52 protein-coding genes, 1 tRNA gene and 1 other RNA gene (2 of these 54 cut by a window edge) are annotated in these 55,668 nt (G+C 74.0%); 34 read left to right on the top strand and 20 right to left on the bottom strand.

What is annotated here, in order from left to right; translation table 11 throughout:
* Positions 1-71, top strand: the end of a protein-coding gene (locus C1N71_RS08305) for a hypothetical protein (RefSeq protein WP_137755962.1). It extends 439 nt beyond the left edge of the window; 71 of the gene's 510 nt are visible here — the last part of the coding sequence; its start codon lies off the left edge, out of view; the stop codon is at positions 69-71.
* A gap of 31 nt (positions 72-102) precedes the next feature.
* Positions 103-870 carry an alpha/beta fold hydrolase gene (locus C1N71_RS08300; protein WP_137755961.1) on the top strand — a complete coding sequence of 256 codons (768 nt, stop codon included), beginning with the start codon at positions 103-105 and terminating at the stop codon, positions 868-870.
* A gap of 34 nt (positions 871-904) precedes the next feature.
* On the opposite strand, the gene C1N71_RS08295 is transcribed toward C1N71_RS08300, so the two are convergent.
* Together C1N71_RS08295 and C1N71_RS08290 are read right to left on the bottom strand one after the other, a co-directional pair.
* Positions 905-3,547 (bottom strand): phosphatidylglycerol lysyltransferase domain-containing protein, encoded by a 2,643-nt coding sequence (locus tag C1N71_RS08295; protein WP_137755960.1) that lies wholly within the window; start codon positions 3,545-3,547, stop codon positions 905-907.
* A gap of 1 nt (position 3,548) precedes the next feature.
* A complete protein-coding gene (locus tag C1N71_RS08290) occupies positions 3,549-5,279 on the bottom strand; it encodes an alkaline phosphatase family protein (RefSeq protein ID WP_137755959.1) in 1,731 nt (576 codons plus the stop codon).
* 96 nt (positions 5,280-5,375) lie between these two features.
* Here C1N71_RS08290 and C1N71_RS08285 point away from each other — a divergent pair, with 96 nt between their 5' ends.
* From C1N71_RS08285 to C1N71_RS08270, 4 genes are all read left to right on the top strand, one after another.
* On the top strand, positions 5,376-5,996 hold the full coding sequence (locus tag C1N71_RS08285; RefSeq protein ID WP_137755958.1) for a TetR/AcrR family transcriptional regulator: 621 nt from the start codon (positions 5,376-5,378) through the stop codon (positions 5,994-5,996).
* Positions 5,997-6,071: 75 nt separating this feature from the next.
* Complete coding sequence (locus C1N71_RS08280) at positions 6,072-7,130, top strand: agmatine deiminase family protein (protein ID WP_137755957.1); 1,059 nt, start codon at positions 6,072-6,074, stop codon at positions 7,128-7,130.
* A complete protein-coding gene (locus C1N71_RS08275; protein ID WP_137755956.1) occupies positions 7,127-8,836 on the top strand; it encodes an amidase in 1,710 nt (569 codons plus the stop codon). Before C1N71_RS08280 ends, C1N71_RS08275 begins: the two co-directional genes overlap by 4 nt.
* Positions 8,837-8,858: 22 nt before the next feature.
* Positions 8,859-9,974: an alcohol dehydrogenase catalytic domain-containing protein gene (locus C1N71_RS08270; RefSeq protein WP_137755955.1), complete on the top strand. Its 1,116-nt coding sequence runs from the start codon at positions 8,859-8,861 to the stop codon at positions 9,972-9,974.
* Here C1N71_RS08270 and C1N71_RS08265 read toward each other — a convergent pair.
* The gene (locus C1N71_RS08265; protein ID WP_137755954.1) at positions 9,971-10,894 is read right to left on the bottom strand and encodes a D-alanine--D-alanine ligase family protein; all 924 of its coding nucleotides are present in this window, start codon (positions 10,892-10,894) and stop codon (positions 9,971-9,973) included. The genes C1N71_RS08270 and C1N71_RS08265 overlap by 4 nt on opposite strands.
* Entirely contained in the window at positions 10,885-12,003 is a 1,119-nt protein-coding gene (gene alr, locus C1N71_RS08260; protein WP_137755953.1) for an alanine racemase, read from the bottom strand. The genes C1N71_RS08265 and alr overlap by 10 nt, the downstream gene beginning before the upstream one ends.
* A 215-nt stretch (positions 12,004-12,218) precedes the next feature.
* Here alr and C1N71_RS08255 point away from each other — a divergent pair, with 215 nt between their 5' ends.
* From C1N71_RS08255 to C1N71_RS08225, 7 genes are all read left to right on the top strand, one after another.
* Positions 12,219-13,385 (top strand): M24 family metallopeptidase, encoded by a 1,167-nt coding sequence (locus tag C1N71_RS08255; protein WP_137755952.1) that lies wholly within the window; start codon positions 12,219-12,221, stop codon positions 13,383-13,385.
* Positions 13,382-14,584 (top strand): M20 family metallopeptidase, encoded by a 1,203-nt coding sequence (locus C1N71_RS08250; RefSeq protein WP_137755951.1) that lies wholly within the window; start codon positions 13,382-13,384, stop codon positions 14,582-14,584. The genes C1N71_RS08255 and C1N71_RS08250 overlap by 4 nt, the downstream gene beginning before the upstream one ends.
* A gap of 47 nt (positions 14,585-14,631) precedes the next feature.
* Complete coding sequence (locus C1N71_RS08245) at positions 14,632-15,885, top strand: NAD(P)/FAD-dependent oxidoreductase (protein ID WP_137755950.1); 1,254 nt, start codon at positions 14,632-14,634, stop codon at positions 15,883-15,885.
* Between the two features lie 49 nt (positions 15,886-15,934).
* Positions 15,935-17,365 carry an MFS transporter gene (locus tag C1N71_RS08240; RefSeq protein WP_137755949.1) on the top strand — a complete coding sequence of 477 codons (1,431 nt, stop codon included), beginning with the start codon at positions 15,935-15,937 and terminating at the stop codon, positions 17,363-17,365.
* Positions 17,366-17,449: 84 nt separating this feature from the next.
* A complete protein-coding gene (locus C1N71_RS08235) occupies positions 17,450-18,631 on the top strand; it encodes an SLC13 family permease (protein WP_137757269.1) in 1,182 nt (393 codons plus the stop codon).
* A 52-nt stretch (positions 18,632-18,683) separates the two neighbouring features.
* Complete coding sequence (locus C1N71_RS08230) at positions 18,684-19,472, top strand: DUF1684 domain-containing protein (RefSeq protein ID WP_137755948.1); 789 nt, start codon at positions 18,684-18,686, stop codon at positions 19,470-19,472.
* Between the two features lie 164 nt (positions 19,473-19,636).
* Positions 19,637-20,110: a DUF3145 family protein gene (locus C1N71_RS08225; protein ID WP_137755947.1), complete on the top strand. Its 474-nt coding sequence runs from the start codon at positions 19,637-19,639 to the stop codon at positions 20,108-20,110.
* A gap of 126 nt (positions 20,111-20,236) precedes the next feature.
* Here the strand turns inward: C1N71_RS08225 and C1N71_RS08220 are convergent, their stop codons facing one another.
* From C1N71_RS08220 to aceE, 6 genes are all read right to left on the bottom strand, one after another.
* Positions 20,237-21,472: a beta-ketoacyl-[acyl-carrier-protein] synthase family protein gene (locus C1N71_RS08220; protein ID WP_137755946.1), complete on the bottom strand. Its 1,236-nt coding sequence runs from the start codon at positions 21,470-21,472 to the stop codon at positions 20,237-20,239.
* An 81-nt stretch (positions 21,473-21,553) separates the two neighbouring features.
* Positions 21,554-21,802, bottom strand: coding sequence for an acyl carrier protein (locus tag C1N71_RS08215; protein ID WP_092501620.1), 249 nt, complete (start codon positions 21,800-21,802; stop codon positions 21,554-21,556).
* Positions 21,803-21,837: 35 nt separating this feature from the next.
* Positions 21,838-22,833 carry a beta-ketoacyl-ACP synthase III gene (locus C1N71_RS08210; RefSeq protein WP_137755945.1) on the bottom strand — a complete coding sequence of 332 codons (996 nt, stop codon included), beginning with the start codon at positions 22,831-22,833 and terminating at the stop codon, positions 21,838-21,840.
* Positions 22,830-23,750 (bottom strand): ACP S-malonyltransferase, encoded by a 921-nt coding sequence (locus tag C1N71_RS08205; RefSeq protein WP_137755944.1) that lies wholly within the window; start codon positions 23,748-23,750, stop codon positions 22,830-22,832. The genes C1N71_RS08210 and C1N71_RS08205 overlap by 4 nt, the downstream gene beginning before the upstream one ends.
* A 79-nt stretch (positions 23,751-23,829) precedes the next feature.
* Positions 23,830-24,990 carry a PucR family transcriptional regulator gene (locus C1N71_RS08200; RefSeq protein ID WP_254677947.1) on the bottom strand — a complete coding sequence of 387 codons (1,161 nt, stop codon included), beginning with the start codon at positions 24,988-24,990 and terminating at the stop codon, positions 23,830-23,832.
* 7 nt (positions 24,991-24,997) lie between these two features.
* Entirely contained in the window at positions 24,998-27,718 is a 2,721-nt protein-coding gene (gene aceE / locus C1N71_RS08195; RefSeq protein ID WP_137755942.1) for a pyruvate dehydrogenase (acetyl-transferring), homodimeric type, read from the bottom strand.
* 270 nt (positions 27,719-27,988) lie between these two features.
* Here aceE and C1N71_RS08190 point away from each other — a divergent pair, with 270 nt between their 5' ends.
* The 4 genes from C1N71_RS08190 to C1N71_RS15500 all read left to right on the top strand — a co-directional run bounded on the left by C1N71_RS08190 (position 27,989) and on the right by C1N71_RS15500 (position 31,152).
* On the top strand, positions 27,989-28,447 hold the full coding sequence (locus tag C1N71_RS08190; RefSeq protein WP_137755941.1) for a peroxiredoxin: 459 nt from the start codon (positions 27,989-27,991) through the stop codon (positions 28,445-28,447).
* Positions 28,440-29,669 (top strand): MFS transporter, encoded by a 1,230-nt coding sequence (locus C1N71_RS08185; protein ID WP_137755940.1) that lies wholly within the window; start codon positions 28,440-28,442, stop codon positions 29,667-29,669. The genes C1N71_RS08190 and C1N71_RS08185 overlap by 8 nt, the downstream gene beginning before the upstream one ends.
* Positions 29,660-29,733, top strand: a tRNA-Val gene (locus tag C1N71_RS08180). The genes C1N71_RS08185 and C1N71_RS08180 overlap by 10 nt, the downstream gene beginning before the upstream one ends.
* Before the next feature lie 69 nt (positions 29,734-29,802).
* The gene (locus C1N71_RS15500) at positions 29,803-31,152 is read left to right on the top strand and encodes an acetyltransferase (protein ID WP_137757268.1); all 1,350 of its coding nucleotides are present in this window, start codon (positions 29,803-29,805) and stop codon (positions 31,150-31,152) included.
* A 6-nt stretch (positions 31,153-31,158) separates the two neighbouring features.
* Here the strand turns inward: C1N71_RS15500 and C1N71_RS08170 are convergent, their stop codons facing one another.
* The 3 genes from C1N71_RS08170 to C1N71_RS14965 form a co-directional block, all read right to left on the bottom strand.
* Positions 31,159-32,499 (bottom strand): MFS transporter, encoded by a 1,341-nt coding sequence (locus tag C1N71_RS08170; RefSeq protein ID WP_137755939.1) that lies wholly within the window; start codon positions 32,497-32,499, stop codon positions 31,159-31,161.
* A gap of 97 nt (positions 32,500-32,596) precedes the next feature.
* On the bottom strand, positions 32,597-33,475 hold the full coding sequence (locus C1N71_RS14970) for an ion transporter (protein WP_175414154.1): 879 nt from the start codon (positions 33,473-33,475) through the stop codon (positions 32,597-32,599).
* Positions 33,476-33,546: 71 nt separating this feature from the next.
* A complete protein-coding gene (locus C1N71_RS14965) occupies positions 33,547-33,960 on the bottom strand; it encodes a DUF3592 domain-containing protein (protein WP_175414153.1) in 414 nt (137 codons plus the stop codon).
* A 104-nt stretch (positions 33,961-34,064) separates the two neighbouring features.
* Here C1N71_RS14965 and C1N71_RS08160 point away from each other — a divergent pair, with 104 nt between their 5' ends.
* From C1N71_RS08160 to C1N71_RS08095, 13 genes are all read left to right on the top strand, one after another.
* Positions 34,065-35,114 carry a response regulator gene (locus tag C1N71_RS08160; RefSeq protein ID WP_137755937.1) on the top strand — a complete coding sequence of 350 codons (1,050 nt, stop codon included), beginning with the start codon at positions 34,065-34,067 and terminating at the stop codon, positions 35,112-35,114.
* Positions 35,111-36,076 carry an ATP-grasp domain-containing protein gene (locus C1N71_RS08155; protein WP_254677946.1) on the top strand — a complete coding sequence of 322 codons (966 nt, stop codon included), beginning with the start codon at positions 35,111-35,113 and terminating at the stop codon, positions 36,074-36,076. The genes C1N71_RS08160 and C1N71_RS08155 overlap by 4 nt, the downstream gene beginning before the upstream one ends.
* Positions 36,076-36,798: a PHP domain-containing protein gene (locus C1N71_RS08150; RefSeq protein ID WP_137755936.1), complete on the top strand. Its 723-nt coding sequence runs from the start codon at positions 36,076-36,078 to the stop codon at positions 36,796-36,798. The genes C1N71_RS08155 and C1N71_RS08150 overlap by 1 nt, the downstream gene beginning before the upstream one ends.
* Entirely contained in the window at positions 36,795-38,285 is a 1,491-nt protein-coding gene (locus C1N71_RS08145; RefSeq protein WP_137755935.1) for a glycosyltransferase, read from the top strand. Before C1N71_RS08150 ends, C1N71_RS08145 begins: the two co-directional genes overlap by 4 nt.
* Entirely contained in the window at positions 38,282-38,422 is a 141-nt protein-coding gene (locus tag C1N71_RS14960; protein WP_175414152.1) for a hypothetical protein, read from the top strand. Before C1N71_RS08145 ends, C1N71_RS14960 begins: the two co-directional genes overlap by 4 nt.
* A complete protein-coding gene (locus C1N71_RS08140) occupies positions 38,419-38,793 on the top strand; it encodes a response regulator (protein WP_137755934.1) in 375 nt (124 codons plus the stop codon). Before C1N71_RS14960 ends, C1N71_RS08140 begins: the two co-directional genes overlap by 4 nt.
* 26 nt (positions 38,794-38,819) lie before the next feature.
* A complete protein-coding gene (locus tag C1N71_RS14955; RefSeq protein WP_175414151.1) occupies positions 38,820-40,502 on the top strand; it encodes a sensor histidine kinase in 1,683 nt (560 codons plus the stop codon).
* A gap of 53 nt (positions 40,503-40,555) precedes the next feature.
* Complete coding sequence (locus tag C1N71_RS08120) at positions 40,556-41,014, top strand: hypothetical protein (protein WP_137755933.1); 459 nt, start codon at positions 40,556-40,558, stop codon at positions 41,012-41,014.
* Positions 41,015-41,024: 10 nt separating this feature from the next.
* Complete coding sequence (locus tag C1N71_RS08115) at positions 41,025-41,843, top strand: Nif3-like dinuclear metal center hexameric protein (protein WP_137755932.1); 819 nt, start codon at positions 41,025-41,027, stop codon at positions 41,841-41,843.
* Between the two features lie 52 nt (positions 41,844-41,895).
* Positions 41,896-42,636, top strand: coding sequence for a zinc ribbon domain-containing protein (locus C1N71_RS08110; protein ID WP_137755931.1), 741 nt, complete (start codon positions 41,896-41,898; stop codon positions 42,634-42,636).
* Positions 42,633-43,076 carry a reverse transcriptase-like protein gene (locus C1N71_RS08105; protein ID WP_137755930.1) on the top strand — a complete coding sequence of 148 codons (444 nt, stop codon included), beginning with the start codon at positions 42,633-42,635 and terminating at the stop codon, positions 43,074-43,076. Before C1N71_RS08110 ends, C1N71_RS08105 begins: the two co-directional genes overlap by 4 nt.
* A gap of 157 nt (positions 43,077-43,233) precedes the next feature.
* Positions 43,234-43,575, top strand: an RNA gene (gene rnpB / locus C1N71_RS08100) — RNase P RNA component class A.
* Positions 43,576-43,609: 34 nt separating this feature from the next.
* Positions 43,610-44,080, top strand: a complete 471-nt coding sequence (locus C1N71_RS08095; protein ID WP_137755929.1) for a hypothetical protein — start codon at positions 43,610-43,612, stop codon at positions 44,078-44,080.
* A 12-nt stretch (positions 44,081-44,092) separates the two neighbouring features.
* Here C1N71_RS08095 and C1N71_RS08090 read toward each other — a convergent pair whose 3' ends face one another.
* Genes C1N71_RS08090 through C1N71_RS08080 form a run of 3 tightly spaced genes read right to left on the bottom strand, consistent with a single transcriptional unit; the run spans position 44,093 to position 47,831 of the window.
* The gene (locus tag C1N71_RS08090) at positions 44,093-46,090 is read right to left on the bottom strand and encodes a PTS fructose transporter subunit IIABC (RefSeq protein WP_137755928.1); all 1,998 of its coding nucleotides are present in this window, start codon (positions 46,088-46,090) and stop codon (positions 44,093-44,095) included.
* Positions 46,091-46,098: 8 nt separating this feature from the next.
* A complete protein-coding gene (locus C1N71_RS08085; protein WP_137755927.1) occupies positions 46,099-47,049 on the bottom strand; it encodes a 1-phosphofructokinase family hexose kinase in 951 nt (316 codons plus the stop codon).
* A complete protein-coding gene (locus tag C1N71_RS08080; protein WP_137755926.1) occupies positions 47,046-47,831 on the bottom strand; it encodes a DeoR/GlpR family DNA-binding transcription regulator in 786 nt (261 codons plus the stop codon). The genes C1N71_RS08085 and C1N71_RS08080 overlap by 4 nt, the downstream gene beginning before the upstream one ends.
* Before the next feature lie 140 nt (positions 47,832-47,971).
* On the opposite strand from C1N71_RS08080, the gene C1N71_RS08075 reads away from it, so the two are divergent.
* A complete protein-coding gene (locus C1N71_RS08075) occupies positions 47,972-49,357 on the top strand; it encodes an NAD(P)/FAD-dependent oxidoreductase (protein ID WP_254677945.1) in 1,386 nt (461 codons plus the stop codon).
* Between the two features lie 30 nt (positions 49,358-49,387).
* Here the strand turns inward: C1N71_RS08075 and ppgK are convergent, their stop codons facing one another.
* Both ppgK and map read right to left on the bottom strand, forming a co-directional pair.
* Complete coding sequence (gene ppgK, locus C1N71_RS08070; RefSeq protein WP_137755924.1) at positions 49,388-50,158, bottom strand: polyphosphate--glucose phosphotransferase; 771 nt, start codon at positions 50,156-50,158, stop codon at positions 49,388-49,390.
* 19 nt (positions 50,159-50,177) lie between these two features.
* Positions 50,178-51,053, bottom strand: coding sequence for a type I methionyl aminopeptidase (gene map, locus C1N71_RS08065; protein WP_137755923.1), 876 nt, complete (start codon positions 51,051-51,053; stop codon positions 50,178-50,180).
* Positions 51,054-51,083: 30 nt separating this feature from the next.
* Between map and C1N71_RS08060 the strand changes: the two genes are divergently transcribed.
* Together C1N71_RS08060 and C1N71_RS08055 are read left to right on the top strand one after the other, a co-directional pair.
* Positions 51,084-51,254: an SPOR domain-containing protein gene (locus tag C1N71_RS08060; protein ID WP_137755922.1), complete on the top strand. Its 171-nt coding sequence runs from the start codon at positions 51,084-51,086 to the stop codon at positions 51,252-51,254.
* A 1,021-nt stretch (positions 51,255-52,275) separates the two neighbouring features.
* Positions 52,276-53,628, top strand: coding sequence for an HNH endonuclease signature motif containing protein (locus C1N71_RS08055; RefSeq protein ID WP_137755921.1), 1,353 nt, complete (start codon positions 52,276-52,278; stop codon positions 53,626-53,628).
* 33 nt (positions 53,629-53,661) lie between these two features.
* Here C1N71_RS08055 and C1N71_RS08050 read toward each other — a convergent pair whose 3' ends face one another.
* Positions 53,662-54,168 carry a DUF1697 domain-containing protein gene (locus C1N71_RS08050; RefSeq protein ID WP_137755920.1) on the bottom strand — a complete coding sequence of 169 codons (507 nt, stop codon included), beginning with the start codon at positions 54,166-54,168 and terminating at the stop codon, positions 53,662-53,664.
* A gap of 4 nt (positions 54,169-54,172) precedes the next feature.
* Positions 54,173-55,030 (bottom strand): 3-methyl-2-oxobutanoate hydroxymethyltransferase, encoded by an 858-nt coding sequence (gene panB, locus C1N71_RS08045; protein WP_137755919.1) that lies wholly within the window; start codon positions 55,028-55,030, stop codon positions 54,173-54,175.
* A gap of 65 nt (positions 55,031-55,095) precedes the next feature.
* On the opposite strand from panB, the gene C1N71_RS08040 reads away from it, so the two are divergent.
* A protein-coding gene (locus C1N71_RS08040; RefSeq protein WP_137755918.1) for an NAD(+) synthase crosses the window boundary here: on the top strand, positions 55,096-55,668 show its beginning. 1,518 nt of this gene lie beyond the right edge of the window; only the first 573 of its 2,091 coding nucleotides appear in the window; its start codon is at positions 55,096-55,098; its stop codon lies off the right edge, out of view.

Raw genomic sequence — 55,668 nt, 5'->3', positions numbered from 1 at the left:
TCCTCGTGCTCGGGGCCGAGGCCGTGCTGGGGCTGGCGGTGATCGGGCTGCAGTCGCTCGCGCACGCCTGACGCTCACAGGCATGCACGGCATGCTGGTGCGATGTCCGAGCCCATCGTCGTCCTGCTGCACGGCTGGCCGGGGCTCCCGTCCGACTACGACCTCGTGGTCGAGCGACTCGGCCGCACCCGGCACGTCGTGCCCGCGCTCGTCGGGTTCGGGGAGGGCTTCGACGGCCCGCTGGCACCCGGCGATGCCTCGACGGATGCGCACGCGCGGCGGGTGCTCGCCGGCCTGCCGCACGACGACGATCTGGTCGTCGTCGGCTACGACATCGGCAGCCGCATCGCGCAGGCCATCGTGCGGGCGGCGCCGACGCGCGTCGTCGGCGCCGTGCTCACGCCGGGGTACCCAGGCATCGGCTCGAGGGCGGCAGCACCCGAGCTCGCCGATCGATTCTGGTACCAGCACTTCCATCGCACACCGCTCGCCGAGCGCCTCGTCGACGGACGCGAGGACGCCATCCGCGAGCACCTCGGCTTCCTGCTCGAGACATGGTCGCCGTCGGCCGACCTCGCGGCGGGGGAGCGCTTCGACGCCGTCGTCCGCGCCTACGCCCGACCCGGCGCGTTCGCCGCCTCGATCGCCTGGTACCGAGACAACGTCGGCTACGCCGGCGGCAGGCCGTCGAGCGTTCCCACCACGATGCTCTGGCCGCGCGAGGATCCGCTGTTCCCGATCGCGTGGGCGGATGCGCTGCCGGACTGGTTCACCGACGTCGAGCTGCAGGAGGTGCCCGGCGGACACGTGGTGCCGCTCGAGGCACCGGATGCGATGGCGGACGCGATCCTGCGTCGCGTCGGCCGTTGACGCGCGCGCACCGACCGGTGCGGCGGATGCTGCCTCAGCGCCCGAGCTCGAGCCCCGCTCGGACGAGATCGGTCGCGGAGGCGCCCGGCAGGTAGGCGCGCGCGATCGCGACGCCGATCGCCGCGAGGTCGCCCTCGTCGCGGTACAGCAGCCACATCGGCTCGTACCGCGGCTGGAACTTGCGCTTGTAGTCGTGCAGCGACTGGAACCCGTAGGCGGGCTCGAGCAGGGACGCGACGCGCTCGAGGGCGGCGGAGACGGCCGTGCGCTCGCGCTCGACGCCGGGCTCCGTCGCGAGCGGCGACCCCGAGAGGCTGAGGAACGCGGCACCCTCGTCGTGCAGCAGCTGCGCGGAGCGGAGGACGAGCAGGTCGATCGCGGGCGGGAAGCCGCCGTCGCGACGTCGCATGAGGTCGAGCGTCCAGCCGCGCACGCCGCCTCCGGGCGCGAAGACGGGCAGCCAGCTGAGCACGCCCTGCACGACGCCGTTGGCGTCGATCGCGAGCGCGACCCGCACCTCCGGGTCGAGCGCCTCGCGCACGCCGCCCAGGGTGAAGCCCATCTCCGGCAGCGCCTTGTCCTCCACCCACGACTCGGAGATCGCGCGCACCTGGTCGAGGATCGCGCCGGGCTCGTCGCGCAGCGTCGTGATCCGCACCTCGACGCCCTCGCGCGCCGCGCGGTTGAGGGCGGTGCGCGCCCACGCCCACGGCTTGCCCACGGGCTCCGGCATCGGGAGGTCGAGGATCACGTCGTCGGCGAGCCACAGCGAGCGCCAGCCGTCCGGCGCGGCACGGCGCGCCGCCTCGGATGCGGAGAAGACGCACGGCACGACGCCGTCGGTCGTCGCGGCCTCGTCGAGCGCGGCGAGCGCCCCGCCGAGACCCGCCGCCGGCACGATGGGATCGCCGAGGACGATGCGCACGCGTCCGTGGCGCTGCAGCGCCACGACGCCGCCGTCGACCTCCTGGTAGGCCATGTCGGGCCACGTCGCCATCCACGAGAGCGTGCCGCCGCCGACGGCGCGCACGGTCGCGCGTGCGCGATCCCGCGCGGCGCGCGACGCGTCCGCGTGGCGCTCGCCGATGCGGACGGGCGCCTGGAACGCGCGTCGGCCGACGACGAGCACGACGAGCAGCACGATCCACAGCGCGCCGGCGGCGAGCGCCGTCTCGAGGGAGACGGATGCCGCGAGGTCGTCGCCGAGCAGCGCGAGCAGCAGGCCGGCCTGCACGATCGACACGAGCGAGAGCGCGACCGCGCCCCACCACGCCGCGCGCAGCCCCTGCAGGAGCGGCCTGGCGAGCACGAGGAGCAGGAGGAGGTCGATGCCGAGGTCGAGCCAGAGCGGCGCGTACGGGTCGGTGGCGAGCGCGGGGCCGCTCGTGGCGAGGCTCAGCAGCTGCGCGGCCGCGAGGGACGCGAGCCCGATGCCGGCGACGAGCCGCCATTCCCGCATCGCCGGCCGACGTCGCGTGCGGGTCGTGATGACGGCGACCGCGAGCACGCCGACGAGGTGCTCGAGGTCGGCGATCGTGCCCTGGCCGAGGAGCAGCACGACGAACAGCGCCACGACCGCCGCCCGCATCCGCAGCCGCCAGGGCTCCTGCAGCGTCGCCGCGAGCGCGACGAGCGCGGCGAGGTATCCGCCGGAGGGGCCCGCGTCGAGCTGCGATGCGAGCTCGACGGGCCACTGCCAGCCCGTCGGCTGCAGGAGCATGAGGATGGCGAACGCGCCGAGGATCGCGCCGAGCTGCCCGAGCACGACGGTCGCGGCGGCGCGCAGCGTGCCGCGGCGCAGCTCGAGCAGCCCGACCGCCAGCGGGGCGACGAGCAGGAAGGTCGCGTAGTCGAGCGGCTCCGTCGCGACGAGCGAGCCCGTGATCGGCGTCCACCACGCGCCGCGCTCGAGCTGCGGCACGCCATAGGCGACGTCGGCGAACCACGGCAGCCGGGGCGCGCGCGTCCAGAGCGCGCCCGTCGCCGCCCCGATCGCGAGGAAGAGCACGACGAGGCCGACGGTGAAGGGCACGCGGCGCACCACGCCGAGCACCCGCGCGGCGACGGCGGCGGCGCGCCCGGCGCCGCCGTCGCCCGTCCGCCTCGCGACCAGCACGACGCCGACGACGGCCGCCACGGCTGCGACGAGCAGCACCGACCAGGCGCCGACGTGCAGCCACGAGCGCGCCGCAGCGCCCAGGAGCCCGACGAGCGTCACGATCGCGGCGGTCCACAGCGTCGTGCCGGCGAGCGCGGCGAGCGCGAATCGCAGCGGCGGCACCCCGACCGCGCCCGCGAGCGGGGCGACGAGCACGCGCAGCACCGCGGCCCAGCGGCCGAGCACGATGGCGCTCGTCGCGTGCTGCCGCATGCGCTCGGCGACGGCGTCGATGCTCGCGGCGGGCAGCAGCCACGGCAGCCGTCTGCTGACGGCGCGCAGCAGGCGATCGCCGAAGCGCCGCCCGAGCAGGTAGCCCGCCGTCTCGCCCGCGAGCGCGCCGAGGGCGGCGGCCACGCCGACGGCGACGATCGCCGCGACGCCGTGCGGCTGCGCGACGAGCGCGATCGCGACGAGCACCGTCTCGCCCGGCAGCGGCAGGCCGACGCCCTCGAGCATCGTGCCCAGCGCGCCGATCGACGCGAGGAGCGGGATCGGCAGCCCGTCGAGCCATCCCATGTCAGTCGCGCACGCCGAAGAGGCCGTCGCCGTGGCGGTGCAGCACCTCGTAGGCGTCGCCGTAGTCCGACGGCAGCGGCGCTCCCGGCTCGTAGCGCGCGAGCAGCAGCCCGATGAGGCCGAGGGCGGGCGGGGTCAGCGGCCGATGCCGTCGTTCGTCGTCGGTGGGGGCCGGTCCACCCGCCTCGGGGTTCGGCGGCACGTACGGCCTATGCACCTGCGGCCACAGCGCCGGCTGCCTCGGCCGGTCGAGGGTGATCGCGGTGCGCAGGCTCGGCGCGTCGGCGTCGCGGCGCGTGAGCGGTGCGAGGCCGTGCTGCTCGCACAGCGTGCGGATGACGGATCCGTGGTGCATGGGGTGGTGCAGCACGGATCCCTCCTCGGTGTACGCCGAGATGACGATCGCCGGCACGCGAGGGCCGAGCCGGTCGAAGCGGAACCCCATCTCGCCGGGCTCGGCGGAGGCGTGCGGCGGCGTGGCGGACGGCGGCGGCACGTGGTCGTAGATGCCGCCGTGCTCGTCGAACGTGACGAGCAGCGCCGTGTTCATCGCGTTCGATCCCGTCGGGCTCGCCGAGGTGCGGATCGCGGTGTACACCTCGGCGAGCAGCGCCTCGCCGGCGCGCACGTCGGACGCCGCGGCCTCGGTCGTGCGCACCTGCTGCGCCGCCGAGTCGCGCGGCGTCGTGACCGGCGGATGCATGTCGTTGTGGTCGAAGACCATGCGCGGCTCGATGAAGGCGTAGTCGGGCAGGTCGCCGTTCGCGGCGTCGCGGTGGAACTGCTCCATGCCGCGGAAGTTCGTCTTCCAGAAGCGCTCGAGGGACGGCGCGTGCAGCAGGCCGGTCAGCGAGACGACCTGCTCGGCGTCGTAGTAGACGCGCCACGTGCGCCCGGCGTCCTCGAGCCGGTCGAAGATCGTGGGCACGGCATCGGCATCCAGCCACTTCGACTGCCCGCCGTCGAGCACGTTCGTGACGAAGCCGTGCGACGTGCTCGCATGGAAGAACGACCGGTTGCAGAAGGTCTGCGACGGCACGGCGCAGTGCCAGTGGTCGTAGACGCCGAACCCGCTCGCGAGCGTCGAGAGCACCGGCAGCATCTCGGGGGAGAAGCCGCCCATGACCGCCGCGTACTGCTCGGGCGTCGGATCGACGCCGCGCTCGAGTCGGAAGGCGGTGACGTAGTCGCGCACGAAGCCCGACATCGTCGGCGTCGCGCCCTCGGGCGGGGCGTTCCACGGCGCGGACAGGCCGTGCGCGACGAGGTCGGCGTTCGTCGCGGGGTCGACGACGTCGAACAGCTGCGTGTTGACGTGCGAGTAGAACTCGCCCGGATCGGGATCCGGCTGGCTCATGATGCGATCGGTGCTGCCGGCGTAGACGTGCACGGGCACGACGGTGCCGTCGGGCGCGGCGTTCGCGTACGAGCCGGTCTGCAGCCCCTCGAACGACTGGCCGCGCGGCGGCGGATGCTCGTCGTCGTAGAGGCGCCCGAGCATGTGGTCGAAGCTGCGGTTCTCGAACATGAGCACGACGACGTGGTCGAAGCCGGGCTCGGGGCGCGCGGGCAGCGGCGCGAAGCCGTGCTCGGCGTCGGTGCCCGACCGGCCGCTCGCCGCGGCGACGGAGCCGATCGCGAGGCCCGCGACGCCGAGGCCGGAGGCGCGCAGGAAGTCGCGGCGCGTCGTCGGCGCGCCCTCGCGTGCTCCTCGCTCGCTCGTCGGCTCCACGGGGCGAGCGTATGCCGAACGAGGCGCTGCGGGGGAGTGGTCCGCGCTGCGCGGTCGCGAGGGGCCGTCCGGCGCGCGCGGGTAGTGTCACGAGCGATGGCACCCGACGACCGCCCCCGCCGCACCCGCAAGTCGGCGGGCGAGCGCGCCGCCGAGATCCTCGACGCGGCCACCGGGCTCGCGCGTGCGGAGGGGCTCGCCGCGCTGACGGTCCGCGCGGTCGCCGAGCGCGCGGGCGTGACGCAGGGGCTCGTCGCCCACTACTTCCCCTCCGTGCACGAGCTCGTCGCGCGCGTCTACCGCGACGTCGTCGGCGCCGAGGTCGCCGAGGTGCGCGACGTCGTCGCCGCAGCCGGATCGCCCGCCGATCGCATCCGCGCCCTGCTCGAGACGGTCCTCGACGGCTCGCGCGACGAGGTGACGGTGCTCTGGGTGGAGGGATGGGCGCTCGGCCGCGCCAATCCCGCGCTCGCGGTGGCCGTGCGCGAGCAGATGGATGCGTGGCACGCGCTCCTCGCGACGACGATCGCCGAGGGCGTCGCGGCGGGCGCGCTCGCGGTCGACGACGTCGACCGCGCCGCGTGGCGCGTGCTCGCGTTCGTCGACGGCCTCAACGCGCAGTCGCTCGTGCGCGAGGACGCAGCGCGGCCGTCGATCGCCGACGCCGTCGCGTCGGTGGAGGCGTGGTTGCGGCCGCAGGCGGCGATCGATCGTTGACGACGGCCGCATCTGCGTCGTAGCGTTGCTTTGAACACTCGTTCAATAGAACGAGGCCGAGACGACGGAGGATCCATGGCCTGGCGCATGCCCCCGGAGACCGCACCCCACGAGCGGACCTGGATGGCCTTCCCGTGCGAGGGCGTGACCCTCGGCGAGACGGACGCGGAGCGCGAGGCGGGCTACCGCGCGTGGACCGACGTCGCGCTCGCGACGGCCGAGTTCGAGCCCGTGACGATGGTCGTCGACCCCACCGAGACGACGCGCGCACGGCGCATGCTCGGCTCCGCGGTCGAGATCGTCGAGGCGCCGCTCGACGAGTTCTGGATGCGCGACTTCGGGCCGACGTTCGTCGTCGACGACGAGCGCCCGGGCGTGCTCGGCGCCGTCGACTGGATCTTCAACGGCTGGGGCGCCCCGGACTGGGCGAACGCCGAGCGCTCGAACGAGATCGCCCGCATCGTCGCGGGGCTCGTCGACGCCGAGCTCGTCTCGTCGGTGCTCGTCAACGAGGGCGGCGGCATCCACGTCGACGGCGAGGGCACCGTGCTGCTCACGAAGACCGTGCAGCTCGGCGCCGAGCGGAACCCCTACGCCGACGCCGCGCGGGTCGAGGCGGAGATGGCGCGGACGATCGGCGCGACCCACGCGATCTGGCTGCCGCGCGGCCTCACGCGCGACTACGACCGCTTCGGCACGAAGGGGCACGTCGACATCGTCGCGACCATCCCCTCGCCCGGCAGGCTGCTGCTGCACGCGCAGCGCGACGCCGCGCATCCCGACCATGCCGTGAGCGCCGAGCTGCGCGCCCTGCTCGCCGAGGAGACGGACTCCGCCGGCCGCAGGCTCGAGATCGTCGACCTCCCCGCTCCCGCGACGCTCCGCGACGACGAGGGCTTCGTCGACTGGTCGTACGTCAACCACCTCGTCGTGAACGACGGCGTCGTCGCGTGCGGGTTCGGCGAGGAGCGCGCCGACGCCGAGGCGCGCGCCATCCTCGAGGACGCATACCCCGGCCGCCGGGTCGTGACCGTCGACGCGCGCGAGATCTTCGCGCGCGGCGGCGGCATCCACTGCATCACGCAGCAGCAGCCCGCGCTCCCGCGCGACGACCGCCCGGCGGCGCAGCGATGAGCGTCGACGTCGTCGAGGCGACGATCGCCGACCTCGGCGCGGCGCTGGCGAGCGGCGAGACGACCGCGGTCGAGCTCGTCGAGGCCTACCTCGCGCGCCTCGACGCCTACGACGGTCCCGAGACGAAGACACGGCTGAACGCGGTGGTCGTGCGCAACCCGGATGCGCTCGCAGAGGCCGCGGCGTCGGATGCGCGCCGGGCGCGCGGCGCCGCGCTCGGCCCGCTTGACGGCATCCCCTACACGGCGAAGGACTCGTACCTCGTGCGGGGGCTCACGGCGGCGGCTGGCAGCCCCGCGTTCGCAGACCTCGTCGCGCAGCGCGACGCCTTCACGATCGAGCGGCTGCGTGCAGCCGGTGCCATCTGCCTCGGGCTCACGAACATGCCGCCGATGGCCAACGGCGGCATGCAGCGCGGCCTCTACGGCCGCGCCGAGTCGCCGTACTCGGCGGACTGGCTCACGGCGCCGTTCGCCTCCGGCTCGTCGAACGGCTCCGGCACGGCGACGGCGGCGAGCATGGCGGCCTTCGGCCTCGGCGAGGAGACGTGGTCGAGCGGCCGCGGGCCGGCGTCGAACAACGCCCTGTGCGCCTACACGCCCTCGCGCGGCGTCATCTCGACGCGCGGCAACTGGCCGCTCGTGCCGACGATGGACGTCGTCGTGCCGCACGCGCGCACGATGGCCGACCTGCTCGCGGTGCTCGACGTCGTCGTCGCCGACGACCCCGACACGCGCGGCGACCTCTGGCGCACGCAGCCGTGGGTGCCGATCCCCGCCGCGTCCGCCGTGCGCCCGGTCTCGTACGTCGCGCTCGCCGCCGACGGCCCTCGCGCGCTCGAGGGCGTGCGGCTCGGCGTGCCGCGCATGTACCTCGGCACCGACCCGGAGGCCGGCACGAACCCCGACGGCGGCATCGGCGGACCCACCGGGCGCGCCATCCGCCCGCGGCGCTCGTCGCTCGACCTCTGGGCGGCCGCGCGCCGCGACCTCGAGGCCGCGGGCGCGACGGTCGTCGAGGTCGACCTGCCGGTCGTGACGCGCTACGAGGGCGACCGACCCGGCGCGCCGACGATCGCGACGCGCGGCCTCGTGAGCCCCGCGTACCTGCGGCGCGAGATCCTCGACCTGTCGGCGTGGTCGTGGGACGACTTCCTCGCCGCCAACGGCGACTCGGCGCTCTCGACGCTCGCGGGCGTCGACGGCGCCGCGATCGCCCCGCATCCCGCCGGTGCGCTGCCCGATCGCTACGACGGCTTCGACGACGACGTGCCCGCCTACCCCGCGTGGGTCGCCGAGCATCCCGGCGTCACCTGGCGCGACATGCCCGAGCTCGAGGACGGCCTGCGCGGGCTCGAGGAGACGCGGCGCATCGACCTCGAGGCGTGGATGGACGAGCTGCGGCTCGATGCGATCGTCTTCCCCGCCGTCGCCGACGTCGGGCCTGCCGACATGGACGCGAACCCGGCGTCGGCGGATGCGGGCTGGAGGAACGGCGTGTGGGTGGCGAACGGCAACCTCGTCATCCGCCACCTCGGCATCCCGACGGTCACGGTGCCGATGGGCACGATGGCCGACATCGGCATGCCGGTGGGCCTGACGTTCGCGGGTCGCGCATGGGACGACACGGCGCTGCTGCGGCTGGGCGCCGCGTTCGAGGCGACGGGCGACCGGCGCACCGAGCCGCCGCGCACGCCGCGGCTCTGAGGCGGCCTGCGAGACTGGCGGCATGACGACGACGTCCATCCGCGGGGCCGTGCTGCACGAGATCGGCGCGGAGCGCCCCTACGCGCGGTCGCGGCCGCTGCGCGTCGAGACGCTCGAGCTCGCCGCTCCCGGCGCCACCGAGCTGCGCGTGCGCATCGAGTGCGCGGGCCTGTGCCACTCCGACCTCTCGGTCGTCGACGGGAACCGAGCGCGCCCGGTGCCGATGCTGCTCGGCCACGAGGCGGCGGGCATCGTCGAGGAGGTCGGCGCCGACGTGCCCGGCCTCGCCGAGGGGGACCGGGTCGTCATGACGTTCCTGCCGCGCTGCGGCGACTGCCGCGGCTGCGCCTCGGACGGCGCGAGCCCGTGCGAGCGCGGCTCGGCGTCGAACGCGGCCGGCACGCTGCTGTCGGGCGAGCGCCGGCTCGGCCTCGGCGGCGAGCCCGTGCATCATCACCTCGGCGTCTCGGGCTTCGCGACCCACGCGGTCGTCGACCACCGGTCGGTCGTGCGGGTCGCGCAGGACGTGCCCGCAGATGTGGCGGCGCTCCTCGGCTGCGCCGTGCTCACGGGCGGCGGCGCCGTGCTCAACGCGGCCCGTCCGCAGCCCGGCGAGACCATCGGCGTCGTCGGCCTCGGCGGCGTCGGCATGGCGGCGGTGCTCGTCGCGCTCGGCGTGCCCGACGTGGAGGTCGTCGCGATCGACCCCGTGCCCGAGAAGCGCGCGCTCGCGGAGCGACTCGGTGCCCGCGCCATTACCGCCGACGACCTGGTCGACTCGGGGGAGCGGCTCGCGAGCGTCGTCGAGGCCGCCGGCGCGGTGCCGGCGCTCGAGGCCGCCGTCGCGCTCACGGCACCCGGCGGTCGCACCGTCACCGTCGGCCTGCCGCATCCCGACGCGCGGCTGTCGCTGTCGCCCGCCGCGCTCGTCGGCGAGGGCCGCTCGCTCGTGGGCAGCTACCTCGGCTCGGCGGTGCCCTCCCGCGACATCCCTCGATACGCCGACATGTGGCGCGCGGGCCGGCTCGACGTCGGGGTGCTCGTGTCGAGCCGCATCCGCCTCGACGACGTCGCCGCGGGCATGGATGCGCTCGCCGACGGCACGGCGCTGCGGCAGATCGTCGACCTCGAGCCCTAGCCGGTCGCGCCGCGCACGAGGCCGTCGACGAGGTCCTCGAACGGCACGCCGACGTCGGCGAGCATCCGCGGCAGCTGGCTGCGCGCGGTCATGCCGGGCATCGTGTTCACCTCGTTGCACACGAGCTTGTCGCCGTCGACGAACCAGTCGACCCGCGCGAGGCCACGGCAGCCGAGCGCCGCGAAGACGCGCAGCGACTCGCCCTCCAGCCGCTCGCGCACCGCAGGCGGGAGCCGGGCTGGCACGACGAACGGCGGCTCGCCGCCGTACTTCGCCGACGCGTCGAACACGCCGCCCACCTCGCGCACGATCTCGAGCGGGGAGCCGATGCGCAGCACGCCGTCGAGCTCCACGATCGCGACGTCGACCTCCATGCCGCCCGCGTACCGCTCGACGAGCATCGGACCGTCGGCGCACGCCGCCCGGACCTCCTCGACCGTGCACGCGACGCGCAGCCCCACGCTCGACCCGTCGGCGAGCGGCTTCACCACGACGGGCGCGCCGAGCGCCGCCACCGCCGCATCCGCCTCCGCGGGCGTGGCGACGACGCGGCCCTCGACCGTGGCCACGCCGTGCGCCGCGAGCACGGCCTTCGTCACGTCCTTGCGCATGCAGACGGCGCTCGCCTCGACGCCGCAGCCGACGAACGGCACGCCGAGCGTCGCGAGGAAGCCCTGCAGCGCGCCGTCCTCGCCGCCGGCGCCGTGCAGCGCCGGGAAGACGACGTCGACGGCCGCGAGCGCGTCGACGAGCGCCGCAGGAGCGAGCGGCTCGCCGTCGACCCTCCACGTGCCGTCATGCGCGATCGTCGCGCGCACGACGGCGTGCCGCGACGCGAGGGCGTCCGCGACCGCGGCGGCGCTCGCGAGCGACACGTCGTGCTCGTGGCTGATGCCGCCGCCGACCACCATCACGCGCATGCCGAGCCTCCCGTGAACGATCGCCGCCAGCGGGCGCCGAGATGCGTGACGACGTCGTGCGCGATCGTGCCCGACCATCCTGCCCACTCGCCGAGCGTCGGTGCGCCGGGCTCCGTGCCGACGAGCGTGATCGCCTCGCCGGGCTCGACGCCCGCGTCGCCGACGTCGACGACGATCTGGTCCATCGAGATCGCCCCGACGACGCGCGCCCGCCGTCCGCGCACGAGCACCTCCGCCCGACCCGACGCGACGCGCGGGATGCCGTCCGCGTAGCCGACCGGGAGGGTCGCGAGCCGCGTGCCCCGCTCGGCCACCCACGCGTGGTCGTAGCCGACGCCCGTGCCGGCGGCGACGTCCCGCACGACGACGGCGGGCGCCGTGAGCGCGATGACCGGCTCGAGCCCGTCGCCGCCCGCGGGGTCGATGCCGTAGAGGCCCGCGCCGACGCGCACGAGCTCGCAGTCGGTGCCGACGCCCCGCAGCGCCGCAGCGGACGCGGCGACGTGGCGCACCTGGGGCACGAAGCCGCGCCGCATCGCCGTGCGCACCGCGTTGTCGAACAGCATCCGCTCGGTGCGGTTGTGCGGGTCGTCCGGGTGCGCGGCGTGGCTCAGGTGGCCCATGACGCCCACGGCCTCGACGACGCCCAGGTGCGCGAGCCCGCCGGCGAGCGTCACGAGCTCCCGCCACGCAGCGCGCGGCGCGCCGTCGCGAGCGATGCCGAGGTCGACGTGCAGATGGACGCGGGCACGCGTGCCCGTCGCCCTCGCCGCCGCGACGACGGCGCGGAGGTGGTCGACGGAGGGCACGGCGACGTCGACGCCCGCCGCGACGGCCGGATCGAAGTCGGCGGCGGGGGAGGCGAGCCACGCGAGCGTGCGCGCTCCGGTGCGCTCGCGCAGCGCCACGGCCTCGTCGAGGGAGGTCGTGCCGAGCCAGTCGGCGCCGTGCCTCAGCAGGTGTGCGGCGACGTCGCCGTGCCCGAACGCGTCGGCCTTGACGACGGCGAGGAGGCCGCGCGAGCGGCTGCGGAAGGTGCGCGCGTTGGCGCCGAGCGCGTCGAGGTCGACGTGCAGCTCGGGCGCTGCGAGCAGTGCGGTTCGCGTCATGCCCTCAGCCTCCGTCGCGCCGGTGCGCGTCGTCGTCGGCCGCTCGGTCGCTCCGCGTCATCCCTGCGGATGATCCCGTTCCTCGCTCGTGCGCCCGGATGCGGGAACGCTGGGCGCGTCGGGTCCTCGATCACGAGCCGTGCGGCCCCCCGCGCCGCCGTACGGCCCGAGCCGCCGGTAGCGTGACGGCATCCGCTGCTTCGAGAGGATCCCGCATGTCCTTCGACCCCGACGAGCTCGCCGCCCGCCTCGTCGCCGTACGGCGGCGCATGGCCGAGGCGGGGCTCGACGCGCTGCTCGTCGCCGACCCGGCGAACATCCACTACCTGACCGGCTACGACGCCTGGTCGTTCTACATGCCGCAGGTGCTGCTCGTCACCCACGACGCGGAGCCCGTGCTCGCGTTGCGCGCCATGGACGCGAACGGCGCGCACCGCACGGCGCAGCTGCCGACGTCCCGCATCCTCGGGTACCCGGAGTCGTGGGTGCACCAGGCGGATCGGCATCCGTTCGCGTGGATCGTCGCGGCGCTGCGCGAGCGCGGTCTCGTGCGCGCGGGACGCGTCGGCGTCGAGACCGAGGCGCACTTCCTCACCGTGCGCTCGTACCTCGCGCTCGGCGAGGCGGCGCCCGAGTGGAGGCTCGTCGACGACCACCAGCTCGTGAACTGGGTGCGGCTCGTGAAGAGCACCGCGGAGCTCGAGCGGATGCGGGAGGCGGGTCGCGTGTGCACCGCCGCGATGCTCGCGGGCTTCGACGCCATCCGGCCAGGCATGGGGCAGCACGAGCTCGCCGCGGTCGTCGCGCACGCGCAGGCGATGGGCGTCGACGGCGTCGCGGGCGACTACCCGGCCATCGTGCCGATGCTGCCGACGGGGGAGTCGGCCGACACGCCCCACATGACCTACTCGGGACGCGTGCTCGAGGCGGGGGAGGCGGTGTCGTTCGAGATCGCCGGCGTCTCGCAGCGCTACCACGCGCCGCTCGCCCGCACCGTGTCGCTCGGCGAGCCGTCGCGTGCGCTGCGCGACCTCGCGAGCATGACCGCCGACGGGCTGAGCCTCGTGCTCGACGGCATGGTGCCGGGGGCGACGCTCGCCGAGGTCCACGGCATCTGGCAGGCGCACCTGCACCGGGCCGGCTACGAGAAGGCGTCGCGGCTCGGCTACTCGATCGGCATCGGCTACCCGCCCGACTGGGGCGAGCACACCGTCTCCGTGCGCGGCGACGACGAGACGCCGCTGCAGCCGGGCATGACGCTGCACGTGATCGCCGGCATGTGGATGACGGGATTCGGCTGCGAGCTGTCGGAGTCGGTGGCCGTGACCGAGTCCGGCGTCGAGCTGCTCACGCACGTGCCGCGCGAGCTCGTGGTGCGATGAGCGCCGAGAGCGGGCCGCAGCGCGCCGACGACCTCGCGCGCGCGCTCGCGCTCGTCGACGAGGCGACGATCGTCGCCGACGCCTCGAGCCTCATCCTCGCGCCGTCGGAGAACCCCGGCGGCACCGAGGCGCGCGCCGCGCGTGCCCTCGCGGCGATCGCGTCGCGGCTCGGCGGGCGCGTGGCGATGGAGGATGCGGCACCCGACCGCCCGAACGTCTCCGTGCGCTTCGGACCCGACGAGGATGCGGCGGGCGGCGCCGGCCTGCTCGTGCTCGGGCACAGCGACGTCGTGCCGGCGGGACCCGGCTGGACGCAGGATCCGTTCGCGCCGACGGTCGTCGACGGCCGGCTCGTCGGCCGCGGCTCGACCGACATGAAGGGCGGCCTCGCTGCTGCGCTGCAGGCGCTCGCGGCAGTGCACCGCGTGCGCCCCGATCTGCCGCTCGAGCTGCTCGTCACCGCCGACGAGGAGGACCTCGCGATCGGCATGGCCGCGCACCTGCGGCACCCGCCGAGGCCGTACCGCGCGTGCATCGTCGCCGAGCCGACGGACCTCGCGACCGTCGTCGCGTGCCGCGGCGCGTCCAACCACGAGATCGTCGTCCACGGGCGCGCCGCCCACGCGGGCAGGCCCGAGGACGGGGCATCCGCGATCGTCGGCGCCGCGGCCGTCGTCGACGCCATCCAGGCCGATCATGCCGCGCTGCGGGCGGGCGCGTCCGGGCTGCTCGGCTCGGCGTCGTGGAGCGTGGGCCGCATCGACGGCGGGCACGCGACCTCGATCGTGCCCGATCGGTGCGCGCTGCTCGTCGATCGTCGGCTCATGCCGGGCGAGGATGCGCAGACGGTCCTGCAGGCGCTCCTCGACGGCGTCCGCCCCCGCGTCGAGGCGCTCGGCTGCACGATCGAGGGACGCACGCTCATGGCGATGCCCGGCTTCGTCACCGATGCGACGCATCCGCTCGTCGCGACCGCCGTCGACGCGCTCGCCGCCGAGGGGCGTGCGAGCGCCGTCGAGGCATGGACGGCGGCGTGCGAGGGCGGCTTCGTCGCCGAGCATCACGGGTGCCCGACGATCATCCTGGGGCCTGGCGACATCACCGGCCAGGCGCATCAGCCCGACGAGCACGTCGCGATCGCCGACCTCGGCATCGCCGCGCGCGCGTACGTCCGGCTCGCGCTCGCGCTCGCGGGCTGACGGCGCCACCCCTCGCGCCCCGCATGCGGGCCCCGTAGCGTCGACGCATGGACCGCCACGACGTCATCGTGCTGGGCGCCGGCCTCGCGGGCCTGCGCGCCGCGACGGTGCTGGCCGCCGCCGGCCTCGACGTCGTCGTGCTCGAGGCGCAGGATGGCGTGGGCGGACGCCAGCGCACCGACCGCGTCGACGGCTTCCTGCTCGACCGCGGGTTCCAGGTCCTGAATCCCGCATACCCGGCCGTGCGCCGCTGGGTCGACGTCGACGCGCTCGACATGGCCTCGTTCCCCGTCGGCGTGCGCGTGCGCAGGACGCACGGGCTCGTCGAGCTCGCCCACCCCGCCCGTCACCCCTCGCGGCTGCGCGCGACGCTCGCGAGCGGTCTGCTCGACGCCCGGGAGCTCGCCGCCCTCGCGGCGTGGTCGGGCGGCGCCATCGCGGCGCCGCGCCTCGCGATCCGCGCCGCACGCGACGGCGACGACGCGCGGCTGGCGGAGGAGTGGGATCGGCTCGGCGTGCGCGGGCCGCTGCGCCGCGAGGTGCTCGAGCCCTTCCTGGCTGGCGTCGTCGCCGAGGGCGACGGGACGACGTCGGACGCCTTCGTGCGCCTGCTCGTGCGCATGTTCGCGCTCGGCCGCCCCGGGCTGCCGGCCGCCGGCATCCAGGCGCTCCCCGAGCAGCTCGCCCAGCGCGCGCGCACCGTGGGAGCGCGCATCCGGCTCGCGCACGACGCCGAGCGCGTGACGCACGACGGCGAGGGCGTGCGCGTCGACGTCGCAGGCGGCGATCCGCTGCGCGCGGACGCGGTGGTGGTCGCCGTCGGCCCGGAGCGCGCCGCATCCCTCGCCGGCGTCCAGCCGCCGACGACGCACGGTCTGCAGACCTGGTGGCTCGACGCGCCCGCCTCGCCGACGCGCTCGCGCATGCTGCATCTCGACGGCACGCGCTCGGGGCCGGTGCTGCACACGGCCGTCGTCTCGGGCACCGCGCCCTCGTACGCGCCTCGCGGTCGCTTCCTCGTCGAGGCGACGTGCCTGCTCGGCGACGCGAGCGAGCGGGACGTGCGGATGCAGCTGCGGCACGTGTGGGGCGCGGAGGTGGACGCGTGGCGGCTGCTGCGCCGCGACGACGTGCGCCACGCGCTGCCCGCGCAGCCGCCGCCGCTGCGCACGACGCGCCCCGCGCGCGTGGGCGAGCGCATGTACGTCGCGGGCGACCATCGGGACACGGCCTCGATCCAGGGCGCGCTCGTGTCCGGCGATCGCGTGGCGCGCGCGGTGCTCGCCGATCTCGGCGCCTGATCCCGCCGGCACCCCTGCGCGCGTCGGTAGCCGCGCCTATGCTTCCCGCATGAGCGAGCCCGAGCCTGGCGGAGCCGCGACGCCGCCCACGACGAATCCCGTCGTGCCCGCCGACGGCATGCGCCGCTTCGGCCACGTGCTCGTCAACACGCTCGTCGCCAACGTCACGACGAGCTTCCTCTGGTTCGCCCTCACCTTCTGGGTCTACCTCGAGACGCGATCCGTGCTCGCGACGGGCATCATCGGCGGCGCCTACATGCTCCTCGTCGCCCTGTTCGCGATGCTCTTCGGCACGATCGTCGACCGGCACCGCAAGCACCGCGTCATGGTGCTCTCGAGCGTCGTGACGCTCGCCTCGTTCTCGATCGCGGGCGTGCTGTACCTGCTCTTCCCCGAGTCCGCGCTGCTCGACCTCGGCGGCCCGTGGTTCTGGCTCTTCTCCGGCATAGTCCTCTTCGGCGCCGTGGTCGAGAACATGCGCAACATCGCGCTGTCGACGACGGTGACGCTCCTCGTGCCCGAGGAGCGTCGCGCGAACGCCAACGGCCTCGTCGGCACCGTGCAGGGCGTGGCCTTCATGATCACGAGCGTCTTCTCGGGCCTCGCGATCGGCCTGCTCGGCATGGGCATCACGCTCGGCATCGCCGTCGTCGCGACGGGGCTCGCCCTCGCGCACCTGCTCGTCGTGCGCATCCCCGAGGCGCAGCCCGAGCCCGACGGCGAGGGGCGGGGTGCCGTCGACCTGCGCGGCGCGATCACGGCCGTGCGAGCGGCGCCCGGGCTCTTCGCGCTCATCCTGTTCTCGACCTTCAACAACCTCTTCGGCGGCGTCTACATGGCGCTCATGGATCCGTACGGCCTCGAGCTCTTCCCCGTCGAGCTGTGGGGCCTGGTGCTCGGCGTCGCCTCGACGGGCTTCATCGTGGGCGGCGCCGTCATCGCGAGGACGGGCCTCGGGCGCAACCCGATCCGCACGATGCTGCTCCTCGTCGTCGGCATGGGCATCCTCGGCGCGCTCTTCACGATCCGCGAGTGGTGGCTGCTCTACGCCGTCGGCATCTGGATGTGGATGGCGCTCGTGCCCGCCGTCGAGGCGGCCGAGCAGACCGTGATCCAGAAGGTCGTGCCGTTCCAGCGTCAGGGGCGCGTGTTCGGCTTCGCGCAGGCGTTCGAGGCGGCGGCGGCGCCGATCACGTCGTTCCTCATCGCCCCGATCGCCGAGTTCGCGATCATCCCGTACATGGACTCCGACCTCGGTCGGGAGACGTTCGGCTGGCTGCTCGGCGAGGGCGCGGCGCGCGGCATCGCCTTCGTCTTCCTCGTCACCGGCGTCCTCACGATGCTGCTGGGCGCGGCCGCCTTCCTCACCCGCTCGTACCGCATCCTCTCGGCGCAGTACGCCGGGCAGACGGCGTCGGTGCCCGTCGCCGACGCGTCGGTGGTCGAGCCGGCCGCCGAGCAGGTCGACCCGCGTCGCTGAGCCGCGCCGCTCGTCGCGCCCGCTCGGGCGTACGATGCGTTCGTGCGTGACGACGTCGAGCACGTCGGCTCGGCACGACGGCCCATGAGGGAGCGCCTCCACGGCGCGCCGTGGATCGGCATCGTCGGCGCCGTGCTCGTCGTCGTCGGCGCGGGGCTGCTCGCGACGGGCGTGCTGCCGTCGGACGCCGCGATCGAGATCGGCGAGCGGACCTGGCCCGTGCTGCTGTTCGTCGTCGCCGCGACGATCGTCGCGGAGCTCGCGGCCGTGGCGGGCGTCTTCCACGCGATCGCCGAGCGGCTCGGCACGATCGGCGCAGGCAGGGCGTGGGTCGTCTGGCTCCTCGTCGTCGCCCTCGCGACCGTCGCGACGATCATGCTCTCGCTCGACACGACCGCGGTGCTGCTGACGCCCGTCGTGGTGCTGCTCGCGCGGCATCTGCGACTCGACCCGCTGCCCTTCGCGCTCACGACGGTGTGGCTCGCGAACACCGGCTCGCTGCTGCTGCCCGTCTCGAACCTGACGAACCTGCTCGCCGAGCACCGGCTGGACCTCGGCCCCGGGGCCTTCGCGGCGCTCATGGCGCCGGCGGCGATCGTCGGCATCGCCGTGCCCGTCGTCGCCGTCGCGCTCGTGCATCGCCGGAGCCTCGCCGTGCGCTTCGAGCGGCAGACCGTCGAGGCCGAGCCGGACCGGGTGCTCACGATCGGCGCGGGCGTCGTCGTCGCCCTGCTCGTCCCGGCGCTCGTGAGCGGCATCGAGGTGTGGATCCCCGCCTCGGTCGCCGCCGCGCTGCTGCTCGTGCTCGTCGCCGTGCGTCGACGCTCCGCCGTGCGCTGGAGCCTGGTGCCCTGGCAGATCGTGCTCCTCGCCGTCGGGCTCTTCCTCGTCGTCGAGACCCTGCACGCGCGCGGGCTCGCCGCGGCGCTCGCGCCGGTCGTGGGGACGGGCGACGGGCTCGGCGACCTGCTGCGGCTCGCGGGCTCCGGCGCCCTGCTGGCGAACGGCGTCGACAACCTGCCCGCCTACCTCGCGCTCGAGCCGCTCGCCACCGATCCGCAGCGCATGGCGGCGCTGCTCGTCGGGGTGAACGCGGGCGCGCTCGTCACCCCGTGGGCGTCGCTCGCGATCCTGCTGTGGCACGACCGGCTCGCCGCGATGGGCGTCACGCTCGCGTGGGGTCGCTACATGCTGCTCAGCGTCGTCGTCGCACCCGTCACGGTCGTCCTCGCGGTGCTCGCGCTCTGGTTCGCGCACGTCGCCTGACGCGCACCGCGCGGTGCCCGACATGGCCCTCGCACGCGCCTAGGCTGGTCGCATGAGCTCCGAGCAGGACCACGCGGCGTTCCGACGCCGCCGCGAGCAGAGCGTGCGGGCCGCGCAGGGAGCGCTCGCCCTCGTCACCACCGCGTGGATCGAGCGGCCGACCACGATCGACGGCGTCCCGGGCACCTGGGCGCCGACGCCTGCGGGTGACGGCGTCGCCCTGACCGCGACCGAGGCCGACGAGATCACCGTCGACGGTCGCGTCGTCGACGGCACCGTCGTCGTCCATCCCCACGACGGCATGACGCCGAGCCGGGTGCGCTTCGACGACACCCGCACCGGCTACGTCATCCAACGCGGCCGCGGCGTGGGCGTGCGCATCTGGGACGCGGAGTCCGACGCGATCGCCCGCTTCGAGGGCTTCGCCACGTACGACCACGATCCGGCCTGGGTCGTCGAGGGCCGCTTCGAGCCCGGGAGCGTGGAGGCCACCGTGGGCCGCAGCCAGGGCGGCGAGCGCGTCGAGCGGATGGCGGGCACCGTGCGCGCGACGATCCAAGGGCACGAGGTGGCGCTGCTCGCGATGCCGGACGGCGATGCGCTGCAGATCGTCTTCGCGGATGCCACGACGGGCGACGAGACCTACGGCGTGGGCCGATTCCTCTTCGTCCGGCCCAGGCGCGACGGCTCGGTCGAGCTCGACCTCAACCGTGCGATCGTGCCGCCGTGCGCGATGAGCGACCAGTTCGACTGCCCCCTGCCGCCTGCGCAGAACCGGCTGCCGTTCGCGATCCGGGCGGGGGAGCAGCGGCCGCGCTTCGCGGACGCGGCCGCCGCCTGAGGCGACGTCCGCCGTCGCATCGATGCCGCACAGCGGCATGACAGGGTTGTGATTCGACGCGCCCTGGGCGCATACTGATGCCGTCGACGCGTTCGGTCGGAGGGGAAGCCGCATCGAACGGAGGTCGAGTCATGAGTGCGCTGCAAGCAGTCGCTGCCCGCGGCATGGTGTTCATCCATGCTGCCCCGAAGGCGCTGTGCCCACACATCGAGTGGGCGATCGGTCGTGCCCTCGCGGAGCCCGCCGCCATCCGCTGGGAGGATCAGCCGGTGCTGCCGGGAGCCCGGCGCGCCGAGATGGCCTGGGAGGGCGCCGAGGGATCGGGCGCCGCGATCGCGAGCGCGCTCCGCGGCTGGCCCGACGTGCGCTTCGAGGTGACCGAGGAGGGCGGCGTCGAGGGCTCGCGCTGGATGCACACGCCGAGCCTCGGCATGACCCGCACGACCGTCGACGCGCTCGGCACCGTGCTCGTCTCGGAGCACCGGGTGCGGGCCGCCATCGAGCTCGCGGGTCGCGACGTCGAGGCGCTCCAGCGCGAGCTGCGCACGGCGCTCGGCACCGACTGGGACGACGAGCTCGAGGCGTTCCGGCACGCGAGCGACGCGAGCCCCGTCATCTGGCTGCACAAGGCGGGCTGAGCCGAAGCTCCTGCGATGCTCCCTCCTTCGACCGCTCCGTGAGGTGCGAGCGAAGCGAGCCTCGAAGGGAGCGCACGACGTGCCGAGGGCCCCGCCGAAGACGGCGGGGCCCTCGCGCGCGTGGCGTCAGACGCTGCGGAACGCGGCGACGGCGTTGTGGCCGCCGAAGCCGAACGAGTTCGAGATCGCCAGCTGCGGTCCCGCACCGAGCTCGACGGGCGTCGACGAGATCGACAGCGGCGCCTCGGGATCCTGCTCCTCGACGTTGATCGTCGGGGGCGCGACGCGGTGGTGCAGCGCGAGCACCGTGAACGCCGCCTCGAGCGCACCCGTGCCGCCGAGCAGGTGGCCGTGCGCGCCCTTCGTCGCGGAGACGGGGATCTCTCGCGCGCGCTCGCCGAACACGCGCTCGAGGGCGCGCACCTCGGCGACGTCGCCGACGGGCGTCGAGGTTGCGTGGGCGTTGACGTGGGTGACGTCGTCGACCGACGCGCCCGCCTGGGCGAGCGCGGCGTGCACGGCGCGGCTCGCGCCGAGGCCCTCGGGCTCGGGCGCGGTGATGTGGTACGAGTCGGCGGTGACGCCCGCGCCGGCGAGCTCCGCGTAGATGCGTGCGCCGCGCGCGAGCGCGTGCTCCTCGGTCTCGAGCACGAGCGCGGCACCGCCCTCGCCCATGACGAACCCGTCGCGCGAGACGTCGTAGGGCCGCGAGGCGTGCGCCGGGTCGTCGTTGCGACGGGACAGGGCCTGCATCGACGCGAACGACGCGATCGTGATGGGGTGGATGGCCGACTCCGAGCCGCCGGCGATGACGACGTCGGCGAGACCGGCCTGCAGGTGCTCGTAGGCCATCGCGATCGACTCGGTCGACGACGCGCACGCGGAGGCGACGGTGCGGGCGTAGGCGCGCGCCTCGAAGTGCATCGAGACGGCGGCCGACGGCGCGTTCGGCATGAGCATCGGGACCGTCATGGGCAGCACGCGCCGCGGGCCCTTCTCGCGCAGGGTGTCCCAGGCGTCGAGCAGCGTCCACACGCCGCCGATGCCCGTGGCCCAGTCGACGCCGAGGCGCTCGGGTGCGACCTCGGGCGAGCCCGCGTCCTCCCACGCCTCCTTGGCGGCGACGAGGGCGAGCTGGCTCGAGGGGTCGAGCCGCTTGGCGACGGGGCGCTCGAGCACGGTGTCGGGCCGCACGGCGGCCTCGGCGGCGAACGTCACGGGCAGCTCGAGCTCGGCGACCCAGGGGTGCTCGAGCGAGCGTGCGCCGGATGCGCCGGCGAGCAGCGCATCCCACGTCTCGCGGATGGTCCCGGCCAGCGGCGACGTCGCGCCGATGCCGGTGACGACGATCTTCTTCGTCATGCAGGGGATCTCTCGTGTCTTGGGGCGCGGCGTCGCGCCTGCATGGCAGTGGGGCGACCGCTCCGGTCGCCCCACGCGTGCTCAGGACTGCGCGTTCGTGATGAACGTGACGGCGTCGCCGACGGTCTTGAGGTTCTTCACCTCGTCGTCGGGGATCTTCACGTCGAACTTCTCCTCGGCGTTGACGACGATCGTCATCATCGAGATGGAGTCGATGTCCAGGTCGTCCGTGAACGACTTCTCGAGCTGGACGTTCTCGACCGAGATGCCGGTCTCGTCGTTCACGAGCTCTGCGAGCCCAGCGAGGACCTCATCGTTGGTCAGTGCCATCGTTCTTCTCCTTCAGTGCGGTAGCGGCTATGAGCCTATGGGAGGACGACGACCTGCGCGCCATAGACCAGGCCGGCGCCGAAGCCGATCTGGAGGGCGAGGCCGCCGGAGAGCTCGGGGTGCTCCTCGAGCAGTCGGTGGGTCGCGAGCGGGATCGAGGCGGCGGACGTGTTGCCCATCGTCTCGATGTCGCGCGCGATGGCGACGGTGTCGGGCAGCCTCAGCTGCTTCGCGAACTCGTCGACGATGCGCATGTTGGCCTGGTGGGGGATGAAGGCCGCGAGGTCCTCAGGGCCGACGCCGGCCTCCTCGAGCGCGCGCTTGGCGACCTTCGCCATCTCCCAGACGGCCCAGCGGAACACGGTCTGGCCGTCCTGGCGCAGCGTCGGCCAGACGCCCGTCTGCGCGGCCTCCGCGTACGACGAGGTCATGCGGATCGCGTCCCACTTCGAGCCGTCGGATCCCCAGATGCTCTTCGAGATCCCGGGCGTGTCCGACGGGCCGACGACCACGGCGCCCGCGCCGTCGCCGAGCAGGAACGAGATCGATCGATCGGTGGGATCGATGATGTCGGACATGCGCTCCGCGCCGACGACGAGCACGTAGTCGTTCGTGCCCGAGCGCACGAGGGCGTCGGCCTGCGCGACGCCGTAGGCGTAGCCGGCGCACGCGGCCGAGATGTCGTAGGCGGCTGCGGGCGTCGCACCGATGCGGTCGGCGAGCAGCGAGGCGAGGGAGGGCGTCGCGAGATGGTGCGAGACCGTCGACACGATGACGGCGCCGATCTGCGTCGGCTCGATGCCCGCCTTCGCGATCGCCTCGTCGGCGGCGGCCTTCGCCATGTCGAGCAGCGACAGCTCGGCGGACGCGCGCTTGCGCGACACGATGCCGGTGCGCTGGCGGATCCACTCGTCGGACGAGTCGATCGGACCGACGAGGTCGTCGTTCGGGACGTCGAGGTCGCCACGCGCGGCGCCGACCGAGAGGATGCGCGAGCCGGGTCGGCTCGCGGGGACGTGCAGGGTGGTCATGGGGTCTCCAGCAGCTCGATGGCGGCGGCGAGGTCGTCGGGCGTCTTCACCGCGACGGTGGGCACGCCCTTCATGCCCCGCTTGGCGAGGCCGACGAGCGCACCCGCAGGGGCGAGCTCGATGACGCCCGTGACGCCGGCGGCGAGGAAGGCGTCCATGCACGCGTCCCAGCGCACGGGATTCGCGACCTGGCCGACGATGAGGTCGAGGTAGGTGCGGCCGTCGACGACCTCGGTGCCGTCCGCGTTCGTCCACAGCCGCAGCGTGGGCACGGCGGCGGCGGTGTCCGCGGCCTTCGCGCGCAGGCGCTCGACGGCCGGGGCCATGTACGAGGTGTGGAAGGCGCCGGCGGTCTGCAGCGGGATGACGCGCGCACCCGCCGGCGGCTCGGCCCTGAGCGCCTCGATGCCCTCGACGGTTCCGGCGACGACGATCTGGCCGCCGCCGTTGTAGTTCGCGGGGGCGAGGCCCGTCTCGCCCAGGCGCGCCTCGAGCGCGTCGGCGTCGCCGCCGATCACCGCGGCCATGCCCGTCGCGACCTGCGACGCCGCCTCGGCCATCGCTCGGCCGCGCTCGCCGACGAGCGCCATGGCGTCGAGCGGCTCGAGCACGCCGGCGCCGACGGCGGCGGTGATCTCGCCGACCGAGTGGCCCGCGATGCCGCCGACGGCCTCGCGTCGGCCGGGCGCGCCGAGCAGCGCGTCGAGCGCGAGGATGCCGGCGGCCACGATGAGCGGTTGCGCGACCTGCGTGTCCTTGATCGTCTCGGCGTCCGACTCGGTGCCGTGCGTCACGAGGTCGACGCCCGCGGCCTCGCCCAGCTGCTCGAGCCGGGTGCGGGCGGCGGGGTCCTCGATCCACGGGGCGAGGAAGCCCGGGGTCTGCGAACCTTGTCCTGGAGCCACGACGACGATCACGGCATCCACCCTTCCACAGCGCGCGCGACGCCGCAGGCATGGCGCAGCGCTCGCATGGCCCGCGCGGCATGCGACCGCGTCATCGGCGCGGCTCGCCGCCCTGGATGGCGCCGAGGATGAGCGCGGCGTGCAGCATGAACGACTCGCGCGCGCCCGTCGCATCCCAGCCGATGAGCTCCGAGATGCGCTTCAGGCGGTATCGCACGGTGTTCGGATGCACGAAGAGCTCGCGCGCCGTCGCCTCGAGGGAGCGTCCGTTGTCGAGGTACGCCCACAGCGTCGTGAGCAGGTCGCTCGAGTGGTCGTGGAGCGGGCGGTAGATGGTGCGCACGAGCTGCTGCCTGGCGATGGGGTCGCCGGCGAGCGCCCGCTCGGGCAGCAGGTCGTCGGCGCGCGCGGGTCGCGGTGCGCTGCGCCACGCCTTCGCGACGGCGAAGCCCGCGAGCGCCGTCTTCGCCGATCGGGACGCCTCGACGACGCTCGCGACGGGATCGCCGAGCACGAGGTGACCGGGACCGAACGACGGCTCGAGCGCCGCGGCGATGTCGAGGAACGCGTACGGCGACTCCTCCTCGGTGATGACGCGGCCGATCACCACGACGAGCCTGGCGCCCTGCACGCCGACGAGCACGTCGGCGTCGTGATGGCGCGCGACGCGGCGGATGAGGTCGACGTCGACCTGCGGCGGCGCGACGCCGACGAGCACGGCGCAGTCGCCGTGCCCCGCCCAGCCGAGCGCCGCCGAGCGCGATGGCAGCTCCTCGTCGTACTCGCCGGTGAGGATCGAGTCGACGACGAGCGCCTCGAGCCGCGCGTCCCACAGGCCGCGCGACTCCGCGGCGCGCGCGTACACGTCGGCGGCGGCGAAGGCGATGTCGCGCGAGTAGAGCAGGATCGGCTCGCGCATCGTCGGATCCTCGCCTGCGATGCGACGCTCGTACACCGACACGACGACGCGGATGAGCTGCAGCGTCTGCTGCAGGCTCACCGATCGCAGCAGCTCTCGCGGTGCCGCGCCGAAGACGTCCGCCGCGATCCACGGCTGCGCCTCCGGGTCCTCGTACCACTCGATGAACGAGGTGATGCCGGACTGCGCGACGAGGCCGACGGCGCTGCGGCGCGACGGCGGCATCGTGCCGTACCACGGCAGCGTCTCCTCGAGCTCCTTCAGGACCTGCGAGGAGAGGTCGCCCGCGATGCGGCGCAGCCAGGCGAGCTGCTGCGCCTTCGTCCGCTCCAACGACGCCCTACGACTCGCCGCCCGCGTTGCCCGACGTGCCAGCATTCACGTCGTGGAGCGCGTACTTCTCGATCGCCTGCTGCACGGTGCCGAGGGGCACCTTGCCCTGCCGCGCGAGCGCCTCGAGGGCGCGCACGACGACCGAGTGGCTGTCGATGTGGAAGTAGCGGCGGGCGGCGGGACGCGTGTCGGAGAAGCCGAAGTCGTCGGCGCCGAGCGTCAGGTAGTCGCCGGGCACCCACTGGCGGATCTGGTCCGACACCGCGTGCATGTGGTCGCTGGTCGCGACGAACGGACCCTCGGCCTCCGACAGCCGCGCGGTGACGAACGGCACGCGCTGCTCGTCCTGCGGGTGCAGGAAGTTGTGCTCGTCGGCGGCGAGCGCGTCGCGACGCAGCTCGGTCCACGACGTGACCGACCAGACGTCGGCGCCGATGCCCCAGTCGTCCGCGAGCATCCGCTGCGCGTCGAGCACCCACGGCAGGCCGACGCCCGAGGCGAGCAGCTGCACGCGCAGCTCGTGCTCGCCGCCGGTCGACACCTTGTGGATGCCGCGCACGATGCCCTCGACGTCGACGCCCTCGGGCTCGGCCGGCTGCACGAGCGGCTCGTTGTAGACCGTGAGGTAGTACATGACGTTCTCGGGGCTCGAGCCGTACATGCGCTCGATGCCCGAGCGCACGATGTGCGCGATCTCGTAGCCGTACGCGGGGTCGTAGGACACCATCGCCGGGTTCGTGGAGGCGAGCAGGTGCGAGTGGCCGTCGGCGTGTTGCAGGCCCTCGCCCGTGAGCGTCGTGCGACCGGCCGTCGCGCCGATGATGAAGCCGCGCGCCATCTGGTCGGCGGCCGCCCACATGGCGTCGCCCGTGCGCTGGAAGCCGAACATCGAGTAGAAGACGTAGATCGGCACGAGCGGCTCGCCGTGCGTCGCGTACGACGTGCCCGCGGCCGTGAACGCCGCCATCGCGCCGGCCTCGTTGATGCCGACGTGGAGGATCTGCCCGTCGGGCGCCTCACGGTACTTCAGCAGCAGGTCGCGGTCGACCGACGTGTAGTTCTGCCCGTGCGGGTTGTAGATCTTCGCCGAGGGGAAGAAGGCGTCGATGCCGAAGGTGCGCGCCTCGTCGGGGATGATCGGCACGATGCGGTTGCCGAAGCCGTCGACGCGCAGCAGGTCCTTGAGCAGGCGCACGAACGCCATGGTCGTGGCGACCTCCTGCTTGCCCGAGCCCTTCTTCGGCAGCGCGTAGGCGTCGTCGCCGGGCATCGGGATCGTCGTCGACGTCGAGCGACGCTCGGGCAGGTATCCGCCGAGCGCCTTGCGGCGCTCGTGCATGTACTGGATCTCCTCGGAGTCCTCGCCCGGGTGGAAGTACGGCGGCAGGTAGGGGTCCTCCTCGAGCTGCGCGTCGGTGATCGGCAGCTGCAGCTGGTCGCGGAAGCCCTTGAGGTCCTCGAGCGACATCTTCTTCATCTGGTGGGTCGCGTTGCGGCCCTCGAACGACTTGCCGAGCTGGTAGCCCTTGATCGTCTTCGCGAGGATGACGGTCGGCTGGCCCGTGTGCTCCACGGCCGCCTTGTACGCCGCGTAGACCTTGCGGTAGTCGTGGCCGCCGCGCTTGAGGTTCCAGATGTCGTCGTCGGACATGTCCTCGACGAGCTTGAGCGTGCGCTCGTCGCGACCGAAGAAGTGCTCGCGCACGAACGCGCCGTCCTCGGTCTTGTAGGTCTGGTAGTCGCCGTCGGGGGTGCGGTTCATGAGGTCGACGAGCGCGCCGTCCGCGTCGCGGTCGAGCAGCGCATCCCACTCGCGGCCCCATACGACCTTGATGACGTTCCAACCCGCGCCGCGGAAGAACGACTCGAGCTCCTGGATGACCTTGCCGTTGCCGCGCACGGGGCCGTCGAGGCGCTGGAGGTTGCAGTTGATGACGAAGGTGAGGTTGTCGAGCCCGTCGTTCGCGGCGAGCTGCAGCGCGCCGCGCGACTCGACCTCGTCCATCTCGCCGTCGCCGAGGAAGGCCCACACACGGCTGTCGGAGCGGTCGACGATGCCGCGGTTCGTGAGGTACTTGTTCGCCTGCGCCTGGTAGAGCGCGTTGATGGGGCCGATGCCCATCGACACGGTCGGGAACTGCCAGAACTCGGGCATGAGGCGCGGGTGCGGATACGACGAGAGGCCGCCGCCCGCGTGGCTCTTCTCCTGGCGGAAGCCGTCGAGCTGGTCGGTGCTGAGTCGACCCTCGAGGAACGCGCGGGCGTACATGCCGGGGGAGGCGTGGCCCTGGTAGAAGATCTGGTCGCCGCCGGACTCGTGGTCGCGGCCGCGGAAGAAGTGGTTGTGGCCGACCTCGTAGAGCGAGGCGCTCGACGCGTACGTCGAGATGTGGCCGCCGACGGCGATGCCGGGGCGCTGCGCGCGGTGCACCGTCATGGCGGCGTTCCAGCGGATCCAGCGGCGGTAGCGGCGCTCCACGGCCTCGTCGCCGGGGAACTCCGGCTCGTCGTCGGCCGCGATCGTGTTGATGTAGTCGGTCGTCGGCACCATCGGCACGCCGAGGTGGAGGTCCTTCGACCGCTTGAGGAGGCTGAGCATGATCTCGCGCCCGCGCTCGTGCCCGTGCGTCTCGACGAGCTGGGTGAGCGACTCCTGCCACTCCGCGGTCTCCTCGGGATCCCGATCCATCGCGTTGACCGAGTAGGGATCCTGGTCGTTCACCGGCACTGCTGACTCCTGCGTGGCTCGTGGACTGCTCGCGTCACCGCGCCCCGGGGTCACCGGCGACGTGCGACGGAGCCAGCCTATCCCGCGCACGGATGCCGTCCGCGGGTGGTGCGCCGGTGGCGGAATCGCCGCAGTGCTGCGAGGTGCGGTTGCTGCACCGAGGTGCCGATGCAACCGCACCCGAGTGCAGCAGCCGCACCTCGCAACGGCCGCGCGCACCGCGTTCACCGCCCGGGCGGCGGTGCCGCATGGCGGTGCCAGGATGGGGCCATGGCACCCATCGTCGGCGACATCGCCCCCGACTTCACGCTCGTCGACCATCACGGCGAGGAGGTGACGCTCTCGCAGCTGCGCGGGAGGCCCGTCGCGCTCGTCTTCTTCCCGCTCGCGTTCACGGGCACGTGCACGGGCGAGCTGTGCGAGCTGCGCGACGCGATGGAGCTCTTCGACGACGCGGGCGTCGAGCTGCTGGCGATCTCGGTCGACTCGAAGGCGACGCTCGCGCGCTTCGCCGAGGAGGAGGGCTACCGATTCCGCCTGCTGTCGGACTTCTGGCCGCACGGCGAGGTCGCGAGCCGCTACGGGGCCTTCCTGCCCGAGCGCGGCTTCGCGACGCGCGCGACCTTCCTCGTCGACGCGCACGGGCTCGTCGCCGCCGCCTTCCGCACCGAGCCCGGCCAGGCGCGCGACCTCGCCGCGTACCGCGAGGCGCTCGCCGCGCTTGGCTGATCCGTCCGCGGCGGGCGACGCGCGCGGCGCCACGCGGCGCGAGCGGATCGCGGTCGTCGCGTCGGGCGTGGGCGGGCTCTCGGTCCTGTACGCGACGCAGCCGATCCTCGACGCGCTCGCACGCGATCTGGATGCGTCGGCGGCGGCCGCCGCTTGGACGATCGCGGCATCGACGCTCGGGGTGGCGCTCTCGGCGCCGATCGCGGGGGCCGTGTCCGATCGCCTGGGGCGCCGCTCGGTGATCGTGTGGGCGCTGGCGGGCGTGCTCGCGACGACGCTGCTGTGCGCGCTCGCGCCATCGCTCTGGATGCTCGTCGCGGTGCGCGTCGTGCAGGGCATGCTCGTGCCGTTCGTGTTCTCGACGTCGATCGCGATGATCCCGGAGGCGTGGCCCGGTCCGCTCGCCGTGCGGCTCGGTGCGCTGCAGGTCGCCGGCACGGCGCTCGGCGGCTTCCTCGGGCGCTTCGTGTCGGGGATCGCTGCGCCGCTGGGCTGGCAGTGGTCGTTCGTCGCCGTCGCGCTCGTCGTCGCGGCGGCGCTCGCGGCCGTCGCCGCATGGCTGCCGAGCGACCGCGGCTTCGCGGCGTCCGCGTCGGTCGGTGCGGGCGTGCGCGGCTTCGGCAGGCACCTGCGCGACGGCCGCATCCTCGCCACGTGCCTCGTCGGCGCCGCGCTGCTCGCGCTGCAGGTGGGCTCGTTCACCTACGGCGCGCTCGCGCTCGTGGCGCCGCCGCACGACCTGGCCGAGTGGCAGGTCTCCCTCGTCTTCGTCGTCTTCCTGCTCGCGATCGTCGTCACGCCGCGCGTCGGCGCCGTCATCGCGCGGATCGGGCTCGTGCCGACGTTCGTGATCGCCGCGGGCGTCGGCGTCGCGGGGCTCGCACTCGCCGGCCTCGGCGACGCGGGTGCCACGTGGGCGATCGTGGCGGGACTCGCGCTCACGTGCGTCGCGGTCTTCGCGGGGCAGTCGTGCGCGACCGGCTTCGTCGCGCGACACGTGACCGTCGCGCGCTCGTCGGCCGTCGGCCTCTACCTCACGGCCTACTACCTCGGCGGCGCCGTGGCGGCGGTGGCGCTCGGCCCGGTGTTCGCCGCGTTCGGATGGCTCGGCTGCGTCGTCGCGCTCGCCGTCGTGCTCGTCGCCGCCGTGCCCGTCGCGGCGGTCGCCTGGCGAGCGCCGAACGCGGGCGCGGCGTCGCGTAGGGTCGACGCGGGCCCGTAGCTCAGCTGGTCAGAGCACCTCGCTTACACCGAGGGGGTCAGCGGTTCGAGCCCGCTCGGGCCCACGGACGCGGCCGCGACCAGCGCATGCCGGACGCGGCGCGCACCGCTCGTAGAGTGTCGCCGTGCGCGAGATGGGCGAGCCGATCGGATTCGTGGGCCTCGGGATCATGGGCGAGCCGATGGCCACGAGGCTCGCACGCGCGGGCCTGCCGCTCGTCGTGTGGAACCGATCCGAGCGGGCGGCGCGAGCGCTCGCCGACGTCGGTGCCGAGGTCGCGCCCGATCCGCGGACGGTCTTCGCGCGGGCCCGGATCGTGATCCTCATGCTGGCGAACGCCGACGCGATCGACGCCGTGCTGCGCGCGCCGGGCGCCGGCCTCGGGGATCTCGTCGCGGGGCGCATCGTCGTGAACATGGGCACGATCGCGCCCGCTGTCTCGCAGCGGCTCGCCGCCGACGTCGCGGCGGCGGGCGGCGTGCTCGTGGAGGCGCCGGTCTCGGGATCGCGTCGCCCGGCGGAGGAGGGTGCGCTCGTCGGCATGCTCGCGGGCCCCGAGGATGCGGTCGCCGAGGTCGCGCCGATCCTCGAGCACCTCTGCGCCTCGATCACCGTGTGCGGCGCCGTGCCGGCCGCGCTCACGATGAAGCTCTCCGTCAACGTCTTCCTCATCGCGCTCGTCACGGGCCTCGCCGAGTCGTTCCACTTCGCCGAGCAGCACGGCCTCCCGCTCGCGACCCTGCGGCAGGTGCTCGACGCCGGCCAGATGGCCTCGCCGATCTCGCGGGTGAAGACCGAGAAGGTCGTGGGGGAGGACTGGGCGCCGCAGGCGTCCATCCGCGACGTGCTCATGAACGCGGACCTCATCGTCGACGCCGCGCGCGAGGCGGGCATCGCGAGCCCGCTCCTCGACGTCGCGCGAGCGCTGTACGCCGAGTCGGTCGCGCAGGGCGACGGCGCGCTCGACATGGTCGCGGTGCTGCACGCGATCACGGCGCGGACGGTGGCGGCCGGGGATGCGGATGCGGATGCCGAGGTGCGCATCCGTCCCGCGCAGGGGCCGAGCGAGCATCCCGCGCTCGTCGCCGTGTGGCGCAGCGCCGTCGACGCGACCCACGACTTCCTCGCGCGCGAGGATCGCGACGCGATCGAGGCGGCGCTCGCCGATGCGTACCTCCCCGCAGTGCACCTCGCGGTCGCGGAGGTCGGCGGCCGCGTCGTCGGCTTCGCGGGCATGCACGACGGTGCGCTCGAGATGCTGTTCGTCGACGCGGCGCACCACGGGCGCGGCGTCGGCTCGGCGCTCCTCGCGCACGCGATCGCCGAGCACGGCATCCGGCGCGTCGACGTCAACGAGCAGAACGCGTCTGCGGCGCGCTTCTACGAGCGCCGCGGCTTCGAGGTCGCCGGGCGATCCGAGACCGACGACGCAGGACGGCCGTACCCGATCCTGCACCTGCGCCTCGGGTCCGGCGGCGTCTGAGCGCCGCTACGCCCGCAGGTCGATGCCACGCGTCTCGCGCATGCGCCACACGGCGATCGACGCCGCGACGGCGACGAGCGACACGTACACGATGAAGAGCCACGAGGCGCCGATCGACGACAGCCACAGGTTCACGTACAGCGCCGTGCCGCCGAAGATCGCGACGGACAGCGAGTTCGCGATGCCGATGCCGCGGGCGCGGTGCCGGGTGCGGAACTGCTCGGAGAGCAGCGCCGAGTAGATGCCGTTGCCGCCCGCGACGAGCACGAGGGCGAGCGACTGGGCGACGAGCAGCGTCCAGGGCGCGTCCGAGATGAGCAGCGTGAGCGGCGCCGTGAGCACGGCGAAGCCGACGGTGAACAGGAGCGCGATCGGGCGGCGGCCGACGCGATCCGACAGCGCGCCCAGCAGCGGCATGACCGCCACGCACACGAGCTGCGCGACGAGGCTCGACGCGAACGCCGCGGCCGGGTCCATGCCGTGCTGCGCCGTCGCGAGCGTCGATGCCGACGTGAGCCACGTGTAGAACGCGATCGAGATGAGCGCGACGAAGCCGAACACCTTCACGCCCGCGCGCACGGCGTCGCGCCGGTCCTCGGCCGACGGGGGTGCGGACGCGTCGGGGCCGACCTCGCCCTCCGCCTGCGCCGTGCGCAGCACGTCCGACTCGATCATCGCCACGCGCAGCACGAGCGCGACGATCGCGAGCACGGCGCCGACGGCGAAGGGGATGCGCCACGCCCACGCGGCGACCGCATCCGCACCCAGCGCCGAGGTGAGGCCGAAGCCCATCGCGGAGGCGAGGATCGAGCCGACGAGCACGCCCATCGCGAGCGTCGACGACCACAGGCCGCGCCGCCGCCGCGGGGCGATCTCGGCGATGTACGCGTAGCCGGCCGTCGACTCGGCGCCGTGCGCGAGGCCCTGCGCGAGCCGTGCGACGAGCAGCAGCACCGAGGCGAGCACGCCGGCCTGCTCGAACGTCGGCAGCAGCGCGATCGACAGGGAGGCGGCGCTCATCGTGAGCATCGTCGCCACCATGACGGTGCGCCTGCCGAAGCGGTCGGCGAGCCAGCCGGACAGGACGCCGCCGAGGGGTCGGAAGAGGAAGCCGACGCCGAGCAGCGCGAAGAGCGACAGCAGGGCGCTCGTGGGGTCGGCAGGGTCGAAGAGCGCGGCGCTCAGCGCACCCGAGAAGACGACGGCGACGTTCCAGTCGAACCACTCGAGCCCGTTGCCGACCGCCGAGGCGAGCATCGACCGGCGGCGCTGCCGCATCGTCGGGCCGCCCGGGGGCGCATCGTCGATAGCGGGGGAGTCGTGCCGTGCGGGCGCGTGTCTGGTCACCGAACGATCCTACGAGTGTTCTTGCACTCGGTCCTGAAACGCCGATGCGCTGTGGGCGGATGCACGCTGCGCCGGGATGCGTGCTCGGCGGTCGGCGCTAGGGCCGCGGCGCCGTGCGCTGCTCGGCGAGCGCGCGCACCATCGCCTTCAGCTCGAGCACCTCGTCCATGAGCTGCCGCTCCTTGATCGTCAGCTCGGTCTCCTCCTCCTTCTGGTTCTCGAGCGCCTCGCACGTGACGGCGATGAAGAGGTTGAGGATGACGAACGTCGAGATGAGGCCGTAGCCCATCATGAACGCCCACGCCCACGGCAGCTCGGCCTGCAACGGCGGCACGATCTCGCCCCACCCGTCGCCGTTGAGCAGGCGGAAGAGGGAGACGGTCGACGCGCCGAGGTCGCCGAAGAGCTCGGGCGAGATGGTGCCGAACAGCATCGTGCACGCGACGACGTAGACGTACATGATGATGACGAGCAGCCCGCCGATCGCGGCGATGCCGGGGATCGCCGAGCCGAGCGCGCCGACGACGCGGCGCAGAGCGGGCACCTGCGACAGCAGCCGGAGGACCCGCAGGACGCGGAGGACGCGCAGCACCTGCAGCGCACCGCCGGACGGGATGAAGGACACGCCGACCACGAACAGGTCGAAGAGGTTCCAGCCGTTCGTGAAGAACCGCCACCCGTAGGCGCCGATGCGCAGCAGCAGCTCGATCGTGAAGATCGCGAGGATCGCCGCGTCGAGCACGTGCAGGATGCCGCCGCCGGCGTCGTGGACGCCCGGATACGTCTCGGCGCCGATGAGCAGCGCGTTCAGCACGATGAGCGTGACGATCGACCGCTGGAACCAGGGATGCTCGACGAGCGCGCGCAGCCGCGCACGCCACGGCGGCAGGGGCCGCGCGGGATCCGGCGCGTCGGGACGCGGGAAGGCGGCGTCGGTCGCGGAGTCGGATGCTGCTGCGGGGGCGTCGGTCGTCACGCGCACGATCCTCGTGGACGTCGCTGGACGGACCCCGCAGCGCTCGTGCGCGCAGGTCCCGCGCGCGGCGATCAGGCCGGCGCCCAGGAGGCGGCCTGCGTCATGAGCCACGGCAGCAGGGCCGCCAGGACGAGCAGCGCGCCGGAGACGACCCAGCACAGGATCGCGACGATGAGGAGGGCATCGCCCGGACCGACCTGCCCGTCGACGACGGACCGAGCCGGATCCTCGGGGTCGTAGCGCACGAACGCGGTGCCGCGCCGCGGCAGGCTCCGCGAGCTGTCGTCGACGCAGACGTACGACCGCCCGCCGACCTCGTAGCGCAGGTGCTGCCGCCGCAGCGGCTGCCACGGCTGCCACGTGCCGATCGTTCGATGCCAGTGGGGCTGCAGCGGCGACCGCAGGGCACGCGCGAGGATGGCCCAGAAGGCCCCCATCGCGGCGAGGCCGACTGCGACGATCAGCACGACGAGCGCGGGATGCATGTCGTCGAGCGTGCCATCGTGCGCTGGACGACGCCCAGGACGCATGTCGGCCGCGCGGACGCGCCTCCCAGCATTCGACGGGGGCGCGGATAGCATCCTCATCGATGGCCACACAGCGAAGGATCCTCGTCATCGAGGACGATCACGACGTCGCGCACCTCGTGCGCGTCGTGCTCGAGCGCAGCGGCGAGCTCGAGGTGCTGCTGCGCTTCGACGGCGCCGACCTCGAGCAGACGATCCGCGAGCATCGGCCCGACGTGCTCGTGACCGACGTCGAGCTGCCCGACCGCGACGGGCTCGAGCTCGCGCGGGTCGCGAAGGCCCTCGATCCCGACCTGCCCGTCGTCGTCATGACGGCGCACGCCTCGGTCGACTACGCGGTGCGCGCCCTGCGCCATCACGTCGACGAGTTCCTCGAGAAGCCGCTCGCGACCGCCGCGCTCATCGCGACCGTCGAACGCCTCGCCGCGCTGCGCGCCCAGCGCTGCGAGCGGCGGCGGACGGTGCTGGCGATCGGCGCGCATCCCGACGACGTCGAGCTCGGCGTCGGCGGCACGCTCAGCGCGCACGTGGCAGCCGGTGACGCCGTCGTCGTGCTCACGCTCTCGCGCGGCGCCCGCGGCGGCGACGCCGACCACCGTCAGGCCGAGTCGATGGCGTCCGCCGAGCTGCTCGGCGCCCGCCTCTTCCTCGAGGACCTCGCCGACACGAGCATCGCGCACGCCGAGCCGACGGTCGGCATCATCGAGCGCGTCGTCGAGCAGGTGTCGCCGAGCGTCGTCTACACGCACTCGAGCCACGATCGCCACCAGGATCACCGCGCCGTGCACGCCGCGACGCTCGTGGCGACGCGCGGCGTCGCCGAGGTCGCGTGCTACCAGAGCCCCTCGACGACGATCGAGTTCCGCCCGACGCGCTTCGTGACGATCGACCGCCACCTCGAGGCGAAGCAGCGGCTGCTCGCGTGCTTCGCGTCGCAGCAGGGCATCCGTCCCTACCTCGATCCGCAGCTCATCGAGGCCACCGCCCGCTACTGGGGGCGCTTCGGCGACGGGACCTGGATCGAGCCGCTCGAGGTCGTGCGGGACGCCGGCGCGATCGGCGCCGACGACCGTTCCGCGTCGCTCGCGCGCGACCAGCAGGCGATCGCGTGAGCGCGCGCATCCGCGTGCTCGTCACCGGCGCCGGGGGACCGGCCGGCGTCGCGGCGATCCGCTCGCTCCTGCGGCGCGACGACGTCGACGTCGTCGCAGCCGACATGGATGGCTGGGCGAGCGGGCTGTACCTCGTCGATGCGGACGCCCGTCGCCTGGTGCCGGCGGGTGCGGCCGAGGGGTTCGTGCCGGCGCTCGCCGCGCTCGTCGACGCCGACCGCATCGACGTCGTGGCGCTCACGGTCGACGCCGAGCTGCGGGCCGTGCGCGGTCGGCGCGACGAGGTGGCGGCGACGTTCCTCGGCGTCGACGATGCGGCGCTCGACGTCTGCCTCGACAAGTGGCACCTCGCGCAGGCCTGCGCCGACACCGGGCGCGCTCCCGAGACGGCGCTGCTCGACGACGCCGGCGTCGGGCGCGACTGGGCGTTCCCCGTCGTCGTGAAGCCGCGCGAGGGCGCCGGCTCGCGCGGCGTCGAGATCGTGGCGACGCGCGCCGTGCTCGAGTCGATGCCGCGCGACGAGGGTCGCATCGTGCAGGCGCACCTGCCCGGCGACGAGTTCTCGGTCGACGTGCTCGTCGGGCCGAGCGGCCCCGTCGTCGCCGTGCCCCGCCTGCGCGCGCGCGTCGACTCGGGCGTCGCCGTCGCGGGCCGCACCGTCCGCGACCCGGACCTCGAGGACGCCGCGATCGCGTGCGCGCGCGCCGCGGGCATCGTGGGCGTCGCCAACGTGCAGCTGCGCCGCGACGCGGTCGGTCGCGCGATGCTGCTCGAGATCAACCCGCGCTTCTCCGGCGGGCTGCCGCTCGTCATCGCCGCGGGCGCCGACCTGCCGTCGCTCGCGCTCGACCTCGCGCTCGGTCGCCCGCTGCCCGAGCGCGTCGACGTGAAGGAGGTCGCGAGCGTCCGCTACCTCGAGGACGTCGTCGTGCCGGTCGACGCCATCCTCGGAGCGGGCTGATGCGCGCCGAGCTGCACGGCGACTGGCACGTGCACTCGACCTTCTCCGACGATGCGCGCTCGACGCTCGACGAGATCGTCGCCGCCGCGCATGCCGCGGGCGTGCGCGAGCTGCGATGCACGGAGCACGTGCGTCACGACACGACGTGGGTGCCGGACTTCCTCGCCGCCGTCGCCGCGCTGTCGGTGCCGCCGGGCCTCGTCGTGCGCACGGGCGTCGAGGCGAAGCTGCTCGACGTGACCGGCGCGCTCGACGTGCCGCTGGACCTGGTCGTCGGGCCGGGCGGCGTCGACGCCGTCGTCGTCGCCGACCATCAGGTGCCGACGCCCGAGGGGCCGTGGAGCCCGCGGCGCACGCAGGAGGCGATGGCGGCTGGCCTCACGGCCGACGCCGTCGTCGGCTGGGTCGTCGAGGCGACGATCGGCGCGATGCGGCGCCTGCCCGGACGTGCGCAGCTGGCGCATCCCTTCTCGATCCTGCCGAAGGTCGGCGTCGACGAGGCGGCCATCCCGGATGCGCTCCTGCGCCGCTGGGCCGTCGAGGCCGCCGAGACCGGCACGCTCGTCGAGGTCAACGAGAAGTGGGCGTGCCCCCGCCCGCGCGCCGTGCGCGCCGCGCGGGATGCTGGAGCGCGCGTGGTCGCGTCGACCGACGCGCACGTCGCGGCGGACGTCGGCAGGTACGACGCCGTCGCCCGCATCCTCGACGAGGCCGATCGGTGAGCCCGCTCGACGTCGCGACGACGGCGCTCACCGTCGTGCTCGTCGCGTTTGTCGCCTGCGGTGCCGTGCCGGCCCTCGTCACCGCGTTCCAGTTCCTCGTGCTGCCGCTGCACGCGTGGATCAACCACTACGACCGCGCCGCGCCGTACACGCCCCGCATCGTCGTCGTGATCCCGGCGTGGAACGAGGGGCTCGTCGTCGGCGGCTCCATCGACCGCCTGCTGCGCCTCGAGTATCCGGCCGACCGCCTCCGCATCGTCGTCGTCGACGACGCGTCGACCGACGACACCCCCGACGTCGTGCGCGAGCGCGTGCGACGGCACCCCGGGCGAGTCGTGCACCTGCGCCGCGAGCAGGGAGGCGAGGGCAAGGCGCACACGCTGAACCACGGCATCCGGCACGTGCTCGCCGACGGCTGGATGGAGGCGCTGCTCATCATGGACGCCGACGTCGTCTACGAGCCGACGTCGCTGCGCAAGATGGCGCGCCACCTCGCCGACGAGCGCGTGGGCGCCGTGACGGCGTACATCAAGGAGGGCAGCGCGAGGAAGAACTTCCTCGCACGGTTCATCGGCTTCGAGTACGTGCTGGCGCAGCTCGCGAGCCGCCGCTCGCAGAGCGTCCTGGGCGCCATGGCGTGCCTGGCCGGCGGCGCGCAGCTGCACTCGCGGCGCAACATCGAGGACCTGGGCGGCGCGATCGACACGTCCTCGCTCGCCGAGGACACCGTGACGACGTTCGAGACGCAGCTCGCGGGCCGCAGGGTCGTGCTCGAGCCGCACGCGATCGTGCTCGCGGAGGAGCCGCACCGCATCGACGGGCTCTGGAGGCAGCGGCTGCGCTGGGCGCGCGGCAACGTGCAGCTCACGCGCCGGTATCGCCACCTGTGGTTCCGGCCCGCGCGCGGGCACGGCCTCGGCTCGATCGCCTTCGGCCTGTTCTGGTTCTCCGTCTTCCTGCTGCCCGCGCTCATGATCGCCGCGTCCGTCGGGCTCATCGGCCTCTACCTCATCGACTCCACGCTCGCCTCGCTCGTCTTCCGGTCGCTCTGGATCGTCGTCGGCGCCTCCTACGTCTACGGGATGCTCTACGGTGCGCAGCTCGATCCGCAGACGGGCCGCACGAGCTGGCGCGAGATCATCCTGTTCCCCGGGGCGATCTCGCTCGTCGTGATGCTCTCGGCGTTCTTCCCCGGCATCCTCGGCGAGTGGCTGCCGGGCGTGCTCGGCGTCGCGCCGAGCCCCGCGCTCCTCATGGCGATCGACCTGGCGTCGTTCGCCTGGATCTCGCTGTGCATGCTCGCGGCGTGGGGCCTGCGCCTGCTCGACCGCACGCGCATCGGCAGCAGGCTCACGCCGTTCCTCACCTACGTCGTCGGGTTCGGGCCCATCCTGTGCGCCGTGACCTTCGCCGCCTACGTCGCCGAGGCGCGCGGCGCGGCGCGGACGTGGGACAAGACCGAGAAGACGGGCAGGGTGCTGGGATGACCGAGCAGGATCTCGCGGAGGCACGCGCAGAGCTCGAGGCCGACCGGCGGGCCGAGCGACGCCTCGTGCCGCAGGCGCTCGTCGCGCTCGCGCTCGTCGTGGTGCTGGTCGTGGTGCGCGAGTGGCTGCTGACATGACCGCCGCGCTCGCCGTGCTCGTCGTCGACGACGTCGCCGACCAGCGCGAGCTGCTGCGCACGCACCTCGAGCAGGCCGGCTGCACCGTCCGCACGTGCGGGGACCTCGACGCCGTCGACGCCGCGCTGCGCCGCGAGCGTATCGACGCGGCGATCGTCGATCTCCTCATGCCCGGCGACGACGGCTGGGCGGTCGCCGACCGCATCCGCGAGCGCTCGCCGTCCACGATCGTCGCCTTCGCCTCCGTGCTCGATGCCGCCGACCATCCCGAGGGCGAGCTCGCCCTGCCGAAGCCGTTCACGGGCGAGCAGGTGCGTGCGCTGCTCGCGCGCGTGCGGGAGCGGATGGCGGATGCGGGCGGTGCGCCATGATGCCGCTGCCCGGCCGTCGCGGTGCGATGCTCGACACGACCCGTCCAGGCGTGCGCCAGCTCGGCTCCGCCATCGGCATGGCCGTCGCCCTCGTCGCCCTCTGGCTCGCGCCCGGCACCACGTCGGATCCCGCCGAGGTGCTCGCCGCGACCATCGTCGTCGCCGTCGCGACCGTCGCGGCCTTCGCGTTGCCGTGGCATCGCTGGCACGAGCGCTGGGTGCTCGTGCTGCCGCTCGTCTCGCTCGCCGCGTTCGCGCTGCTGCGGCTCGGCACCGGAGGATCCCAGTCCGTCTTCAGCTCGCTGCTCATCCTGCCGATCGTGTGGATCGCCGCGGAGCGCGGGCGCTCGATGGTCGCGGTGTGCGCCGCCGCGGCAGCGCTGGCGATGGCGCTGCCCTTCGTCGTCGGCGCCGAGTCGGTGCGCGACGCGCAGGTCGTGCGCGTCCTCTTCGCGCCGTTCGTCTTCGCCCTCATGGCCGGCGTCGTCAACGAGCTCGCGCGCCGCGCGCGCCAGCAGGTTGCCGAGGCGAGCGCGATCGCCGACGAGCGCGCCGCGATGCTCGCCGAGGCCGAGCGAGGCGAGGCGCGAGCCGCGCGAGCCGTCGACGAGCTGCGCGAGGCGGAGGCGTTCACCCGCAGCGTCTGGCTCGCCGTGACGCACCAGGCCGTCGTCATCACGGACCTCGAGGGCCGGGTCGTCGAGTGGAACCCCGGCGCCGAGCGCCTGCTGGGCGTCTCGCGGGACGAGGCCCGCGGACGGCTCGCCGTCGAGTTCCTGCGTCCCGGGCACGCGGGATGGGCGGGCGACCTGCGCTTCGAGGAGCTCGTGGGGCTCGCCGAGGAGGGCACGGTCGCCGACGGGCTGCGGCTGCGCGCAGCGGACGGTCGCACGGTGCCGGTCGACGTGACCTACTCCCGCCGGCTCGATCGCGACGGCGTGGCCCGCGGCTACATCCTCGTCGCCCACGACATGACCCAGGCCCACGACGCCGCTCGGCTGAAGGACGAGTTCGTCGGCACGGTCTCGCACGAGCTGCGCACGCCGCTCAGCTCGGTCCTCGGATACCTCGAGCTGCTGCGCGACGACGAGGCCGGGCTGAGCGACACCCAGCGGCACTACGTCGCGGTCGCCGAGCGCAACGCCAATCGGCTCCTCGGCCTCGTCGGCGACCTGCTGTTCGTCGCCCAGGTCGACGCGGGACGGTTCCCGATGCAGCCGACGCGCGTCGACCTCACGTCGATCGTGCGCGCGTCGGCGGAGTCGGCGCTGCCCCAGTCCTCCGCTCGCGACGTCGCGATCGTCGTCGACGTGCACGCGTCGCACGCGTGCGTCCACGGCGACGCGACGCGGCTCGCGCAGGCCGTCGACAACCTCGTGTCGAACGCCGTGAAGTTCACGCCGAAGGGCGGCACGGTGACGCTCGACCTCAGGCGCGACGGCGACGACGCGCTGCTCGCGGTCGTCGACACGGGGATGGGCATCCCTGCCGACGAGATGCAGCGGCTCTTCACGCGCTTCTTCCGCTCGACCACGGCGACGCGGCAGGCGGTCAAGGGCGTCGGCCTCGGCCTCACCATCACGCGAGCGATCGTCGAGGCGCACGGAGGCCGTCTCTCGGCGCACAGCGAGGAGGGGGTCGGCACGACCTTCGAGATGCGGCTGCCCACGCTCGACGACGAGGACCGTCCGGGGGACAAGACGAGCTGAGAGCGGTGCTATCGGCTGCCGGTCCGTCCCCCGTGGCCCTAGCATCCGGATTCATGACGAATGCTCCGTTCTTGACGATGATCGTCGGTTCGGATGCGGATGCTCGACGCCGGCTCGCGGCGCCCCTCGCCCACGATCCGTCCCTGCGCGTGCTCGAGGTCGACGACGTCGACGCGCTCGTCGCGCTCGCCGCCGCCAACGCTCCGCACGTCGTCCTCGGAGACGCCTCGCTCGTCGCCGACCGCGAGGTCGTGCGCGCCGTGCGACGCGTCGCGGCCCACGTGGGCATCGTCGTGCAGACGCACGACGCGATGCTCGAGGACGCGGTGCTCGCGCTGCGCGCGCGCGTCGACGAGTTCTTCCCGACGTCGCTGGAGCCGACGCGCCTCGCCGAGGTCGTGCTCGGGCTCGCCGAGCACGCGCAGCGGCGTCGCGACCTCGCCGCGCCGTCCGCGCTCGAGACGCCGCGCGAGGTGTCGGCACCGGCAGCCGGGGCCGACGCCGACGCCTAGACTCGAGGGCATGACGACCGTCGCCGACGTGCAGTCCGCCGTCGAGCGGCTCTGGCCCCGATCCGGCGCCGAGGACTGGGATGCCGTCGGCCTCGTCGCGGGCGATCCCGCCGACGAGGTGCGCCGGATCCTGCTCGCGGTCGACGCCGTGCTCGACACGGCCGCCGAGGCCGTCGCGACGGGCGCCGACCTGCTGCTCGTGCATCACCCGCTCCTCCTGCGCGGCGTCACGAGCGTCGCCGCCGACACCGGCAAGGGGCGCATCGTCACCGACCTCGTGCGCGCGCGCTGCGCGCTGCTCGCCGCGCACACGAACGCCGACGTCGTGGAGCGCGGCACGTCGGGCGAGCTCGCCCGCATCCTCGGGCTCGTCGACCAGCAGCCGATCGTCGCGAGCGCCCCGGGCGGCGACACGGGACTCGGGCGCGTCGGCATGCTGTCAGAGCCGACGACGCTCGGCCGGCTCGCGGAGGCGCTCGCACGCGCCCTCCCGTCGACCGCGAGCGGCATCCGCGTCGCGGGTGCGTTCGACCGGCCCGTCCAGCGCGTGGCGCTGTGCGGCGGCGCGGGCGACTCGCTCCTGGCGGAGCCCGCGGTCGTCGGCGCCGACGTGTACGTCACGAGCGACCTGCGGCACCATCCGGCATCCGATGCGCGCGAGCGCCACGCGCTCGGCATGGGGCCGGCCCTCGTCGACGTGTCGCACTGGGCGAGCGAATGGCTCTGGCTCGACGCCGCAGCAGAGCAGCTGCGCGCCGAGCTGCCGGGCGTCGAGGTCGCGGTGAGCGACCTCCGCACGGATCCGTGGGACTTCCAGGTGCCGCAGTGAGCACCACGACCGCATCACGCACCGCGACGACCCGTCGCGCGAAGGAGGACGCATGGCTCTGACTGCGAGCCCCGAGGATCAGCGACGGCTGCTCGACCTGCAGGACGTCGACACGCGCATCCGCCAGTTCGAGCACAAGGAGCGCACGCTGCAGTCGGACCCGGAGATCGCGGCGGCCGACGACGCGCTCGTCGGCCTCGACCGCACGGTGCTCGAGCGCCTCGGCGCCGTCGATGACCTCCAAGCCGAGGTCCGGCGCATCGAGGCCGACGTCGCCGTCGTCGAGGCGCGCGCGGCACGCAACCGCGAGCGGCTCCAGCAGACGTCCGACGCCAAGACGGCGACGGCGATGGAGCACGAGATCGCGACGCTCGACGCCCGCCGCAGCGACCTGGAGGACATCGAGCTCGAGGTCATGGAGCGGCTCGAGACGGCCGAGGCGGAGCTGCAGGCCGCTCGCGACGCGGCGCAGGCGGAGCGCGAGCGCCGCGAGCGCCTCGCCGCCGCCCGCGACCAGGGCCTCGCCGGCGTGCGCGTCGAGCTCGAGGCGGCCCGCAGCGACCGCGCGGCCGTCGAGGCCACGATCCCCGCCGACCTCCTCGCGCTCTACGAGCGGCAGCGCGCCCGCTACGGCCTCGGCGCGAGCCACCTCGAGCGCGGCATGTCGACGGCGAGCGGCGTGCAGCTGACGTCGGCCGAGCTCGCCGACGTGCGCCGTGCCGCGCCGGATGCCGTGCTGCTGTGCCCGTCGTCGTCGGCGATCCTCGTGCGCACCGAGGAGTCCGGCCTGTGACGAACGGCACCGCGACGCGCACGCTCGTCGTCGAGGCGGATGGGGGATCGCGCGGCAACCCGGGTCGCGCGGGCTCCGGCGCCGTCGTCATCGATCCGGCCACCGGCGAGCTGCTCGCGGAGGTCGGCACGTTCGTCGGCATCGCGACGAACAACCTCGCCGAGTATCGCGGCATGATCGAGGGCTGCCGCACGGCCCTCGCGATCGACCCGGACGCCGCCCTCGAGGTGCGCATGGACTCGAAGCTCGTCGTCGAGCAGATGTCGGGCCGCTGGAAGATCAAGCACCCCTCGATGGCCGAGCTCGCCCAGGAGGCCAGGCAGCTGCTGAGCGGCGTGCCGGTGCGGTTCACGTGGGTGCCGCGCGCCGAGAACGCGCGCGCGGACCGCATCGCCAACGAGGCCATGGACGCTGGTGCTTCGTTCGAGCGCCGCCACTGAGCCGGCCCCGCACCGGCCCGGTCGCTTCCCTCCGGGAGGGGTCGACTGCGTGCGCTGACGGGTCACCGGATGCCGCGACACGCCGCTCCGAGCGGCAGGGAGTGACCCCTCCCCGGCGCGGACGAGCCCACCGCATCCCCTATCCTCGTGAGCGGGACTGGTCGGCCAGGCGGCCGCGTCACCTTCGGGTGCCGAGGAACGTCCGGGCTCCGCAGAGCAAGGTGGTGGATAACGTCCACCCGGGGTGACCCGCGAGCAAGCGCAACAGAGAGCAGGTCCGCCGACCTCGGTCGGTCAGGAGTGAAACGGTGGTGCAAGAGACCACCAGCGTCGTGTGCGAGCACGGCGGCTAGGCAAGCCTCACCTGGAGCAAGACCAGACAGAAGGCCATGGGGCTGCTCGTCCCGCCTTCGGGTAGGTCGCTGGAGGCGTACGGCAACGTCCGCCCGAGAGAGATGGCCGTCCACGACAGAACCCGGCGTATCGGCCGGCCAGTCCCACCATCGCGCAGAGCGCTCGCGTACCGTGTCGCCATGACCGAGGAGACGCGCGACGACGATCTGCGATGGTTCCGCGGCGAGCGCGCCATCGAGCCGAGCGGTGCGGCGGCGCGGCGGCCGGGCATGCCGCCCGGCGACATGCCGCGCGGCGTCCGAGCCGTCGTGGTGCAGGGCGCCGTCGCCGGCGCCGCGCAGATCCTCGTCGGCACGGCCGGCGGCTGGCTGCTCGCCCGGGAGGTCGACGTCGTCCTCGGCATCGTCGTCGGCGCGATCGTGCTGATCGCCGGCGTGGCCTCGCTCGTCGGCGTGACGGCGCTCGCGCGCGGATCCGCGATCGCGTTCCGCATCTACGGCGGCCCGCTCGATCGCGACGTGCTCATGATCGGGCTGCAGGGATGGGCCCGGCAGCGGCTGCGCACGCCGGAGTCCCGTCGCTGGTTCCGTGCGCACGCCGACGCTCGCGCACGCATGAGGGGCGGGACGCCGCAGCGCCCCGCCCCCTGACCTGCTCGTGCGTCAGACGGTCGCGAGCTCGCGCTCCTCGACGGCCGCGGGCACGGGGGTGCGTCGCACGAAGCGCTTCAGCACGATGACGAGCCCTGCCGTGACGACGACCCCGACGGCGATGGCCACGAGGAACATCGGCCACGTGCCGTCCATGGCGAACATCACGAACACGCCGCCGTGCGGTGCCTGGCTCACGACGCCCGACGCCATCGCGATCGCGCCCGTCGTCGCGGCGCCGACGATCGAGGCGCCGATGACGCGCAGCGGGTCGGCGGCCGCGAAGGGGATGGCGCCCTCCGAGATGAACGAGGCGCCCAGCAGCCACGCCGCCTTGCCGTTCTCGCGCTCGGCGGCCGAGAAGAGGCGACGGTCGAGCACGGTGGCGAGGGCCATCGCGAGCGGCGGCACCATGCCGGCGGCCATCACGGCCGCCATGATCATCCACGGTCCGGGATTCTCGGGCGAGCCGTTCGCGAGGTTCGCCACGGCGAACGAGTACGCGACCTTGTTGATGGGTCCGCCGAGGTCGATCGCCATCATCGCGCCCAGGATGATGCCGAGCAGCACGACGCCGGTGCCCGAGAGCGAGTTCAGGAAGTCGCCGAGGCCGGTCGAGAGCGCCGCGATGGGACCGCCGAGCACGAGGACCATGAGGCCGGACGCGACGATGGAGGCGAGCAGCGGGATGAGCACGACGGGCATGAGGCCCGCGAGCCAGCGCGGCACGCTCCACGTGCCCATCCACCGGGCGACGACGCCGGCGAGGAGACCGCCGACGATGCCGCCGAGGAAGCCGGCGCCCATGAAGCCCGCGATCGAGCCCGCCACGAAGCCCGGCGCGATGCCCGGTCGATCGGCGAGGCCGTAGGCGATGTAGCCGGCGAGCGCAGGCACGAGGAACGCCATGGAGGCGCCGCCGATCGTGAACGCCACGCAGCCGAGGTAGTACAGCAGGCCCTCCGAGGGGAGGTTCCACAGCTGGTACGTCAGCGCGGTGTGCTGCGCGACGTTCTGGCCGGCGACGTCGCTCGCGAACGCGATCTCGTAGCCGCCCATGAGGAAGCCGAGCGCGAGCAGCAGGCCGCCGCCCGCGACGAACGGGATCATGTAGCTGACGCCCGTGAGGAGCACGCGCTTCAGCAGCGCGCCGAGCGACTCGTTCGCCGCCGGTGCCGCGGCTGCAGCAGCGGCCCCGCCGGCCACGCGCGGCGCGGCCGGGTCGTCCGCGGCCGCGAGCGCGCGGGTCACGAGCGCATCCGCCTCGTCGATGCCGCGCTTCACGGGCACCTGCACGACGGGCTTGCCTGCGAAGCGGCCCTTGTCGCGCACGTCGACGTCGACGGCGAAGATCACGGCGTCGGCGGCCGCGATGATCGCGGGGTCGAGCGGCTTCGAGCCCGCCGATCCCTGCGTCTCGACCGTCACGCGCACGCCGGCGCGCTCGCCGGCGGCCTTCAGCGCGTCGGCGGCCATGTACGTGTGGGCGATGCCCGTGGGGCACGCGGTGACGGCGACGAGCGAGCGTCCGCCCACGTCGACGGGCGCATCCGCCTCGTCGCGGTCGGCGACGGCGGCGTCGACGAGCGCGACGACCTCCTCGGGCGTCGCCGCCGTCCGGAGCGCCGCGGTGAACTCGTCGTCGACGAGGGACCCGGCGAGCCGCGACAGCACCTGCAGGTGCGTGTCGGCGGCGCCCTCCGGCGCGAGGATCATGAAGAGCACGTCTGCCGGCCCGTCGGGGGCGCCGAAGTCGACCGCGGGCGCGAGGCGCGCGAAGAAGAGGCCGGGCTCGGTCACGGCGGGGGTCTTGGCGTGCGGGATGGCGATGCCGCCGCCCATGCCGGTCGGCGCGAGCGCCTCGCGGGCGAGGACGTCGGCCGCGAGTGCGTCGGCGTCGCCGGCGCGACCGGCCGCGGCGACGAGGCCGGCGATCGTCGTGATGACCTCGTCCTTCGCGGCGCCGAGCGGGCGGTCCAACGAGACGAGCTGCGGGGTGATGACGGGCAACGCTGCTCCTAGCGGGTGGTGGCCTGGTGGCCGATGGGGTGGACGTCGACGCGGGTCGCGTCGGCCTGGCCGAGGGTCGGGATGCCGGTGCCCGGCAGTGCTGCCGCGGCGGATCCGTGGGCGACGGCCTGTGCGAGCCGAGCCGCATGGTCACGGCCGCGCTGCTCGGCGTGCAGGTAGCCCGCGAGCGTCGCGTCGCCGGCTCCGACGGTCGAGCGGACGACCGTCGGCGGGGGAGCGGCGCGCCAGCCGCCGTCCGCGGTGACGAGCGCGGCGCCGTGGGCGCCGAGCGTCAGGAGCACGGTGGGCACACGCCGCGCGAGCTCGCGTGCCGCGGCGATCGCCGCCTCCGGCTCGTCGAGCGCGTGCTGGTCGAGGCCGAGGAGTTCGGCGAGCTCGGCCTCGTTGGGCTTCACGAGGTCGACGCCGGCGTCGATCGCGGCGGCGAGCGCCGCACCCGAGGTGTCGACGGCGATGCGCGCGCCGTCCGACTGGCGCACGGCGGCCACGATCGCCGTGACGACGTCGGCGTCGGTGTCGGGCGGCAGGCTGCCGGCGAGCACGACCCACGCGGCGGTGCTGGCGAGCTCGTCGACCGCATCCAGCAGCGCCTCGCGCACGCGGCCGTCGACGGCGCCGCCGGACTCGTTGACCTTCGTCGTCGTGCCGTCGGGGTCCACGATCGTGAGGTTCTGCCGCACGGGCGCGTCGACGTGCACGGCGTGCGTCGGCACGTCGAGCCCGTCGAGCGCGGCCACGAGCCGGTCGTGCTGGTCGGCGACGACGATGGCGGTCGAAGCGGTGCCCGCCGCGAGGAGCGTGCGGGTGACGTTGACGCCCTTGCCGGCGGGCTCCTCGGTGGCGCGTCCCCGGGCGCGTGCGACGCCACCGACCTCGAGGGCGGCACCGAGCTCGACCGTGCGATCGATCGACGGGTGGAGGGTGATGGTGAGGATCATGCGACGTGCACCTCCGCGCCGGCGGCGCCGAGGGCGTTGGCGAGCGAGGGGTCGGGCTGCGCGTCGGTGACGACGACGTCGAGGTCGCCGAGCACGGCGAAGCGGCACAGCGTCGAGGCGCCGACCTTCGAGCCGTCGGCGAGGCACGCGACGCGACGGCCGGCGGCGACGATCGCGGCCTTCACGGCCGCCTCCTCGGGGTCGGGGGTCGTCAGCCCGTCGGCGTCGAGGCCGTTCGTGCCGAGCACGACGACGTCGGGGGTCATCGCCTGGATGGCGAGCAGGGTCTGGGCGCCGACGGCGGCGCCGGTGAGCTGCCGCAGGCGTCCGCCGATGACGTGCACCTCGATGGCGGGATGCCGCGACAGGATGGCGGCGACGGCGGGGGCGTGCGTCGCGACGACGAGGCGCGCCCCGACGTGCTGCGGCCAGCGCTGCACGAGCGCCTCGGCGAACGCGGCGGTCGTGGTGCCGGCGTCGACGAGCACGCTCGTCGCGCCGAGCGCGACGAGTCGCGTGGCCGCGAGGTCGGCGATCCGGCGCTTGCCGGACGCGTTCCGCGCGACGCGGTCGTCGACCGCCGACTCCACGAGGCTCACGCGCTCCGCGCTCACCGCGCCGCCGTGCACCCGCCGGGCGATGCCGGCCTCCTCGAGCGCGTCGAGGTCGCGGCGCACCGTCTCCTGCGTGATGGCGAGCTCGGCGGCGAGCTCGGTGACGAGCACGCGGCCCTCCGCGCGGATGCGCTGGGCGATGGCGTCGCGGCGCTGCACTGCCAGCATCGAGCCTCCTCGGTCGTGGGCACGACGATAGCAGGTGAACGCAGCAAAGCAAAGACAAACGCAGATTCTGCGTCTCGATGCGATCGAGGCGCGAGCGCGACAGGATGGCGGCAGGCATCCATCCGCGACGAGGAGCACGCGTGACGACGTACCGCAACGGCGAGATCTCCCACTGGGCGCACGTGACGCCGCGGCCGGCGCTGCGCACCGCCGCGGCGCTGGCGGGCGACGTCGACCTCCTCATCGTCGGCGCAGGGCTCACGGGGCTCTGGCTGGCCTACCACGCGCTCGTCGACGACCCCTCGACGCGCGTGCTCGTCGTCGAGGCCGAGCGGGTCGGCTACGGCGGCTCCGGACGCAACGGCGGCTGGCTGTCGCCGCTCGTCCCCGGCAACCGCGCGGTCTACGAGCGCTCGCGCGGCGTCGACGCCGTCCGCGCGTTCCAGCGCGCCATGCTCGGCGCCATCGACGACACGCTTGCGATCGTCGCGCGCGAGGGCATCGAGGCGGGCGCGGTGCGCGGCGGGCAGCTGCGCGTCGCCACGGGCCCGGCGGGGCTCGCGCGCCTGCGGGCCGAGCGCCTCGCCCACCTGCGATACGGTCTCGAGCCCGACGAGGCGGTGCTGCTCGGCGCCGGCGAGACGCGAGCCCGGATCGCCGTGGAGGGAGCGCTCGGCGGCCTCCTCCTGCCGGCGACGGCGCGCGTGCAGCCCGCCGCGCTCGTCGCGGGGCTCGCCGCAGCCGTCGAGGCGCGCGGCGGCACGATCGTGGAAGGGGTTCGCGCCGAGTCGCTCGAGCCCCGGCTGGTGCGCACGAGCCACGGCCCCGTCCGCACGCGCCATGCCATCGCGTGCACCGAGGCGTACTCCGGCCCGCTCGTCGGCGAGCGCGCCCTCATCCCCGTGCGCTCGTCGATGATCGTCACGACGCCGATCGCCGATGAGGACTGGGCGCGGATCGGCTGGGAGGGTCGGGAGTGCCTCGGCGACGCGGCGCACGCCTTCGTCTACGCCCAGCGCACCGACGACGGTCGCATCGCGATCGGCGGTCGCGGCTCGCCCTACGCGTACGACTCCGGGCTGCCGGGCGACGGCGCGATGCCCGTCTCGGTCATCCGCACGCTGCACGGTCGACTTCGCGCGATGCTGCCCGGCGTCCGCATGCCCGTCGCCCACGCCTGGCGCGGCGTCATCGGCGTCACGCGCGACTGGTGCGCGCGCGTGCACGTCGACGACGCCACCGGCATCGGTCACGCGTACGGCTACGCCGGTCACGGCGTGACGGCGACGAACCTCGCGGCGCAGACGCTGCTCGATCGCATCCGTGGCCGTTCCACTCCCCGCACGGCGCTGCCGTGGAACGACCACGACAGCGGCACGTGGGAGCCGGAGCCGCTCCGCTTCGTCGGCGTGCACGCGATGTACCGCATGCTCGGCGCCGCCGACGCGTGGGAGGAGCGCACCGGCATGCCGGAGACGGCGCTGCTCGCGCGGGTCGGCGGCCGGATCGCCGGCCTCGTCGAGTAGCGCCGGCTCGTCGTCGACGCCGTCGAGCCGCTACAGGCCGACCGCGAGTGCCGCGGCGCCCATGATGCCCGCGTTGTTGCGCAGCGTCGCCGGCACGATGGGCGTCTTCAGGTCGAGCAGCGGCAGGAACTTGTCCGACGACTTCGACACCCCGCCGCCGACGACGAACAGGTCGGGGGAGAAGATGAACTCGAGGTGCGCGTAGTAGCGCTGCAGCCGCGTCGCCCACTCCTCGTACGACAGCCCCTCGCTCTCGCGTGCGCGGTTCGACGCGCGCGACTCCGCGTCGTGGCCGTCGAGCTCGAGGTGGCCGAGCTCGGCGTTCGGCACGAGCACGCCCTTGTAGATGAGGGCGCCGCCGATGCCGGTGCCGAGCGTGGTGAGGATGACGAGTCCGTCGACGTCCTTCGCCGCACCCCAGTGGTCCTCGGCGATGCCGGCGGCGTCCGCGTCGTTGACGAAGTGGATGGGTCGACCCAGGTGCTGCTCGAAGAACGCCTCAGCCTCGAAGTCGATCCAGCGCTTGGAGACGTTCGCGGCGCTGAGCGTGCGACCGTGGCGCACGATAGCAGGGAAGGTGACGCCGACCGGCGTGGTCCGCTCGTCGTCGAGGCGGCCCACGAGCTCCACGACGACCTGGGCGATCGCCTCGGGCTCGCCGCCGTCGGGCGTCGGCAGCTTGATGCGGTCGCTCAGCAGCTCGCCCGAGCGCACGTCGACCAGCGCCGCCTTGATGCCGGTGCCGCCGATGTCGACGCCGATGGCCTGCTTCGGCGCCTTCGACTTCTTGTCCTTGCTCATGCGCTGGTCCTGCTCGTTCCTACGTCGTCGTGGTGGGGAGGGTGAGGATGTCGGCGCCGTCGTCGGTGACGGCGATCGTGTGCTCGAACTGGGCCGTGATGCTGCGGTCGCGCGTCACGGCCGTCCAGCCGTCCGCCCACGTCTCGTGGGCTGCGCCGCCGAGTGTGAGCATGGGCTCGATCGTGAACACCATGCCCGGCACGATCTCGGTGGCGTACTCGTCGGAGTCGTGGTGCGGGATGACGAGGCCGGAGTGGAACGAGGTGCCGACGCCGTGCCCCGTGAAGTCGCGCACGACGCCGTAGCCGAAGCGCGCCGCGTAGGACTCGATCGAGCGGCCGATGACGTTGACGCGCCGCCCTGGGCGCACGACGGCGATCGCGCGGCGCAGTGCCTCCTCGGTGCGATCGACGAGCGCGTCGACCTCGGGGGCGACGGCGCCGACGCGGAAGGTGCGGTTCGTGTCGCCGTGGACGCCGTCGAGGTACGCGGTGACGTCGACGTTGACGATGTCGCCCTCCTCGAGCACGGTGTCGTCGGGGATGCCGTGGCAGACGACCTCGTTGACGCTCGTGCACGACGAGCGCGGGTAGCCGCGGTAGCCGAGCGTCGAGGGATACGCGCCGTGATCGACGAGGTGGGCGTGCGCGATGCGGTCGAGGGCGTCGGTCGTGACGCCCGGCTCGACCGCGCGAGCGACCGCGTCGAGGGCGCCGGCGGCGACGCGACCCGCGGTTCGGATGCGCTCGATCGTCTTCGCGTCGTAGACGTCGCCGCCCACGTGCGCCGCAGGCGCGGGACGCCCCACGTACTCGGGCCGCGGGATGCTCGCGGGCACGACGGGAGCGGGCCCGACGACGCCGGGCACCAGGTGACCGGTCGCGTCCTTGGGCATAGGCTCCAGCATACGAAAGAGGGGACGATCATGGCCGAGTACTGGTACAACCTCGAGACCGGCGCCGTCGAGGAGGGCATGGTCTCGCCCAGCGTCGATCGGGCCGGTCCCTTCGCCACGGCCGAGGAGGCTGCGCGCGCGCCCGAGATCATCGAGGAGCGCTCGCGCCGATGGGCCGCGGAGGACGCCGCGGAGGACTGATCCGCAGGCGGGGCGCACCCTTCGGGGGCGCTCGCGGCGCTCGCTCCTCGGGACGCTGCGGAGGGACCACCGCGGCCCGGCCCTCTGATCGACTCGCGCCCGCCTCCCGAACCGCTTCTCGAGGCGCGCCCTTCGAGACGCTCGCTGCGCTCGCTCCTCAGGACCCGCGCAGCGAGCCGCGAAGGGAGCCCCAGACGCACCGGCTCGACGCGACCAGGCGCATGGCTGGGCGGGAGCGGCGGTCGCGTGGTCTCGTGACGCGTGCTCGCTCTCGCTCGCGCGCTCCTCGACCAGCGGCGGGTGGGCGGCATCCCCATCGTGGGTGGCTCCCCGCCAGCTGGTCGAGGAGGCCGCAGCCGAAGGCTGCAGCCGTCACGAGACCACGCGACGAGCCCGCGCGACGCGACCACGCGCATGGCTGCGTGGGAGCGGCGGTCGCGTGGTCTCGTGACGCGTGCTCGCTCTCGCTCGCGCGCTCCTCGACCAGCTGCGGGCGGGCGGCATCCCCATCGCGGGCGGTTCCCCCACCAGCCGGTCGAGGAGGCCCCGAGCCTTTGGGCGAGGAGCCGTCACGAGACCACGCGACGAGCCCGCCCGACGCGACCGCCCGCATGGCTGCGCAGGAGCGTCCCCACCCGCTCCTTGAGGTGCGAGCGCAGCGAGCCTCGAAAGGAGCACGCGACGCTCCCGACCCAGCCATCCGACTCATCCGAGCACGCCCTTCCTGAACCGCCCCTTGAGGTGCGAGCGCAGCGAGCCTCGAAAGGAGCACCGCACCCTCCCACTCCGGCCACCCGCCTGACCGTGCCGTCTCTCCCACCCGCTCCTTGAGGTGCGAGCGCAGCGAGCCTCGAAAGGAGCACCGGACCCTCCCGCTCCGGCCACCCGCCTGACCCGTGCCGTCTCTCCCAACCGCTCCTTGAGGTGCGAGCGCAGCGAGCCTCGAAAGGAGCACCGGACCCTCCCGACCCGGCCATCCACGCGCGGACTCCGTGTCGGTGGTCGCTGGCAGAGTCGGGTCATGGCGCAGGAGATCGACGGCACGGCACAGGGTCCCGACCCTGCCGCGCTGGCCGCGATCGAGGCCAACGCGCTCTCCCAGCTCGCCGCGCTCCGCTCCGGCAGGCAGGCGCTCGAGGCCTACGAGCTGCGCCTGCTCGCCTCCCTCGGCCATCTCGCGCTCGAGCGTGCCGGTAGTGGGTCGAGCGAGCGGTCGACGATGGAGCTGCGAGCGATCGCCGCCGAGATCGGCGTGCACGCACGCGTGTCGGATCGCGCGATCGAGCGGCAGATCGGCGACGCGATGCACCTGGTCGACACATGGCCGCTCGTGCTCGACGCGTTCGCCGACGGCCGCATCGGCCACGGGCACGTGCGCGCGATCACCGAGGCCGGCTCCGTCCTCGCCTCCACCGACGTCACCGCCGAGCAGCGGACCGCGTACGAGACCGCCATGGTCGCCCTCGCCGAGACGACGACGCCGGCCCGCGTCGCGAAGGCTGCACGGAAGGCAGCGGACGCGCAGCTGGTGGAGCCGCTCGTCGACCGCCACCGCGCCGCCCGCGACGACCGACGCGTGACCATCGAACCCGCCGACGACGGGATGGCGTGGATCGGCGCCTACGTCCCCGCCGTCCTCGCGCACGGCATCGACCACCGCCTCCGCGTCGGCGCCCGCGCCAAGCCCAAGGACGACCCGCGCACCATCGACCAATGGCGCGCCGACGCATTCTGCGAGCTCCTCCTCACCGGTAGCGGAGCGCCGGATGGCGCCACCCAGAGCGTCGGCGCCGACGATGCGACCGAGCACGCGAGGCTGCTCTCGACGATCCGCCCGGTCGTGCAGGTCACGATCCCCGTCACCACCCTCACCGGACACGACGACGCACCCGGCACGCTCGACGGCGCCCAGCCCATCGATGCCGAGACCGCCCGCATCCTCGCCGGCGTCGCAGCGACCTGGGAGCGGCTGCTCACCGACCCGATCCGCGGCACCGTCGTCGAGGTCGACACCTATCAGCCGACCGCAGCGCAGCGTCGGCTCCTCATCGCCCGCGACCAGCACTGCCGGTTCCCCGGCTGCGCATCCCACGCCCGCACCGCAGACCTCGACCACACCATCGCCTGGGACCACGGCGGCACCACGAGCATCGGCAACCTCGCCCACCTCTGCCGACGCCACCACACCCTCAAGCACGCCACCGCCTGGACCGTCCACCAACCCCGACCCGGCGAACTGCACTGGCGATCACCGCGCGGACAGACCTACCTCGACCGACCACCACCGACCGGACCCACCTTCACCGACGCCACGGTGGAGGGACGCGCCTCCGCGCGCACGCGCGACCCGCCCACGTCGTCGCTTCCGTTCTGACCCGCGTGCCGGCTCCGCGTCCTCGTGCGTCGCTCAGCCGGCGTCCACGATGCGCCGCAGCGTCCGCAGGTTGCGGGTCGTCGTGGCGTCCTTGCCGACGCGGGCGAGCGCGACGCCGATGGGGGAGTCGATCGTGTGCCCCTTCGGGTTCGACCAGTGCAGCACGCCGCCCGCGACCGCGACATCCTCGTCAGTCTCGGTCTCGGCGATGCGCTCGAGGACGCCGTCCTCGAGCGGGAAGACCACGTACGGCGTATGCGCGTCGTCCTCGGCGAACGGGTACGCGTCGACGATCGTCCGCAGTGCGGCGAGCGTCAGGCCGTGCACGCGGATCCGTCGGCCGTAGCGCTCCTCGAGCGCCGCCTCGGCCGTCCGGACGCCCGCCGCGACCGAGCGCGCGTCGACGATGGCGTTGCCGCTCGCGAGCACGGTCCGCACCTCGCCGAGCCCCGCGTCGCCGAGCAAGGCGCGCAGGTCCGCCGAGCGCACGGTCACGCCGCCGACGTTCACGCCGCGCAGCAGCAGCACGATGCGGGCCACGGGACTACTCGTACTCGTGCTCGGCCGACGGGTACGCGCCCGACTCGACGTCGGCCTTGAAGGCCTGCGCGGCCTCCGTGAGGGTCTGCGCGAGCTGCGCGTACTGCTTCACGAAGCGCGGCGTGCGCCCCGTCGTGAGCCCGGCCCAGTCGGTCCACACGAGCAGCTGCCCGTCGCAGTGCGGACCGGCGCCGACCGACAGCGTCGGGATCGACAGCGCCTCCGTGACGGCGGCCGCGGCATCCGAGGGCACCATCTCGAGCACCACGGCGAAGGCGCCGGCCTCCTCGACGGCGCGCGCGTCGCGCAGCAGCTGCTCTGCGCCCTCGTCGCCACGACCCTGGATCACGTGCCCGCCGAGGCCGTGCTCCGACTGCGGCGTGAAGCCGACGTGTCCCATGACGGGGATGCCGGCCTCGACGATGCGGCGGATCTTGTCGGCCGAGCGCTCGCCGCCCTCGAGCTTGACGGCGTGCGCGCCCGTCTCCTTCATGAAGCGGATCGCGGTGTGCAGCGCCTCCGACGCGTCGACCTCGTACGAGCCGAAGGGCATGTCGGCGACGACGAGCGCACGCTGGCACGAGCGCGCGACGGCGCGCGTGAGCGGGATGAGCTCGTCGACCGTCACGGGCAGCGTCGTGTCGTAGCCGAGCACGGTGTTGCCGGCGGAGTCGCCGACGAGCAGGAAGTCGATGCCCGCGCGATCGAAGATCTGCGCCGTGAGGGTGTCGTAGCTCGTGAGGCCCGTGATCTTGACGCCGTCGGCCTTCGCCTGGCGGAAGTGCCGCGTGCGGACCCGCTTGCGACCGGCGGCGGGGCTGGGCTGCGGGGCGCCCCCGTAGGGGCTCGACTCCTCTGGCATGCCGACGAGCCTACGCCGCGCATCCTCGCTGCCGGCTGCGCGGCGTCGTCTGCTTGGATCGACCCATGGATGCGTTCACGAGCGCCTACGCCCACGGATTCGCGCGCGTCGCCGCGTGCACGCTCCCGGTCGCGCTAGCGCAGCCCGCGACGAACGCCGAGCGCATCGCCGAGCGCGTCCGCGCGCTCGACGCCGAGGGCGTCGCCGTCGCCGTCTTCCCCGAGCTGTCGCTCTCGGGCTACGCGCTCGACGACCTGCACCTGCAGGACGTGCTCCTCGACGCCGTCGACCGCGCCGTCGTCGACCTCGCCGAGGCCACCGCCGACTGCACGCCGATCGTCGCCGTGGGTGCGCCGCTGCGCATCGGCTCGCGCGTGTTCAACTGCGCCGTCCTGCTGCATCGGGGCGTCGTGCTCGGCGTCGTCCCGAAGATGTCGCTGCCGAACTACCGCGAGTTCTACGAGCTGCGCTGGTTCGCGGAGGGCTCCCGCGCTCCGGCCGTCATCCAGCGGCCGCACTGGCCGGGCGCCGACGACGACGGCGAGCTGCCCTGCGGACCCGACCTCGTCGTCGTCGCCGACGACGTGCCAGGCCTCGCGGTGCACGCCGAGATCTGCGAGGACATGTGGGTGCCGGTG

It is taken from the genome of Agrococcus sp. SGAir0287, from assembly GCF_005484985.1.
In the GTDB taxonomy this organism is placed as follows: Bacteria; Actinomycetota; Actinomycetes; order Actinomycetales; family Microbacteriaceae; genus Agrococcus.
Note: the sequence above shows the minus strand (reverse complement) of the source record. Positions and strands in the feature narration are given on the sequence as shown.

Excerpts from the sequence above, each read along its gene's own strand:
- C1N71_RS08300 (WP_137755961.1), top strand. The coding sequence starts at position 103 with ATGTCCGAGCCCATCGTCGTCCTGCTGCACGGCTGGCCGGGGCTCCCG.
- C1N71_RS08295 (WP_137755960.1), bottom strand. The coding sequence starts at position 3,547 with ATGGGATGGCTCGACGGGCTGCCGATCCCGCTCCTCGCGTCGATCGGC.
- C1N71_RS08285 (WP_137755958.1), top strand. The coding sequence starts at position 5,376 with ATGGCACCCGACGACCGCCCCCGCCGCACCCGCAAGTCGGCGGGCGAG.
- C1N71_RS08280 (WP_137755957.1), top strand. The coding sequence starts at position 6,072 with ATGGCCTGGCGCATGCCCCCGGAGACCGCACCCCACGAGCGGACCTGG.
- C1N71_RS08275 (WP_137755956.1), top strand. The coding sequence starts at position 7,127 with ATGAGCGTCGACGTCGTCGAGGCGACGATCGCCGACCTCGGCGCGGCG.
- C1N71_RS08270 (WP_137755955.1), top strand. The coding sequence starts at position 8,859 with ATGACGACGACGTCCATCCGCGGGGCCGTGCTGCACGAGATCGGCGCG.
- C1N71_RS08265 (WP_137755954.1), bottom strand. The coding sequence starts at position 10,894 with ATGCGCGTGATGGTGGTCGGCGGCGGCATCAGCCACGAGCACGACGTG.
- alr (WP_137755953.1), bottom strand. The coding sequence starts at position 12,003 with ATGACGCGAACCGCACTGCTCGCAGCGCCCGAGCTGCACGTCGACCTC.
- C1N71_RS08255 (WP_137755952.1), top strand. The coding sequence starts at position 12,219 with ATGTCCTTCGACCCCGACGAGCTCGCCGCCCGCCTCGTCGCCGTACGG.
- C1N71_RS08250 (WP_137755951.1), top strand. The coding sequence starts at position 13,382 with ATGAGCGCCGAGAGCGGGCCGCAGCGCGCCGACGACCTCGCGCGCGCG.
- C1N71_RS08245 (WP_137755950.1), top strand. The coding sequence starts at position 14,632 with ATGGACCGCCACGACGTCATCGTGCTGGGCGCCGGCCTCGCGGGCCTG.
- C1N71_RS08240 (WP_137755949.1), top strand. The coding sequence starts at position 15,935 with ATGAGCGAGCCCGAGCCTGGCGGAGCCGCGACGCCGCCCACGACGAAT.
- C1N71_RS08235 (WP_137757269.1), top strand. The coding sequence starts at position 17,450 with ATGAGGGAGCGCCTCCACGGCGCGCCGTGGATCGGCATCGTCGGCGCC.
- C1N71_RS08230 (WP_137755948.1), top strand. The coding sequence starts at position 18,684 with ATGAGCTCCGAGCAGGACCACGCGGCGTTCCGACGCCGCCGCGAGCAG.
- C1N71_RS08225 (WP_137755947.1), top strand. The coding sequence starts at position 19,637 with ATGGTGTTCATCCATGCTGCCCCGAAGGCGCTGTGCCCACACATCGAG.
- C1N71_RS08220 (WP_137755946.1), bottom strand. The coding sequence starts at position 21,472 with ATGACGAAGAAGATCGTCGTCACCGGCATCGGCGCGACGTCGCCGCTG.
- C1N71_RS08215 (WP_092501620.1), bottom strand. The coding sequence starts at position 21,802 with ATGGCACTGACCAACGATGAGGTCCTCGCTGGGCTCGCAGAGCTCGTG.
- C1N71_RS08210 (WP_137755945.1), bottom strand. The coding sequence starts at position 22,833 with ATGACCACCCTGCACGTCCCCGCGAGCCGACCCGGCTCGCGCATCCTC.
- C1N71_RS08190 (WP_137755941.1), top strand. The coding sequence starts at position 27,989 with ATGGCACCCATCGTCGGCGACATCGCCCCCGACTTCACGCTCGTCGAC.
- C1N71_RS15500 (WP_137757268.1), top strand. The coding sequence starts at position 29,803 with ATGGGCGAGCCGATCGGATTCGTGGGCCTCGGGATCATGGGCGAGCCG.
- C1N71_RS14965 (WP_175414153.1), bottom strand. The coding sequence starts at position 33,960 with ATGCATCCCGCGCTCGTCGTGCTGATCGTCGCAGTCGGCCTCGCCGCG.
- C1N71_RS08160 (WP_137755937.1), top strand. The coding sequence starts at position 34,065 with ATGGCCACACAGCGAAGGATCCTCGTCATCGAGGACGATCACGACGTC.
- C1N71_RS08150 (WP_137755936.1), top strand. The coding sequence starts at position 36,076 with ATGCGCGCCGAGCTGCACGGCGACTGGCACGTGCACTCGACCTTCTCC.
- C1N71_RS14960 (WP_175414152.1), top strand. The coding sequence starts at position 38,282 with ATGACCGAGCAGGATCTCGCGGAGGCACGCGCAGAGCTCGAGGCCGAC.
- C1N71_RS08140 (WP_137755934.1), top strand. The coding sequence starts at position 38,419 with ATGACCGCCGCGCTCGCCGTGCTCGTCGTCGACGACGTCGCCGACCAG.
- C1N71_RS14955 (WP_175414151.1), top strand. The coding sequence starts at position 38,820 with ATGCTCGACACGACCCGTCCAGGCGTGCGCCAGCTCGGCTCCGCCATC.
- C1N71_RS08120 (WP_137755933.1), top strand. The coding sequence starts at position 40,556 with ATGACGAATGCTCCGTTCTTGACGATGATCGTCGGTTCGGATGCGGAT.
- C1N71_RS08115 (WP_137755932.1), top strand. The coding sequence starts at position 41,025 with ATGACGACCGTCGCCGACGTGCAGTCCGCCGTCGAGCGGCTCTGGCCC.
- C1N71_RS08110 (WP_137755931.1), top strand. The coding sequence starts at position 41,896 with ATGGCTCTGACTGCGAGCCCCGAGGATCAGCGACGGCTGCTCGACCTG.
- C1N71_RS08095 (WP_137755929.1), top strand. The coding sequence starts at position 43,610 with ATGACCGAGGAGACGCGCGACGACGATCTGCGATGGTTCCGCGGCGAG.
- C1N71_RS08085 (WP_137755927.1), bottom strand. The coding sequence starts at position 47,049 with ATGATCCTCACCATCACCCTCCACCCGTCGATCGATCGCACGGTCGAG.
- C1N71_RS08080 (WP_137755926.1), bottom strand. The coding sequence starts at position 47,831 with ATGCTGGCAGTGCAGCGCCGCGACGCCATCGCCCAGCGCATCCGCGCG.
- ppgK (WP_137755924.1), bottom strand. The coding sequence starts at position 50,158 with ATGAGCAAGGACAAGAAGTCGAAGGCGCCGAAGCAGGCCATCGGCGTC.
- map (WP_137755923.1), bottom strand. The coding sequence starts at position 51,053 with ATGCCCAAGGACGCGACCGGTCACCTGGTGCCCGGCGTCGTCGGGCCC.
- C1N71_RS08060 (WP_137755922.1), top strand. The coding sequence starts at position 51,084 with ATGGCCGAGTACTGGTACAACCTCGAGACCGGCGCCGTCGAGGAGGGC.
- C1N71_RS08055 (WP_137755921.1), top strand. The coding sequence starts at position 52,276 with ATGGCGCAGGAGATCGACGGCACGGCACAGGGTCCCGACCCTGCCGCG.
- panB (WP_137755919.1), bottom strand. The coding sequence starts at position 55,030 with ATGCCAGAGGAGTCGAGCCCCTACGGGGGCGCCCCGCAGCCCAGCCCC.